49 protein-coding genes (2 of these 49 cut by a window edge) are annotated in these 57,671 nt (G+C 46.2%); 15 read left to right on the plus strand and 34 right to left on the minus strand.

The window, feature by feature from the left end; genetic code table 11:
• A protein-coding gene (locus QNH28_RS28055) for an LTA synthase family protein (RefSeq protein WP_283909408.1) crosses the window boundary here: on the plus strand, positions 1 to 1,058 show its 3' portion. It extends 802 nt beyond the left edge of the window; the window shows 1,058 of its 1,860 coding nt (coding positions 803-1,860); the start codon falls outside the window, past its left edge; the stop codon is at positions 1,056 to 1,058.
• Between the two features lie 86 nt (positions 1,059 to 1,144).
• On the opposite strand, the gene QNH28_RS28060 is transcribed toward QNH28_RS28055, so the two are convergent.
• Positions 1,145 to 1,576, minus strand: a complete 432-nt coding sequence (locus QNH28_RS28060) for a MarR family winged helix-turn-helix transcriptional regulator (protein ID WP_283909409.1) — start codon at positions 1,574 to 1,576, stop codon at positions 1,145 to 1,147.
• 247 nt (positions 1,577 to 1,823) lie between these two features.
• On the opposite strand from QNH28_RS28060, the gene QNH28_RS28065 reads away from it, so the two are divergent.
• The gene (locus tag QNH28_RS28065; protein WP_283909410.1) at positions 1,824 to 3,518 is read left to right on the plus strand and encodes a methyl-accepting chemotaxis protein; all 1,695 of its coding nucleotides are present in this window, start codon (positions 1,824 to 1,826) and stop codon (positions 3,516 to 3,518) included.
• A 98-nt stretch (positions 3,519 to 3,616) separates the two neighbouring features.
• Here QNH28_RS28065 and QNH28_RS28070 read toward each other — a convergent pair whose 3' ends face one another.
• The 4 genes from QNH28_RS28070 to QNH28_RS28085 all read right to left on the minus strand — a co-directional run bounded on the left by QNH28_RS28070 (position 3,617) and on the right by QNH28_RS28085 (position 8,682).
• Positions 3,617 to 5,398, minus strand: coding sequence for a putative bifunctional diguanylate cyclase/phosphodiesterase (locus QNH28_RS28070; protein WP_283909411.1), 1,782 nt, complete (start codon positions 5,396 to 5,398; stop codon positions 3,617 to 3,619).
• A 230-nt stretch (positions 5,399 to 5,628) separates the two neighbouring features.
• Complete coding sequence (locus QNH28_RS28075) at positions 5,629 to 7,287, minus strand: hypothetical protein (RefSeq protein ID WP_283909412.1); 1,659 nt, start codon at positions 7,285 to 7,287, stop codon at positions 5,629 to 5,631.
• The gene (locus tag QNH28_RS28080; RefSeq protein WP_283909413.1) at positions 7,280 to 8,080 is read right to left on the minus strand and encodes an ABC transporter ATP-binding protein; all 801 of its coding nucleotides are present in this window, start codon (positions 8,078 to 8,080) and stop codon (positions 7,280 to 7,282) included. The genes QNH28_RS28075 and QNH28_RS28080 overlap by 8 nt, the downstream gene beginning before the upstream one ends.
• Positions 8,081 to 8,280: 200 nt before the next feature.
• Positions 8,281 to 8,682: a winged helix-turn-helix transcriptional regulator gene (locus tag QNH28_RS28085; RefSeq protein ID WP_283909414.1), complete on the minus strand. Its 402-nt coding sequence runs from the start codon at positions 8,680 to 8,682 to the stop codon at positions 8,281 to 8,283.
• 114 nt (positions 8,683 to 8,796) lie between these two features.
• Between QNH28_RS28085 and QNH28_RS28090 the strand changes: the two genes are divergently transcribed.
• Positions 8,797 to 9,810, plus strand: coding sequence for a zinc-dependent alcohol dehydrogenase family protein (locus tag QNH28_RS28090; protein ID WP_283909415.1), 1,014 nt, complete (start codon positions 8,797 to 8,799; stop codon positions 9,808 to 9,810).
• Between the two features lie 61 nt (positions 9,811 to 9,871).
• Here QNH28_RS28090 and QNH28_RS28095 read toward each other — a convergent pair whose 3' ends face one another.
• Together QNH28_RS28095 and QNH28_RS28100 are read right to left on the minus strand one after the other, a co-directional pair.
• Positions 9,872 to 13,594 (minus strand): S-layer homology domain-containing protein, encoded by a 3,723-nt coding sequence (locus tag QNH28_RS28095; protein WP_283909416.1) that lies wholly within the window; start codon positions 13,592 to 13,594, stop codon positions 9,872 to 9,874.
• 73 nt (positions 13,595 to 13,667) lie between these two features.
• Positions 13,668 to 14,573 (minus strand): hypothetical protein, encoded by a 906-nt coding sequence (locus tag QNH28_RS28100; protein WP_283909417.1) that lies wholly within the window; start codon positions 14,571 to 14,573, stop codon positions 13,668 to 13,670.
• Positions 14,574 to 14,863: 290 nt separating this feature from the next.
• Here QNH28_RS28100 and QNH28_RS28105 point away from each other — a divergent pair, with 290 nt between their 5' ends.
• The gene (locus QNH28_RS28105) at positions 14,864 to 16,222 is read left to right on the plus strand and encodes a dicarboxylate/amino acid:cation symporter (RefSeq protein ID WP_042194660.1); all 1,359 of its coding nucleotides are present in this window, start codon (positions 14,864 to 14,866) and stop codon (positions 16,220 to 16,222) included.
• 90 nt (positions 16,223 to 16,312) lie between these two features.
• Here the strand turns inward: QNH28_RS28105 and QNH28_RS28110 are convergent, their stop codons facing one another.
• From QNH28_RS28110 to QNH28_RS28125, 4 genes are all read right to left on the minus strand, one after another.
• A complete protein-coding gene (locus QNH28_RS28110) occupies positions 16,313 to 17,308 on the minus strand; it encodes a Gfo/Idh/MocA family protein (protein ID WP_283909418.1) in 996 nt (331 codons plus the stop codon).
• A 152-nt stretch (positions 17,309 to 17,460) separates the two neighbouring features.
• A complete protein-coding gene (menA, locus tag QNH28_RS28115) occupies positions 17,461 to 18,414 on the minus strand; it encodes a 1,4-dihydroxy-2-naphthoate polyprenyltransferase (RefSeq protein ID WP_283909419.1) in 954 nt (317 codons plus the stop codon).
• A 38-nt stretch (positions 18,415 to 18,452) separates the two neighbouring features.
• Positions 18,453 to 19,229, minus strand: a complete 777-nt coding sequence (locus QNH28_RS28120; protein WP_283909420.1) for a DUF6081 family protein — start codon at positions 19,227 to 19,229, stop codon at positions 18,453 to 18,455.
• 35 nt (positions 19,230 to 19,264) lie between these two features.
• On the minus strand, positions 19,265 to 20,182 hold the full coding sequence (locus tag QNH28_RS28125) for a prenyltransferase (protein WP_283909421.1): 918 nt from the start codon (positions 20,180 to 20,182) through the stop codon (positions 19,265 to 19,267).
• A gap of 335 nt (positions 20,183 to 20,517) precedes the next feature.
• On the opposite strand from QNH28_RS28125, the gene QNH28_RS28130 reads away from it, so the two are divergent.
• The 4 genes from QNH28_RS28130 (at position 20,518) to QNH28_RS28145 (ending at position 23,875) form a co-directional block, all read left to right on the plus strand.
• Entirely contained in the window at positions 20,518 to 21,141 is a 624-nt protein-coding gene (locus tag QNH28_RS28130; RefSeq protein WP_042192624.1) for an acetate uptake transporter, read from the plus strand.
• A gap of 56 nt (positions 21,142 to 21,197) precedes the next feature.
• Entirely contained in the window at positions 21,198 to 21,515 is a 318-nt protein-coding gene (locus QNH28_RS28135; protein WP_283909422.1) for a hypothetical protein, read from the plus strand.
• 243 nt (positions 21,516 to 21,758) lie between these two features.
• Positions 21,759 to 22,235, plus strand: a complete 477-nt coding sequence (locus QNH28_RS28140; RefSeq protein WP_283909423.1) for a DsrE/DsrF/DrsH-like family protein — start codon at positions 21,759 to 21,761, stop codon at positions 22,233 to 22,235.
• 125 nt (positions 22,236 to 22,360) lie between these two features.
• A complete protein-coding gene (locus QNH28_RS28145) occupies positions 22,361 to 23,875 on the plus strand; it encodes an aminotransferase class V-fold PLP-dependent enzyme (protein ID WP_283909424.1) in 1,515 nt (504 codons plus the stop codon).
• An 8-nt stretch (positions 23,876 to 23,883) separates the two neighbouring features.
• Here the strand turns inward: QNH28_RS28145 and QNH28_RS28150 are convergent, their stop codons facing one another.
• Entirely contained in the window at positions 23,884 to 24,798 is a 915-nt protein-coding gene (locus QNH28_RS28150) for an aldo/keto reductase (RefSeq protein WP_283912283.1), read from the minus strand.
• A gap of 44 nt (positions 24,799 to 24,842) precedes the next feature.
• Positions 24,843 to 25,460: a TVP38/TMEM64 family protein gene (locus QNH28_RS28155; protein WP_283909425.1), complete on the minus strand. Its 618-nt coding sequence runs from the start codon at positions 25,458 to 25,460 to the stop codon at positions 24,843 to 24,845.
• Between the two features lie 182 nt (positions 25,461 to 25,642).
• Between QNH28_RS28155 and QNH28_RS28160 the strand changes: the two genes are divergently transcribed.
• On the plus strand, positions 25,643 to 26,146 hold the full coding sequence (locus QNH28_RS28160; protein ID WP_283909426.1) for a GNAT family N-acetyltransferase: 504 nt from the start codon (positions 25,643 to 25,645) through the stop codon (positions 26,144 to 26,146).
• 333 nt (positions 26,147 to 26,479) lie between these two features.
• Here QNH28_RS28160 and QNH28_RS28165 read toward each other — a convergent pair whose 3' ends face one another.
• From QNH28_RS28165 to QNH28_RS28180, 4 genes are read right to left on the minus strand one after another with little or no spacing between them, the layout of a single operon-like run.
• Entirely contained in the window at positions 26,480 to 26,731 is a 252-nt protein-coding gene (locus QNH28_RS28165; protein ID WP_283909427.1) for a hypothetical protein, read from the minus strand.
• A complete protein-coding gene (gene hydA, locus QNH28_RS28170) occupies positions 26,731 to 28,158 on the minus strand; it encodes a dihydropyrimidinase (protein ID WP_283909428.1) in 1,428 nt (475 codons plus the stop codon). The genes QNH28_RS28165 and hydA overlap by 1 nt, the downstream gene beginning before the upstream one ends.
• A 2-nt stretch (positions 28,159 to 28,160) precedes the next feature.
• Positions 28,161 to 29,450 (minus strand): NAD-dependent dihydropyrimidine dehydrogenase subunit PreA, encoded by a 1,290-nt coding sequence (gene preA, locus QNH28_RS28175; RefSeq protein ID WP_283909429.1) that lies wholly within the window; start codon positions 29,448 to 29,450, stop codon positions 28,161 to 28,163.
• Positions 29,451 to 29,495: 45 nt separating this feature from the next.
• Complete coding sequence (locus tag QNH28_RS28180; RefSeq protein WP_283909430.1) at positions 29,496 to 30,887, minus strand: NAD(P)-dependent oxidoreductase; 1,392 nt, start codon at positions 30,885 to 30,887, stop codon at positions 29,496 to 29,498.
• Positions 30,888 to 31,204: 317 nt separating this feature from the next.
• Between QNH28_RS28180 and QNH28_RS28185 the strand changes: the two genes are divergently transcribed.
• Positions 31,205 to 32,893 (plus strand): PucR family transcriptional regulator, encoded by a 1,689-nt coding sequence (locus tag QNH28_RS28185; protein WP_283909431.1) that lies wholly within the window; start codon positions 31,205 to 31,207, stop codon positions 32,891 to 32,893.
• On the opposite strand, the gene QNH28_RS28190 is transcribed toward QNH28_RS28185, so the two are convergent.
• The 6 genes from QNH28_RS28190 to QNH28_RS28215 all read right to left on the minus strand — a co-directional run bounded on the left by QNH28_RS28190 (position 32,859) and on the right by QNH28_RS28215 (position 39,682).
• The gene (locus QNH28_RS28190) at positions 32,859 to 34,226 is read right to left on the minus strand and encodes an aspartate aminotransferase family protein (protein WP_283909432.1); all 1,368 of its coding nucleotides are present in this window, start codon (positions 34,224 to 34,226) and stop codon (positions 32,859 to 32,861) included. The genes QNH28_RS28185 and QNH28_RS28190 overlap by 35 nt on opposite strands.
• 31 nt (positions 34,227 to 34,257) lie before the next feature.
• Entirely contained in the window at positions 34,258 to 35,721 is a 1,464-nt protein-coding gene (locus QNH28_RS28195; RefSeq protein ID WP_283909433.1) for a CoA-acylating methylmalonate-semialdehyde dehydrogenase, read from the minus strand.
• Between the two features lie 104 nt (positions 35,722 to 35,825).
• Positions 35,826 to 36,926 (minus strand): ABC transporter substrate-binding protein, encoded by a 1,101-nt coding sequence (locus tag QNH28_RS28200; protein ID WP_283909434.1) that lies wholly within the window; start codon positions 36,924 to 36,926, stop codon positions 35,826 to 35,828.
• 244 nt (positions 36,927 to 37,170) lie between these two features.
• Entirely contained in the window at positions 37,171 to 38,085 is a 915-nt protein-coding gene (locus QNH28_RS28205) for an ABC transporter permease (RefSeq protein WP_283909435.1), read from the minus strand.
• Positions 38,085 to 38,897, minus strand: coding sequence for an ABC transporter permease (locus tag QNH28_RS28210; protein ID WP_283909436.1), 813 nt, complete (start codon positions 38,895 to 38,897; stop codon positions 38,085 to 38,087). Before QNH28_RS28210 ends, QNH28_RS28205 begins: the two co-directional genes overlap by 1 nt.
• 2 nt (positions 38,898 to 38,899) lie before the next feature.
• Entirely contained in the window at positions 38,900 to 39,682 is a 783-nt protein-coding gene (locus QNH28_RS28215) for an ABC transporter ATP-binding protein (RefSeq protein WP_283909437.1), read from the minus strand.
• A gap of 281 nt (positions 39,683 to 39,963) precedes the next feature.
• Here QNH28_RS28215 and QNH28_RS28220 point away from each other — a divergent pair, with 281 nt between their 5' ends.
• Together QNH28_RS28220 and QNH28_RS28225 are read left to right on the plus strand one after the other, a co-directional pair.
• A complete protein-coding gene (locus QNH28_RS28220) occupies positions 39,964 to 41,556 on the plus strand; it encodes a histidine kinase N-terminal 7TM domain-containing diguanylate cyclase (RefSeq protein WP_283909438.1) in 1,593 nt (530 codons plus the stop codon).
• A 138-nt stretch (positions 41,557 to 41,694) separates the two neighbouring features.
• Complete coding sequence (locus QNH28_RS28225; RefSeq protein WP_283912284.1) at positions 41,695 to 43,167, plus strand: alpha-amylase; 1,473 nt, start codon at positions 41,695 to 41,697, stop codon at positions 43,165 to 43,167.
• A gap of 581 nt (positions 43,168 to 43,748) precedes the next feature.
• On the opposite strand, the gene mprF is transcribed toward QNH28_RS28225, so the two are convergent.
• The 7 genes from mprF to QNH28_RS28260 all read right to left on the minus strand — a co-directional run bounded on the left by mprF (position 43,749) and on the right by QNH28_RS28260 (position 51,095).
• Complete coding sequence (gene mprF / locus QNH28_RS28230) at positions 43,749 to 46,400, minus strand: bifunctional lysylphosphatidylglycerol flippase/synthetase MprF (protein ID WP_283909439.1); 2,652 nt, start codon at positions 46,398 to 46,400, stop codon at positions 43,749 to 43,751.
• Positions 46,401 to 46,647: 247 nt separating this feature from the next.
• A complete protein-coding gene (locus QNH28_RS28235; RefSeq protein WP_283909440.1) occupies positions 46,648 to 46,998 on the minus strand; it encodes a FlxA-like family protein in 351 nt (116 codons plus the stop codon).
• A 111-nt stretch (positions 46,999 to 47,109) separates the two neighbouring features.
• Positions 47,110 to 48,342: a multidrug effflux MFS transporter gene (locus QNH28_RS28240; protein WP_283909441.1), complete on the minus strand. Its 1,233-nt coding sequence runs from the start codon at positions 48,340 to 48,342 to the stop codon at positions 47,110 to 47,112.
• A 154-nt stretch (positions 48,343 to 48,496) separates the two neighbouring features.
• Complete coding sequence (locus tag QNH28_RS28245; protein ID WP_283909442.1) at positions 48,497 to 49,117, minus strand: alpha/beta hydrolase; 621 nt, start codon at positions 49,115 to 49,117, stop codon at positions 48,497 to 48,499.
• Positions 49,114 to 50,064, minus strand: coding sequence for a ring-cleaving dioxygenase (locus QNH28_RS28250; protein WP_283909443.1), 951 nt, complete (start codon positions 50,062 to 50,064; stop codon positions 49,114 to 49,116). Before QNH28_RS28250 ends, QNH28_RS28245 begins: the two co-directional genes overlap by 4 nt.
• A gap of 17 nt (positions 50,065 to 50,081) precedes the next feature.
• Complete coding sequence (locus QNH28_RS28255) at positions 50,082 to 50,483, minus strand: DoxX family protein (protein WP_076297968.1); 402 nt, start codon at positions 50,481 to 50,483, stop codon at positions 50,082 to 50,084.
• Positions 50,484 to 50,624: 141 nt separating this feature from the next.
• Complete coding sequence (locus QNH28_RS28260) at positions 50,625 to 51,095, minus strand: MarR family winged helix-turn-helix transcriptional regulator (RefSeq protein WP_283909444.1); 471 nt, start codon at positions 51,093 to 51,095, stop codon at positions 50,625 to 50,627.
• Between the two features lie 290 nt (positions 51,096 to 51,385).
• Between QNH28_RS28260 and QNH28_RS28265 the strand changes: the two genes are divergently transcribed.
• The 3 genes from QNH28_RS28265 (at position 51,386) to QNH28_RS28275 (ending at position 54,014) form a co-directional block, all read left to right on the plus strand.
• Positions 51,386 to 52,048, plus strand: a complete 663-nt coding sequence (locus QNH28_RS28265; RefSeq protein ID WP_283909445.1) for a futalosine hydrolase — start codon at positions 51,386 to 51,388, stop codon at positions 52,046 to 52,048.
• Positions 52,048 to 52,899 (plus strand): 1,4-dihydroxy-6-naphtoate synthase, encoded by an 852-nt coding sequence (locus tag QNH28_RS28270; RefSeq protein ID WP_283909446.1) that lies wholly within the window; start codon positions 52,048 to 52,050, stop codon positions 52,897 to 52,899. Before QNH28_RS28265 ends, QNH28_RS28270 begins: the two co-directional genes overlap by 1 nt.
• A 293-nt stretch (positions 52,900 to 53,192) precedes the next feature.
• Positions 53,193 to 54,014, plus strand: a complete 822-nt coding sequence (locus tag QNH28_RS28275) for a class I SAM-dependent methyltransferase (RefSeq protein ID WP_283909447.1) — start codon at positions 53,193 to 53,195, stop codon at positions 54,012 to 54,014.
• A 70-nt stretch (positions 54,015 to 54,084) separates the two neighbouring features.
• On the opposite strand, the gene QNH28_RS28280 is transcribed toward QNH28_RS28275, so the two are convergent.
• The 4 genes from QNH28_RS28280 to QNH28_RS28295 all read right to left on the minus strand — a co-directional run.
• Complete coding sequence (locus QNH28_RS28280; protein WP_283909448.1) at positions 54,085 to 55,065, minus strand: alpha/beta hydrolase; 981 nt, start codon at positions 55,063 to 55,065, stop codon at positions 54,085 to 54,087.
• Between the two features lie 222 nt (positions 55,066 to 55,287).
• Positions 55,288 to 56,655, minus strand: coding sequence for a sensor histidine kinase (locus tag QNH28_RS28285; RefSeq protein WP_283909449.1), 1,368 nt, complete (start codon positions 56,653 to 56,655; stop codon positions 55,288 to 55,290).
• On the minus strand, positions 56,652 to 57,326 hold the full coding sequence (locus QNH28_RS28290; RefSeq protein ID WP_283909450.1) for a response regulator transcription factor: 675 nt from the start codon (positions 57,324 to 57,326) through the stop codon (positions 56,652 to 56,654). Before QNH28_RS28290 ends, QNH28_RS28285 begins: the two co-directional genes overlap by 4 nt.
• A 229-nt stretch (positions 57,327 to 57,555) precedes the next feature.
• Positions 57,556 to 57,671: the final stretch of an ABC transporter substrate-binding protein gene (locus tag QNH28_RS28295; RefSeq protein WP_283909451.1), read on the minus strand. Its footprint extends 958 nt past the window's final position; 116 of the gene's 1,074 nt are visible here — the last part of the coding sequence; its start codon lies off the right edge, out of view; its stop codon occupies positions 57,556 to 57,558.

The following is a 57,671-nucleotide window of genomic DNA, read 5'->3' on the forward strand; positions in this document are numbered from 1 at the left end:
TCATGAAGGATAGTCTCTACTTCCCTAATTTCTATCAAATGGTCGGTCAAGGGAATACGTCGGATGCAGAGTTCGTAGTGAACACTTCAGCCTACATCCCTCCACGCGGTGCGGCAACCATGTCCTATGTGGATAAGGTGCTACCAAGTCTGCCGCGCTTGCTTAAAGACAATGGTTATCAGACCGCAACCTTCCACACGAATGTCGTAGAGTTCTGGAACCGTGGTGAACTATATGAATCACTGGGCTTCGATCATTATTATGATCGCTCATTTTTCGGTGAAGATGATGTTTTCTTCTTCGGCGCTTCTGATGATACGCTCTACAGTAAAACAGCTGATAAGCTAAAAGACATGAGCAAAGAGGGGCAACCTTTCTACGCTCAAATTATTTCGATGTCAGCGCATCACCCATTCACAATCCCTGAGGAAAAATACCGCATGAAGCTGCCAGAGCGTTACGAAGGTACTTTTGTGGGTGATTATATCCGTTCCCAAAACTATGCAGATGATGCCTTCGGACATTTCGTAGAAGAGCTTAAAGCGAATGGCGTATGGGATAACAGCGTGATCATGATTTATGGAGACCATATGGGACTGCCTATTTATTCTCTCGATCATGATGATAAGAAATTAATGACTGAAATTTATGGTCATGAATATACCTATGCGGATATGTTAAACATTCCTCTGCTCATTCATGCAGGAGACAGCACAGCACCACAGACCTTAGAGCAAGTCGGAGGCGAAGTGGATATTATGCCAACTGCTGCTGGTCTTCTTGGAATTTCATTAGAGAATAACCTAGTTTTCGGTCAAGATCTACTCAGTCAGACTTATAACTTACTGCCAGAAAGATATTATTTACCTTCTGGTTCTTTCATTTCCAACTCAGGACTACTTATTCCGGGTAACAGCTTTGAAGATAATACCCAATATCCTATTTATAATGGAAAAGCACCGGCTGCCACTGAGGATGAATACAACCGAGCATTGAGACTTCTACAGCTTTCCCATAGCTACATTACGCAGCTGCCAGACAAACCAATTGAACCTTAGAACTTATCATTATTATATTTCAAAGAAGGCCACCTTCTCTTCAGAGAGGGTGGCCTTCTTTCTGTATCTATGCCAAAGCTAGAAATTTACCGTTCCTGATCCTCGATCATACGGTAGTACTCCGCAAACTTCTGCAGCTCTTCAGGCTTCAGTATAGATAAATGCTCAGCAAGCAGCTGTTTTGAACGGAAATGTCCTTCTTCAAGTGTTTGCTGACCTCGCTCGGTGATGGTCACCACAACCGCTCTCCGATCATTTCCATCCGTCTCACGCTTAATAAAACCCAGCGCTTCCAGACGATCAAGCATCACTGTAATGGCACTGGATTTGACCTCCATAGACTCCGCCAGCTGTACCACCCGCGATTTTTTCTCTTTCGCTACTATATTTAACAGACCCATCTGAGGTACGGTAAGTCCAAGTTCTTTATGCAAAGTCCTTTGAGACATGATCTTACGCTGTACTCTCCACATGGATAATCCAAGACGCTCTATTAACGGATCTAATGGATGCGGCATCTTTGTTTCAACTCCCAATCCGTTTTTAATAACTCAAGCGTACCACTAGAACTGGTTAGGATTCAACGCTTTTGTCTACTAAACATTTCATAATCACGTTTATTTCCATAATTTTTCCACCAATTTACAATATCCGACACAAAAATACTATATTCTATGTAAGGTCCTAAGCTTAACGATACGCTATAATCGTAGCAGTGAGAGCGATTGTCACCGAAAACATAATTTGTCAAGGTTGGTGCAAAGAATGAAATTGGCAACTAAATTAACTTGGATGATGTTCATCGTGTTACTTCTTGTTGGATCATCCATCGGGTTCTTCGGATACCGTACTGCGTACAAGCAAGTAGACGAGGCAGCTGGTATCGAATTGGTAGGATGCGCCAATATTACAACCGGGCTGATTGATCCATCAGACATTACCGCATTAATTGCTGGAGATCAAAGCAAACTGGAGGCTGTCGAGGACCGGATCGGTTGGATTGTGGCACATAAGGCTATTTTTAAAGAGGCGTTCATTTTATCGTTAGATGGAAAGATACTCGCCGCAGATTCAAGCTTCAAAGCAAGAGGTTATAAAGCAGGCGATACTTTTTATTTCTCAGATGAAGAGAAGCACAAGATCACTACATCTAAGCATTCCGCCTACTCCAAGGTTTATACATACGAAGGTACCTCACTCAAGACGGGTTACGGCCCCATCTATCAGGATCATGATCCGTCCAAGCCTATAGTCGCTTTAATGGCCATTAACTTCGATGGCCCATTAATTCAAGAACGGACTCGGGACATTATTGTTCAGCCCTTTATTATCGGGACTTCCATTCTAGTTATTGCTATTGTCGCAGCTTATCTTCTCATCCGCCGAATGGTAAGTCCATTAACGAAGCTGTCCAAAGGCGTAAATCTCGTTGCACAGGGTGATCTTACTCATGATCCTATTTCTTTCAACAGCAAGGATGAGATTGGTACACTAGCTCGAAATTTCAACCACATGACACAGAGCCTACGCCTGCTCATTACCGAGGTCAATGAAACCTCCATGCAGGTGGCATCTTCATCCGAAGAGCTCTCTGCCAGTGCGCAAGAAACTAACCGGGCGGGTGAACACAGTGTCAACGTTACGATTGAGCTTTCCGATGGAGCCAATACTCAGCTACAGAATTTGGAGGGTGGATATAAGTCTGTACAAGACTTGTCACGCTTCATTACAGAGATTGCAGGTAATGCCGATCATGCTATGGATAATGCCGCTAATAATGCTGACAAGGCACGCTCAGGACGAGAAGCCATGGATTCCACTACGAAACAAATGAGCATCGTCAGTGAGAGCATCACTGATCTGGCTGTCATTATTGACACCTTGGGTGGATATTCCAAGGAAATTGAGAATATCGTGGGCACGATTGCGAGCATCGCAGAAGAAACCAATCTACTGTCGCTGAATGCAGCCATTGAAGCCGCTAGAGCCGGAGAAGAGGGAAGAGGATTTGCGGTAGTAGCCCATTCCGTACGTAAGCTTGCCGAACGATCCGCTCACTCTGCTGCTCAAATTGGTCAACTTGTAAGTATCATCGTAAACCAAATGGACCAAGCAGGAGAAACCATGAAACGCTCTACAGAAGAGATGGACCAAGGCCGGGAAATGATCATAACAGCAGGCCAATCTTTCTCCGAGATTGAGACGTCTGTCTCTGGGATGGCTTCACAAAGTCAGCAGATTTCCGGAACAGTCCGTGAGCTAGCGTTAATCTCCGATGGTCTCGTTGCTGCTCTTCAGAATATCGTAGACGTTGCTAATCAAACAGCAAGCGGTGCAGAAACATTATCCGCCTCTTCACAAGAACAGCTTGCAGCCATGGAAGAAGTGGAATCAGCTGCAGGTTTCCTGTCTTCATTAGCGGAGAAACTACAGATTCTTGTTGAACGTTTCAAAGTATAATCCTTCTTATTCATGAAGTTCTTAACCTTAAAAGGGCTAGCGACGAAGCAGAGAAATTCTGCTTGATCGCTAGCCCTTCTTCTATGTATTTATTGAGATCATGACGCTGCCGTATTCGCTATAAACCACTCGCCCAGTTCTTGAACAGGCATCGGCCGACCGTAATAATAACCCTGCATGACTCTACAACCCAGCGATTTCAGCAATTCGATCTGCTCTGGTGTCTCCACGCCTTCCGCCACAACTTCCATATTAAGATGGGTCGCAATCGCAATAATATTGCTGATAATAGCTTTCTTGGAGTGCATTTTGCTGTTCCGAATAAATACTTGGTCAATCTTGAGTGTGTTGACTGGAATCTCATCCAAATTACCAAGGGAAGAGAAACCTGTCCCAAAGTCATCCAGCGATACTCTTACCCCAAGCTTCCGAAGTCTGGACAGCTGCGCAACCGTCTCTATCATGTTATTCATCGCAATGGACTCGGTAATCTCCAGTTCTAGGAAGTGTGGCTCTAGTTCTGAACGTGTGAGAGCTTCCTCTACAACATCGTATAAACTGCCGTCCTCAAACATCCGTGCTGACATATTAATAGAGACTGGGACGTTAGCAATCTCTTCCTTATGCCAGAACCTGTTCTGGCTGCACACATCATGCAGCATCCAATAGGTAATCGGAACAATTAGTCCAGTCTCTTCTGCAATAGGAATGAATTCAGCTGGTGAAATGATCCCATGCTCTGGGTGTCTCCAGCGCAGCAGCGCTTCAAGACCCACCGTAACATTCATGTAAGAATCCCATTTAGGCTGATACACAACCATAAACTCAGAACGAGCCAACGCTTTGCGAAGATCCTTCTCCAGCGACATCCGCCGCAACTGATTGCGATTTACTTCCTGATCGAACACACTGCATTTATTCTTACCTGAATCCTTAGAAGTATAAAGAGCCGTATCCGCAGCCTTCATTAGCGCTGAGCGGTCAGTCCCATGCAAAGGCGTCATACTGATTCCAACGCTTGCAGTAACATATAGCTCATTGCCCTGAATACGATAGAATTTCTTAAGTTCATGCATAATATGCCCTGCCTCTTCCTGCGCAACCTCCAGCGTGCAATCTGGAAGAGCGATCAGAAATTCGTCACCACCTAAACGGAAGATTTTCCCTTTATCTCCTACAGAACGAGTCAGTCTTGCAGCGACCTCCTGCAGTAACATATCTCCTATATCATGTCCAAGCGTATCATTAATCGACTTAAAGCGATCTAGATCCACAAAAAAAACGGCACCGGATTTACTACCGAAAAATTCATCATTAAAATAGCGTTCCAGTCCATGTCGATTCGGCAGCGCTGTTAGTGGATCATGATAAGCCATTCGTTCGAACACATGGCGATCCAGAAATACGGCGCCAGCAGAAACTGTGAGCATGAGTAGCACTCCCAATGAAACTCCCATTAAGAGAACATCATCATTTTCCACAAAATACATAACAGATATTCCGATATAATGCATAGCCAAAAAGCCGCTTCCCAAGAGAATACCACCTACTACTAAATGCCATGTCCTTATCTGAGGAACAGATGTGACCCGGAATGCCAAATAGCAGAATAACACACCGACCAATAGTGATAATATAGCTCTGCCTGGATAATAATTGACCTCTGCCGGAAAGCGACTCGCCATTATCCCAACATAATATATTGCCCAAACACCGCAGCCTAGCACACAAGCCCCCGAGATCAACCACAGTCCTCGGATTTTGCCGGTAGAACGCGAAACCTGCGAGATCAGATTCAGTACGAAATAAGTAGCTGTCGCCGCTAGCGCAAATGATAGTAAAATAACCCAAACATTATAGTGGATGCCCATTTTATCCATTAGTTAACCTCTTCACCGGTTTTGAATCCCGTAATCGCTTCAGCGTATTTCTCAAGTAAAAAATCATTACACGAATATCAGATATGGAAGAGTGCGTAAGATTATAGGTGATCCTCAAAAAAGAAACTTTAGATGTATTCTACTCTGTATTCAGAAGATTGTCTAAGTAAATACTGGAATTTATACCCTTTTTTTATTAGGCGAAAAATGTCCATATTTGACACAATCACTCAGCCTGGAATATTGGAACTATGACCTGTTGGCGATACGTTTTTGGGAAAGGTAATTCGCCATATCCATAGATTCAAAACTACCAGAGTCAACAGGTAGATATAAATTCCACCCGTAAATAAAGTGAAGACATAATGTATACCTGCCATCCCCATCAACAAGAATATCAACCCAAAGGAGTTTGCGGTGTAATCTTTCTGTTTAGCAGCCTCATAACGTTCTGAGAAAGGTAGTACCGGGGGATAAGAACGGAAGCAAATGACCGCATAGATCAGCATTGCGAACAGCACGACTATTAAGTCTGGCACAATCCGCAGCCCAAACAACCAAAGATATACTATTGCCTCTATAGCGAATAAAGGTAATAGCAAGCGAACTATCGCTGCCTTAAGCATTCCACGATAGATGGGTGCGGTGTTCGGCAGAGGAATCAGCTTATAAATCCAAGAACCTTTATAACTCGCAGAGTACCTTAGCATTAGAACAACCGTCTGAAGTAGCGTCGCACCGAAGTAAATCATCAGGAATATGTTTGAATCCTTGATAGACGATGCATTTCCATCCCAAAAGATCCCAAATATAAAAATGAACGGAAAAACAATAGAATAGCCGATTGCAGGATATACCTTTAACTTGAAGTCACGCTCATTCTTCATCATCGACCAGCTAAAACGAAAGAACATTCTCTCTACCGGGTTCTTACATGTTATTTTCGATAACCTGTCCACCAATCGGGCGTTATCTTTGCCAACGTTCCCTTGCTCTGAAAGCTTCTGTAAGCTCTTTTCGAATAGAGGCATCAGCTTAATATAAGCCACAATCAGCATCAGTGGAAATACTAAAGCTAGCACTGAAAGCACCACAAAGTGTGTATCTCTCGCCCCACCAATCAACATCTCAAATGGAGCCGCAAACCAAATCGGAGAAATCAAATACTGCCACCATGCCGGCTTAAAAGAGAGGCTCAGTTCAGCAATATCGAACAGTCTAACAACGAGCTGATACCCTACTGTAATTCCTATAGTCAAAATGATCTGTACATAATTTATAATATCCTTGAGTTTCTCCCCGTCGAAAAACTTCATAATCAATAAATAAAGCAGCGCCGTAATGACGAGGATAAAGCAGTCCATCAGAATGATTTCAACAGCATATAGCAGGAAAAAAGGCACTCCCTGTTTGAACAGGCACAAAATCAGTGAAGGTCCGGTCAATGTGAGCGTCACTGAAAATAAATAAATGAGAATGTGGATGCTCTTCGCCATGTTCAAGGTACGGCGGTTCACTGGCTTTGAAGCCAGTATGTTCTTGTCCCGAAGATCTAGCATCACGGAAGAGAAATCAGAGATCAGCGTGGTTGTAATCATAAACATCACTACACCAAATACAAGGCTCATTTGCAGCATATAGTTCCCCGTTAACATCATCAGAGGAATTAACATGACTCCAAAAAGTAAATAAATCCATTGCACACGTAGCGGCGATCCCTCTTTCTTCTCCTCCTTTTTCTGCATTCCAGCAAGCACTGTCGGTGTTCTTCTTCCGTCCATTGTAAGTTTGACCTGCAGAATACTCCGCATCATGTCATAATCAACTCCGATTCGGCCAAACCCACCTCGCAGCTTATCCAGAAGCTTCAGCACATAGAAATCAGTCATGAGAAGATACCTCTTGCATGACCGCAACAAATTCCCCAGCAATATCACGGTATTTATCAAATCCAGTTAACTGATTAAAAATATCCTCAAGCGACCCTTCACGGCCCCTTTCTTTAAGCTCCGCAAAGCTCCCATCCGCCACGATATCACCACCATCGATCAAAACAATCCGGCTACTGATCTTCTCAACCACATCCATAATGTGTGAAGAGTAGAAAATGGTCTTGCCCCTTGCCGCCAATGATGCAAAAATCTCCTTTACTACCATTACGCTATTAGCATCCAGGCCGCTCAGCGGTTCATCCAGGAATAGAATATCGGGATCATGAAGCATGCTGGAGATCAGCAATACCTTTTGTTTCATCCCTTTGGAAAAGGTTGCGATCCTCGAATCATAGGCTTTCTCAAGACCTAGTAAGGCCATTAATTTTCCAGCTTTGTAGTCCACATCACTACGCTTCATGCCATACAACTCACCTATAAAGGTTAGATACTCTCTAGCGGTGAGGCTATCATATAATTCGGCTACCTCCGGCACATAACCTATTCTTTTCTTGTAAGAAACATCTCCATCAGCAATATCCCTACCGAAAATCTCTACTTTCCCGTTATAACCTTCTACCAGACCGAGCATTATCTTAACGGTTGTACTCTTGCCTGCCCCATTAGGGCCGATATAGCCAATAATTTGTCCTCTGTATACCTTAAGATCAATGCCCCTAAGCACCATTCGGTCCGTATAGTTCATCCATAAACCAGAAATAGCAATGACTGGATCATCAGCAAGGCCCATATCCTAATCCCCTCTCTAGCGACTAATCGACAATGTTAAAAATTACTATTTAATGAAATTACAATTATTGTATCATTCAACTGAATCCAACTCCATAATTTAACTCACTTATCTTATATCTATGAATGCTAATCTCTTCTTCATCACAAAAAGGAGAACCATCGGTTCCCCCTTAGAGTGTAAAGATTATCCCTCGCAAATTAATCCACTTCATCCGCTTGATCCACTTGATCATATGCAGCTCTGGCCTTTTCAACCCATACATAATTTTTACTCGTCCACTGATTTAACGCCCTCATAGGCTCACGTAAAGATACCCCTAGAGGGGTTAGAGAATACTCTACGATGGGTGGAACAGATGGTGTAATCTCACGCTTTACCAACCCATCACGTTCCAGTTGCCGCAAAGTTTGAGTAAGCATTTTTTTAGATATGCCTTCGATTCGTCTTCTGATATCACTGTAACGAATGATTCCATCTTCCATGGCATAGATGACCAAAGCTGTCCATTTATTAGAGATAATATCAAGGACCTTACTGTACCCACAAATCGATAACGAGATATCAGGCTCTACGGCATTCGTCGAAAATGGATGGTTCATATGAAGTCCTCCTATGCACTTTTCGGTTCCCTGGACACTATAAAGTGCCTCCTTACTTAAGTGTAATTAATGAATTATTGTATGTCTATGCAATTCAAAAAGGAGAGATCGCCCATGAAAGTATACGAAATTCAAAGTGAATTTGGCCTCGATCAACTGAAATTAACCGAACGTCCAATTCCTAATCCTGGTTCCGGTGAGGTTCGTATAAAAATGCGGGCAGTTGCCCTTAACGCTAGGGATTTAGGTGTAATTGATGGCTTTTATAACCCGATTTTGAACTCTCCATTAATTCCGGTATCAGACGGTGTTGGTGAAATTGTCGCTTTAGGTGAGCATACGTCCAGATTCAAGATTGGTGACCGGGTAAGTGGCATTTTTACTCAAAGCTGGATCACGGGAGAACCTACACAAGAAAATTGGGTGAGCTCATTGGGAAGTCCGCTTGATGGGCTGCTTGCAGAATATGTTGTGCTTCCCGAGGAGGGATTGGTTCGTGTGCCAGATCTATTAACTGATGAAGAAGCGGCAACACTTCCCTGTGCAGGTGTTACAGCATGGCATGCTATTGTTGAAGAAGGAAAGGTGAAGGCTGGAGAGACTGTAGTAATACAAGGAACTGGTGGAGTTTCTCTATTCGCGCTTCAATTTGCCAAGCTTCACGGCGCACAGGTGATCATCACATCAAGCAGCGATGAGAAGCTTAAGCGGGCCAAAGGATTGGGAGCGGATTTTGGTGTCAATTATTTAAAAACCCCTGAATGGGATAAAGCTGTTCTTGAACTGACGGGGGGACGCGGAGCAGACCATATTGTTGATCTTGGTGGATCATCTACATTGAACAAGTCCATCAGGGCGCTGCGGGTGGGTGGAAGGATCAGTCTAATAGGCGGTCTGTCGGGCTTCCAAGTGGAGGGTTTTGAAATCATCCCTGCCATTCTGAGAAAAGCGCGCCTTCAAGCCATCAACGTCGGAAGCCGTGACATGTTTGAGACGATGAACCATGCGATCGAACAAAATGGGCTTCGCCCGATGGTTGACGCTGTATTTCCATTTGAACATTCTGTTGATGCATTGCAATACTTGGCCAAGGGTTCAACCTTCGGAAAAATTTGCATTAAGTTTTAACATTAGAAACCCCCTGTTTGTTTACAGGGGGTTCTCGACATTATATTCAGCTACTGCTTAATTATTTTGACAGTAGATTATAAATAACTTGTGCCGCTTGCGCTCTTGTAGTGACTTCTTTAGGACTCAGCTTGCTATTCGCTCCGGTCACTATACCTCTTTCCACCAGCGCCTGAAGGGCTTCCTGTGCATAGACAGCAATCTCCCCTGCATCACCAAAATCAGAAAGAGCTACAGCCTTCTTCTCGGATGGCAGTTCACCTAGCGCTACAAGTGAGCGATACAAGAGTGTAAATAGCTCCTGTCTAGTGATCTGAACCTCTGGCTGGAATTGATTATCTCCCGAACCTGTGGCTACCCCAAGGCGCTTAGCAGTCGCGAGATAGTTCGTGTAATACGTATTGCCCGCATCCGCAAAATTATCAGTTGCGGTAGCGTCCGGTGTGATGCCGTAAGCATTCAAGAGCAAGACTATAAATTGGCCTCTAGTTATTGCAGCATTCGGACTGTAATGCTCTGCATCCGTACCGGATGTGATACTGCGTGCCGCAAGATAACCTACTGCACTGCTATACCATGAAGTCTCCGCAACATCCGAAAAGCTCACCTTGTTATATCCAATGATATATTGGGAGAAATGTGTGGTAACAAAATCTACGGTTTTCTTGGCAGCATTATAATTACCACGTACATTCTCCAAGCTTCCAGTGGTATTGATATGGTATACAATAACCGCATCTTTCTGTTCTCCTGTTTGCAGCGTATATGGCACACTGATATGGACACTGCCTCCACCAAAGGTGGAAAGGGTACTCTGGCCTGCTTTTACCGACAAATCATAAACGGGTCTGTCACCGAGAACAGCCTTACCTTCTGCCGTTAATGAAACCTTAGCGATGGTTATGACAATATCCCCTGCATCTGAGGCTGCACTGATACTTGCCAAAGATTTGGCATCGAGTGTAATCGTACCTACATTCTCATAATGAATGGTAATCTCAGCCTTCGTACCAGAGACCAACTCGTTAATTATGCTTCTCGGTAGGGTAAGCTCGGCTGTTTTGGTTTCAGAAGTAGCCGCAACTTTAATTTCCAGTGCGGCTTTCTTCCCATCCGCTTCTGCCTTTTTAGCAAGATTCACAAGCTCGGTAGCAGCTTCTTTCGTGATTGTTGCTGTAGTTACTCCTGTGGTTGTATCCGTCTTGGTTGTTGCTGTTAATGATAGATTCACGGTGTTGCCTGTTGTTGTAGTAACCGTTTGAGGATTTGCTGTTGGCGTTGGTGTAGTCGTGCTCGGCGCAGGATTGCTGCTGCCGCCTGGTCCACTTGTTCCTGGGTCTGAAATAGACACATACGCAGGGACAACAATATTAGTTACTGGACTCGCCTTATACCCCTCTTTCGCTGCGTATCGTACTTGATACGTACCCGGTATTAGGCCTGTAATCTCCTTATCTGGTGCATACACATAATTAGTTACACTGGACAGCTTATATTCTAAGGCTGTCGTGGTGCCCGTAATTTTCCCATCATTGTTCGCTGTAGAGGTAGGTGCTACACCCTGCAACCCGGATGGCGCTGCTTGCTCTGCAGTGAATACTGGAACGATCACTTCTGCTGCTCTACCCGCATTAAACCCCTCTTTGGCTACGTATCTTACCTGATACGTCCCCGGTACCAATCCAACGATCTCTACATCTGTTGCATAAACATAATCAGTAACCGTTGACAGCTTATATTCCAAAGCTTTCGTAGTCCCTGTGATTTTACCATCATTATTGGCTGCAGTAGTCGGCGCTACGCCCACTAGTCCTACAGGAGCTGCTTGCTCACCATAAGCCGGAACTTCAACAGTAGCATCTTTACCTACGCTGTATCCCTCTTTTGCCGCATATCGTACATTATAAAAACCTGGAGTAAGACCTGTAATGGCTACGCCCGTTACAGGCTTATAGTCAGCTTCTCCAACACCCTTATACTCCTGCCCTTCAGCTGAGCCCGTAATTTGCCCATCGTCATTAGCTTCAGAAGTAGGAGCTACGCCTAATAGACCTGTCGGAGCTGCTTGTTGATGGATATAAGCAGGCACCTCCACACTTACGTCTTCGCCAGCATTATAAGAAATGATCGTTGGTCCCACTGCGTTCGTTGGACCTTGATATCCTGATGTAGCCGCATATCTTACCTTATAAATACCAGGCGCAAGCCCTGTAATCGCTGATCCTGATATTGGCGTATATGCCGTATCTCCAGCTAGCTTATATTCCAAGGCAGAACTTGTGCCCAAGATTTGCCCATCCTTACTGTCTGCTGCGGTTGGTGCTACACCCGTAAGTCCAGTCGGCACAGCTTCCAGTTTAGAGAATAGCTTATCCAGAGCTGTTGTAGTGTTAGTGTATCTGGCTCCGACTGGGTAATTCGCCTGCACGTAATCCGGTTGGATGTTCGTCCAGCTGTACATAAGCTCAATATGCCCCAGAATAGGTGCGTTAGAACCACCTGCATCTTTGTTGTCCTTGTTGTACGTGAACAGATACGGAACTTGAAGTCTGTCTCCAATCACGGTGTTTCCAAGCCCATCCACATAACTAATCACAGATGGTTTGGCTGCTGTATTGTTTTCGGTCTTGATATTAGTCAGATTAGTACGAACCAAATCAACATACAAATTCGCATATGGATGATTGGTTGTTCTAATCTGAAGCTCATTATTATTATGCGGATTAGCATTGCCCTTAGTGCCGCTGTTATTGCTCGGTTCAGCAACCGTCACTCCAGAGTCGAGCTTCGTATCGAAAAAGTAGATCTTATCGATATTATGTTTTTTGGCATACTCGTTGATATATTTGATAACCGCTTGCGTGTTAGGGCACCATGATCCGCCTAACAAAATCGCATAGTTACCATCACTCGCCAAAATTTGCTTCAACTGATGGTAGGTCACATGTTCATACACGAGCGTACCGTCCGATTCGTTGAAAATCGTAGGTTTGCCCTCATTTTCGCCCTCGTAGTTCTTGTTAAACGCCGCCTTGATATAAGCAGATTCATCGATCGTGCTATACCCAGAAGCGGCACTAAGTACCTCTCTTACTGATGCTTTATACGCATTAACCTTCGCAGCATCAAGTGTTCCGTTCGTCAGGAACTCATTCCACGAATAGCTCTTATCCAGATAGGATACAACAGGAGCACTATTTCCTTGTGCATCCTTGTGATCCTTGTTGTAGACCAACAGGAATGGAGATTCGATCTTATTAGCAGTTACGATATCCCCGTTTTTATCGGTGTAGCTGACATTGCGTTCTGGAACATCCTTTGAGGATAGATTTAAATTCTTCAAATATTTATTTACTAGATCAACGTATTTGTAAGCAAATTTATTATTGCTGTCTGCAATCTGAAGGGTATCCCCATCCAGCTTAGTATCAAAGTTATAAATCGTAGAGATGCCATATTCCTTGGCTACCTCATTGATAAAGCCGATGTCGGCCTGTGTATTGTCGCTCCAAGCGCCGCCCACCAGGACAGCGTAAGTGCCTTCACTCTCAAAAAGATGAACGATATCCTCATAGGTTGCCGTTTTAAATACATGGTTAGGATCATTCAGACGGTCATATACATGACTGAAATAATCAAAGTGGCTAACGCCGCCTTGGGAAGAGGTTATCGCCTCTGCGTTATCCGGATTAGCATAAGCTCTTCCTGCCTGAGTAGGCAGAATTAGCAGGGAGGCTGCCAGCAGCAGCGTTAGAATTTTTTTGAAGGTTAATGGTCGTATCATTATGTGCACCTCGCCTTAAATAGGTTTATGTGATGGATGGGCTGAAAGGAATCCTGAATGAGCCTGCTGCTCATCAAGGACAAACCTCTTCCTCAGCGGCTGGTGGGGGTGCAGGTGCTTGAGCCGGTTCAGCTGGAGCAGCTGCTGGTGCGTTGACCGTGGATGATGCAGGTGCAGAAGACGATGTCTTCGGTTGGGCAGACTCAACTACCGGAGCTGCTGTCGCTTTAACCACCTCAGTTGTAGAGAAGGTAATGGATTTCGATTTGGAAGGTGCTTCCGTTGCCGTTACAACAGGCGCCGCAGTTGCCTTAGGCTGAGCTGATACGACAGGAGCAGACGCCGGTTGAGCTGCTTTGGCGGTTACGATTGCTTTTGGAGCCGTCGTAGGTGCAGCGGTTGGAGCCGGTGTAGCTGTTTGAGTTTGTGTTTTGACAGTCGCAGCTACTGTGGTTGCAGTTGTTGCTGCTTTAGCGGTATCCGCAGCTGGAGCTGCAGTCGCCTTAGGCTGAGCTTCACCTACTGCTGGAGCGGCTGAGGCAACGGCCTTCGTCGTTGAATCAACTGAGGCATCTGGGGCAGCAGTCGCTTCTGCCGAGACAGTCTCCACTGCTGGAGCCGAAGATTCCGGCTGAACCGTTACTGCAACAGGAGCTGAGGTAGCTTCTGCTTGAACAACGACTGCGGCTGCAGAAGTAGCTACAGGTGCAGCGGCTGCAGAAACGGATACTGCTGTATTACTGCTTGCTTCAATGGATGCTGCCTCTGCTGTCTTTTTATTAGCGGATACTGCGGCATACGTCAGTGCGGAGAAGACGACAGTTGCAGCAACCAAAGATATCGTAAGTTTTTTCATAATTTGTACCATCCTTTTCAAATAAAATAAGACCCAACACGGCACGTTATTACGCACCTGTTGAATCTCTGGCTGTCCAGTAGATCCATGCCACTTCACTACATTTTCATACTTAACCCCCATTACCTCTCCCTTCTCTAAAAATAAAAAAAGAGACTCAACGAGACGCAAAATACGCGTCTTTCGTTGAATCTCCGGCTGTCCAGTCGATTCCAAGTGGCTTGTGATTAAGTTCCATATTATTCATGCTATAGTCCCTTGTCAATCAATTTTTATTTTTCACATGGTTTTTATCGGAATTAATTATTTTTAACATATAATGACATTGACTTTACTATAAATTCTATATAGATTGATTTCATTAGGATTAATCACATTAAAAAACTAGGTTTAAGGGGGTATTAGTAGTGAACATAGATAACAACTTGTTATCCGCCATCGAAACGAACTGGTATGGATTTGTTGCTTCCATATTTGTGTTTGCAATTTTGTTTCTACTAGCACGTAAAAGGATTGGATTTGGTACTCGGGTACTCATCGGACTTGGCATCGGACTTATTGCCGGAATATTCTTTCAATACTTCGATTTAGAGACCAAAGCTATCAGTACATTCGGCAGCATTTATGTCAGCTTGATTCGCATGCTCGTCATTCCTTTAGTATTCATACTCGTATTAAACAGTATTTCTTCATTAACTAACCTGGAGTATCTGCGCAAAATAGGGATCAAAACTTTCGCCTGGTTCCTCGGAACGACGGGTATCGCTTCTATTATTGGCCTATCGGTTGCGCTGCTGTTCAATCCTGGTCAAGGGATACAACAGGACGTACCTGCAGATTTTGCTGCTCGGGAAATTCCGACCTTCTCACAGGTTATTCTGGATCTTGTGCCATCTAACCCTGTGAATGAAGCAGCTACGGGTAAGGTTGTGCCTCTGCTCATTTTCGCTATCTTCCTAGCAGTAGCTATAATCAAGATTGGCTCCAAGAAACCGGAAGCCGTCAAACCTGTACGTGATCTTATTGAATCACTGACACTGATACTGCATCAGGTCGTGAAATTCATTATTCGCCTGACGCCTTATGGTGTCTTTGCACTGATTGCGGGAATTACCGCACGTTATGGCTGGGAAACGTTGCAGGAGCTGGGTAGCGTAATAATTACCTCATATGTCGCTATGATTATTCATTTTGTTCTTATCTTTGGTGGATTGGTTCTATTAGTAGCGAAGGTCAATCCAATTCGTTTCTTCCGCAAAATCTATCCAACCATTACCGTAGCCTTCACGACTAGAAGCAGCTACGCAACGCTTCCTGTCAATCTTGAAGTCATTACGAAGCGCCTTCATGTCTCCCCGCGGATCGCAAGCTTTATTGCGCCTTTAGGAGCATCGGTCAACTTTAATGCGTGCGGTGGCATTTGGCCGGCGATTGTGGCTGTGTTTACCGCCCAAGTATTCGGCATTGATCTGAACTGGACCGACTACATCACTCTGGTATTAGTAAGTATTATCTCTTCCATTGGCGTAGCCGGCGTACCTGGACCTGCCGTAATCTCCACCACGGTAGTCTTAACCGCTCTTGGCCTGCCGCTTGAAGGAATCGCTATCGTTGCGGGTGTAGAAGCGCTCATCGATATGGGTCGTACCGCTGTAAATGCTACTGGAACAGCCGTAACTGCGCTGTTGGTGGCGAATTCCGAAGGTGAATTTGACCGCGAAGCCTTTAATAGCAATGATGACGAAGATGATATTCTCTTGAGCACAGTTTAAAAAACGAACATGCAAGCAAAAAAACCTCCGGCAGCTGCTTATAGCAGCAAGCCGGAGGTTTTTTAACGTAGATCCATATTAGATTCGCTGTTACAGCATGCTAATTCTTTGCCGCTGTTTAGCCGAAGCAAGGCAGGTTTCGATCAGCCGCATACTCAGCACCGGATCTTCAGGTGCAATGAGTCTCTTACCTGTGAACACAGCGGCTGCAAAGTCATCCACCTGCTGAATGTACGGATTAGCCCCTGTGGCATCGACCCGTCTCATCTCATCGCCAGTGTACACAAAGAATTCCGCATCCTCGTCTCTAGCGTTGAAAGGCATAGGCACCTCAATGCGTCCCTCAGTCCCAAGAATCTCCAAGAGCTGGCGGTTATATGCCCACATTCCGCAATCAAAGATCAAGCTTAACCCATTTGGAAACTCTACCAGCCCTGAAGCCATCATATCTACATGATCATGTTCAGGGGAGAACATCGCATGCACGGTCACAGCTTCCGGCTCCGCCCCAAACAACAGTCGAGCCGCGCTTAACGGATAACAGCCAACATCATAAAGCGAGCCGCCACCCCAAGCCGATTTAAAACGAATATTTGAAGTGTCCGTAGCATCATTGTAAGTAAACGTGCCTCGAATCGAGCGTAATTCTCCGATTTCGCCGCTAGCGATAATGTCCTGAAGCTCAGCAATCCGCGGATGATGCCGATACATATACGCTTCTGCTAAGTGTACGCCTGCATCGTTGCACGCTTTCACCATCTCTGCAGCCTCTCCACTGTTCAGTGCGATCGGTTTCTCACATAACACATGCTTACCTGCTTCTGCCGCTCGGATCACCCATTCACGATGGAGATGATTAGGTAGCGGAACATACACCGCATCAATTTCATTATCTGCAAGTAACTCTTCATAACTGCCATACGCTTTCTCTATTCCGAACTCTGCGGCTACAGCACTGCTTTTTTCCAAGCCACGACTCGCTACCGCTGCAATCACTCCCGAATCTGAATTCATGATAGCTGGCATCACTGAGCCTGTCGCAATCTGCGCACAGCCTATGATTCCCCAGCGAAGTTTTTGTACCATAATGGCTACACCTCTTCCCTTGGATTAGTTACTATACTTTAAGACACCTTACCATAGAATGAAACTCATCACTAATAGAAAAGAACACTCACAACGCAAAAAGCAGTACCCAAAGGAGCTTTGACTCCGATAGATACTACTTTTTAATTCAATTACATTACCATATTTAACAGCACAGCTGCACCAAGCACAACAATACGCGCCGCGTTCATCAACACGAAATTTTTGACGGCAAGAATAAAGGTACTCGCCTTCTCTTGCCTCTGTGTGAACAAATCGATATTTCGGTGCAGCGGGATCAGTGTAAGAAGAATCGCCAAGACAAGAATAGGGTTAATCCCCAAAATCAACAGCACTACAAGATCCAGATAAGAGACATAGTAGAGATATTTAAATAGCAAGAGCGCATTGCGGCGACCAATATAGACCGGAAGCGTATACCTGCGGTTCTCCACATCTTCATCAATATCACAGATATTATTAGCGAGCATAATCCCTGCGATCCCCAGAATAGCGGGAACAGAGAACCAGAACAGGTACAACACTTCCACAATGTTGATATTCAGGCTGACCCAGCCGTTCTGGAGCAGCAGCGACACTATATGCTCATCCGTATGAATATAGGCAGAGATAAAAATAATGACAAAGCCCATAAACAAACCTGAGAACAGCTCACCTAACGGCATCCGTGAGATCGGAATCGGCCCGAATGAATAAAGGATACCTATTAAGAAAGATAGCCCACCCAGCAAAAAGACCAGCAAACCCGTCTGCGTAACAAGTGCAATCCCGCCCCCTGCAGCCAGAGCCAGCAAAATAACAATCGTCGCCACGACGGTGCTCTCTTTTAGCTTAAAATGTACAATCGCATTATGCGTCTCATAGCCATAGCCGTGGGTTTTGGAAGCTTTTTTAAAATCGTAATAGTTGTTAATCGCCGTCGTTGCCATATCAAAACTAAGCAGGGAAACGAACATCAAGCCAAAACGCAACACATAAAAATCCTCAAACCGATATAGGGCATACAGCGTTCCCATCAGAAAGGGGATCATACTAGCTACTTTTGTCGGCAGCTCCACAAATCTTAGAAAGCTTTTAATATTCACACCATACACCCTTATTTATCAATTGAGCCTGCATTGTATTACTGTTCAGTCGTTGTAATCTTCACTGGGGACCATTCTGCAATAACCGTTTGTCCATGCACAGACACGCTGCCTTCAGGACTCAGATCCTTCTCTGTCATAATTCCGAGCGCTACTGTAAAGTTGTTGAATTTGATCGGAATATTTTTCTCCCGGCGTACTTCTTTACCATTCAAATAAAATATAGCCTCATCGTTGCCACGGTGGTACGTAATGCGGTAGGTATTAAATTCACGTGGTTTGAAATCCGTATCTTCTTTAAAGATGCAAAAATATTTCGTTCCTTTGCTCTCCGGTACTTGTACCCCTGGGAACGGCAAAATACCATACACGCTAGCATATTTATCATTTCCCGCAAAAAAGTCTAGCGCCGCACCTGTCGTAAAATCAAGCAAGTTCAGCGATACATAACCATCGTACAAATCTCCAGGTGCTGTTCCTTGTGTACGGCTACGAATTTGCAGCTCAAAGCTAATCTCTCCGGCCTCAGGAATTACCACTGGCTCCGCGGAGTAATACATATGCTTAGCATTGTCTAGAATTTGTACTTGATGGTTCTCACGAGATAATTTCGCGCGCACATACAAGGTATCATTACGAACGATAACTACCGCTTCCGGTTCACGATAAGCCCAGAAGGATCCATCAGGCAATGTAAATCCACCTGTCTTCCAAACCTTTCCTTCTTCTAAAATAGAGTGGAAATCTCCGAGCACCATTTGGTTGCCTTTAACGTTTTGTTCTTCCTTCATCAATTCCTTGTCCTTCTTTTCCATGAAAGCTCACTCCTTCTGTATGTTAAATATTAGTATCAGAATAATCCTTGAATTAGTAATGCTGCAGCCATCACTACTCCGCAACGAACGGAGGCTTTTTGTGAAGCACCCATGAGCGGGATATAAGCTGGCGAAGCATTATGCGGCTTCAGTCCACGATAAATACGAATCGGCCAGAAGGCTGTAACTAGCGCCAACAGTGCATAAACTGGAAGCACACCCATCAGCACACAGATCACCACAGATGCATAACCGGTGAAGAGGAGCACACGCGAGAATACAAGTGCTTTTTGCTCACCCCACACTACAACAAGTGTAAGTTTTCCAGCCTGCTCATCCGCTTTCCAATGTAGGAAATGATGATTAAACAACAGTAATGTAGTCAGGAATCCAACCGGCAACGAAAGAATGACAGGCTTCATGCTAAAATGACCCGTTTGTACGAAAAAGGAGCCTAACACAGGCATAATCCCAAAAGCTATAAAGATAGCCATCTCACTGTATCCCTTGCCGCGATATCCATAACGCAGTGGTGGGGCTACATAGAAATAAGCGATTAAAGCACCGACAAGTACAAACCAGAGGATATTCCAACCGCTATATATACTTAGAATTCCACCGCAGATGAGGGCAATCGCCAACATACTCCAGGTCATCTTTGCATAAAAAGACTCCGAGAGAATCCCACCTGTAAGTAGCCCGGAGTTTGTGCTGATTTCACCAGCGGAATTTTTCGCCTCTGTATCTGTTCCGTTACGAAAATCCCAAAGATCATTCACCATATTGGAGAATAGATGCGCGGAAATCGCCCCTATTAAGGTTAGAATAAATAAGACCGGATGGAATGACCTTTCCCATACATATGCCCCAACTGTACCTAAAACAATCGGGATGAGCATAACAGAAAAACTCCAAAACCGGGTCGCCTTCGTAAATAATGTCCATTTGTTCACTTAAAGCTTACCGCCTTTTCTTTATGACTTGATAATAATTATCACTGACTATTATACATCAATTTTCAACAGATTGTGAAGATTATCACTGCATATAATGTCTAATCTTGACATAATACCTCGGTTTGTTTGGCTAAAAGGTTTGTTCATTGAAGACAAAAACATCAATAACCTCTTATTGGACACAGGACCATCAATTCACGACAAAAAATGAGTGCTGTTTTATAGGCAAGCCCATACCGATATGATATGATAGGCAAGCCTATGAGCAGCGCTCCTTGAGTGCTGTTTTTAAGAGCGTAAAACTATATATAATAATGGAGGCTTTTACTGTCATGTCAGCGCAATCCCCTAACACCCAATCTGTTAAAATCGTCACCGCAGACCCTAGCGCCATCGGGCTATTCGGACTGGCGATTGTCACATTGGTTGCTTCTTCACAGAAGCTTGAGTTTACAACAGGACTTAGCTACGTCATTCCTTGGGCTATCTTCCTGGGAGCATTCGCTCAACTATTCGCCGCAATTCAAGATGCTAAGCACAACAACACTTTTGGTATGACCGCTTTTGGCGCCTACGCTTTCTTTTGGTTCGGCATGGCTAGCAGCTGGCTGATCAAGCTCGGCGTATTCGGCCCAACGCTCGCAGAGGCTGTAGATCCTAAGCAGCTCGGATTTGTATTTCTGGGTTACTTGATCTTTACAATCTTTATGACCATTGGCGCGGTTGAGGCTAATAGAGTTTTGCTTATCATTTTTGTATTGATAGATTTCCTCTTTATTGGACTAACCTTCGATTCCTTTGGTATCGCTCCAGAATTCTTCCATAAGCTTGCTGCTTGTGCCGAACTTGGAATTGGTATCGTGTCCTTATACGGATGTGGCGCTTCTGTGCTAAATGCTCATTTCGGACGCACTTTCTTACCGATTGGTGCTCCGCTAGGTATCTTCAAGAAATAGTAATTCACCTTTTTTGAATCACCTAACTTTTGCAAGCCGAAAGGATGCCTGAGACCATGCATGTCCTATCCTCTTCTGAATTAGCCGTAACCGCTATTTTTGCGCTTATTCTCGCAGTTATTGCCTATTGGATCATTCGGAATATCCCAAAGATGACTGGAGATATTGCGGCTTTTCGCAAAAGAACACTGGTCTGGACCCAGGTTTCGCTTGTACTAACGGTACTTCAGCTGAACTTTAAAGCAGGCGACTGGCGATTTTCTATCGTTCTTGGACTCATCGTATTATTTACCGGAAGCATTTGGCTTTCCGCCCGTTACCATGATATCCGCAGCACTTTAGATCCGGAATCTAAAGATTCTGGAGTACATTAGTAGAAGCTAAGGCAACAGAATAAAGGTGATGAAGCTCCCGTAAGGGGGCTTTTTTTTATAAATTTAGAAGCTCCTTTCGCATACTTCTCCCCTCCATAACCATACTAAGGACATTCCAAGCTAACACGCCTTCGGCGTCCTCTTAAGGACCGTAAGCGTTTATGCAAGAATTATAAGGATAACGTATATCGTGAAACTTATACTTTCTTATCATTCAAAACAAGTAACAGGAGGACTATGCAGGTGAGTAAAAAAATAAATCTTCTGATGTTCAGCGGAGAATACGACAAAGCCATGGCTGGACTGATCCTAGCGAATGCCGCGAGAGATATTGATGTAGAGGTTACGATGTTTTTCTCTTTCTGGGGTTTGTTTCTGGTGCGTGATCCGGAGAAAATGACACTTGAGGATAAGAGTATTTATGAGAAGCTGATGGATGTCATTACGCCAAAGGGCCCTGGGCAACTGCCACTCTCCCATTTGAATTTCAACGGGCTGGGCCGGATGATGCTAGAGGAGATGATGGAGGAGCAAGGCGCGCCGAAGCTGATTCATTTTCTAAAAGGGGCTCGTAAAAAAAATATCAAGTTCTATGCCTGCAAGCTCTCTGTCGAGATCATGGGCTTTAAAACAGAGGAGCTGCTGCCAGAGGTTGAGATTATCGATGCTGCGGCATATTTAAAAGATGCACTAGAAAGCGATGTTCAATTATTTATTTAAATGATTCCACTAGGCTTTAACCCAATTCTCCAAGCAAGCATATACTGGTGCCATAGAAACTACTGGTACGCCGAAAACACACTTATAACCTTAGAATAAACGGTGTACGGGCTGGAGGGAAATCCGTGCTAAACATCATCCACGCCTCTTCTGCAGAGACGCCCGCTTCACTACAAAACCATTTTGAGACTTTTCGTGAGCACACCATTGGAATTCGGCATCAGATTACCACGCCCTATGGTAGACAGCCACTGCTGTATGCCGATTGGACCGCAAGCGGACGCTTATATGAACCGATTGAGCGGAAGCTGCAGGAAGCCTTCGGTCCATATGTTAGCAATCCGCATACAGACTCCAACACGACCGGATTAACTATGACACTGGCTTATCATGAAGCACGGCAAATCATCAAAAAGCATGTAAATGCTGGCCCTAAGGACGTCCTGCTCTTCTGTGGAAATGGAACAACGGGAGCCGTAAACAAGCTACAGCGCATTATGGGTTTAAGGCTCCCCGAATGGCTTCAGGAATATAACACCCATTCGATGGAAGAGCGTCCTGTGATCTTCACCAGCCATATGGAGCATCATTCCAATATCCTTCCCTGGCAGGAGGGGATTGGTGACGTTGTGACTGTTCCTCCCGGAGAGGACGGGAATATAGATCTCCAGCAGCTTGAAGCCCAGTTGAAATTGTATCAGCATCGCCGCTGGAAAATCGGTTCATTCACAGCTTGCTCCAATGTGACCGGAATTCAGACCCCCTACCAAAAGCTTGCCGCGATTATGCACCGTCACGGAGGCCTGTGTTTTGTAGATTTTGCCGCCAGTGCTCCCTATGAGCCTATCAATATGCATCCTGTCTCGCCGCTGGAGAAGCTGGATGCAATCTTTTTTTCTCCGCATAAATTTCTTGGTGGACCGGGCACGAACGGAGTTCTAATCTTTGACGAAGGACTAAGTAATGGGCGTATTCCTGACGAACCAGGTGGGGGTACAGTGGCTTGGGTCAATCCTTGGGGAGGACGCCGTTACACCAATGAAATAGAGATGCGGGAAGACGGGGGAACACCAGGGTTTCTGCAAGCTTTTCGGACGGCATTATGTGTGAAATTGAAGGACCAAATGAATGGAAGCGGTCATTATATGGTGATTAGAGAGCACGAGCTGTGCCAGCAATTAATGAACGGGCTCCGCCGCATACCCGAATGTTCGCTGCTAGCTGGACATCATACAGAACGCCATGGCATTGTCTCTTTTACACTGCGTGATATTCATTATAACCTAGCAGTCCAGCTACTGAATGATCGCTTCGGTATACAAGCCCGGGGTGGATGCTCTTGTGCAGGTCCATATGGGCATTACCTGCTTGAATTAGGATGGACGCAATCTGCTCAGATCGCTGAGGCTATTACTGTAGGAGACCAGTCGCTTAGACCGGGTTGGATCCGCATCTCTCTACACCCCATTATGACGAATCAGGAAGTAGAGAGAATTGTATCCGCCGTACGGAGTATTGTGAACCATATCCAGCAATGGAAACAGGACTATTTTTATGATTCCTCGACAAACAGTTGGACTCATATCTACAATGAGGATCATCCTGCTGAGGCGAAGGTCAAAGAGCTTTTTTCAGTGTAGTTTCCAGCTTATTGCGCAGTATCCTTCACCATATCCAGATCAGCAGCGCTGGCGTTAGAGATAACTTGTTCTACATTTTTACAACCTGGAATTACACTGGTTACTGCGGAATGCTGAAGACACCACGCCAAAGCCCACTGCGCCATATCGAGACCAGAAGGCACTTCGTTGGCAGCAATTTCAGCTACAGCGCGCAGCTGTTTTTGCCTTACATCCTCATTATGGTTAGCACGGACATCACCCTGTCCAAAAACCGCATCCGGCTTATATTTACCGCTCAAATAACCACTTGCCAACGGAACGCGAGCCAACACACCTAATTGATTCTCAATGCATAGCGGAAGAATCTCTTCCTCAGGTTGACGATCCAGCCGATTATATACTACTTGTATGGCCTCTGCCTGCACATCCGCTGCCGCAGAGGTCTGATGTACACCCGAGCCCGATGCACTTATAGAAACGCCTAAATGACGGATTTTCCCTGCCTGCTTCTGTCTGTCGAGCATACTCCACAGCTTATCATTATCAAATTGCTCATCGGTTCCAGAATGGAATTGATAGAGGTCGATGTATTCGGTCTGAAGCGCTCGCAGGGAATCATCCAGCTGCTTCAGTACATCCTCTGCACGCCATAGCTGTTCCCGCTGCAAATGCCCCTGAAAATGATGACCGAATTTCGTAGCTACAATCCAGTCCTCGCGTTTCCGGCGGGCCAGATAACCCCCGATGAACTTCTCCGACAAGTGATCCCCGTAACATTCTGCCGTATCAATCAGGTTAATACCCAGCTCTCCAGCCTTATCCAGCATGGCATCAACTTCTGCTTGAGTGAAATCCTTGCCCCACTCTCCACCGAACTGCCAAGTACCCAAGCCAATCACCGATACATTCATCCCTGTACTGCCAAGCTTGCGATATTTCATCATCATTTCCTCCTTTGTTCTATCAAAATAGTCCTTACACAGCGCTAAGCAATCTCTTTCCCTTCCTGTGCTGTTCTAGCGAACCGCGCCTCGATGGCTTTGACTCCCCATAACGACAGTCCAATAAACAAAACAACATAGATAATCTCCCACGGTTGGCGAATGAAGCGTTCCAAATCGTTGCCAATGTATGAAACTGCGAATACCATGATTGCTTTGCCCACAGTGAGCGCAAGGAGATATGAACGAAACCTCATGCCAGCAAGACCAGCAGCCATATTAATTACAACGAAGGGGCCCACCGGAAATATACTAAGCAGAAATACATAACTGAACCCGCTTTGCCGTACCCATGTCATGCTTTTCGCTACCTTTGGCCGCTCTGCCCATTTGCGCAGATATCGATGGGAGGCTACTTTGCGAATAATCCAAAATGTTGTCACACAGCCCGCAACAAGGCCAATCCAAGAATACAAAAAACCTAACCATAAACCATATACAGCCCCGTTTAATCCGACGATCGCAATAGTTGGTAGTGGTGGTATAAATGATTTCATAAACGTTAATGCGATGCCCGGAAAGGGCCCAAACGAACGATATTGTTCAAGCAGATGCCGCAGATTATCCTCTGTCAGCCAAGACATAATATCAAGAAAGTACATAACCAGCTGATCTCCTCATCCGATTGGAATTCTTAACACCTGGTCTCAATTATACACGAAGTTGCGAGCATTCCTACAGCTGTTCCAATATAAAGAAAACAAGCTAGAACTACATGAATGACAGCGGGTAAACACTCAGTTACTATAGATAGAAAATACATATGAGATAGGGGCGCATGGTTATGATCATTCATTCAGCAGCCTTGAATCTAAAACGTACTACAGAGCAGGATTTAGCATTCGTATTAGCGACAGAACAAAACGAAGGAAACCGTGCCTATATCGGACAATGGAGCAAAGAGGAGCACACTACAGCCATCCATGATTCAGATATTCTGCACCTTACAATTAGGGATCGCTCTGGAAAAAGAGTCGGTTATATCATCGTAACAGGACTTCAGGACACCCATCTTTCCGTCTGCATTAAAAGATTCGTCATCCATTCCAAGGAGCTTGGATATGGCAAACTGTCGCTTCGGCTCGTGAGCGACTGGATCTTCCAACACACCAAGACGCATCGGCTATGGTTGGATGTTAGAGATCACAACCATCGAGCTCGACATGTCTATGAAAGCTGTGGCTTTACACTGGAAGGCACTCTTCGTGATTGTATAAAAGTAGGGGAACAATTTGAATCTCTGCATGTCATGTCCATATTGCGGCATGAGTATATGGAGCGTGAGTAGCAGCAGAAATAGATTAGGGAAATCCTCCCTGATTTTTGGTATTTTAGTTGCTTAAAACTGATAATTAGGGAAAACTTCCCTAATATTTAGCGGATTTGCGTAAAATCGGCCCTATTCCAGTGATTTTTAGGGAGGTTTTCCCTAAAACATCTAGTTTGGGGCCGTAATCGGCTATTTTTGGGGAGGATTTCCCTAAAAAGTATATTTCGATACGATAATCGGCTACTTTCAAGGAGGTTATCTTCACACATCTCTCATGGGCACAACAAAAAAGCCGAGCACCGAGCACCCAATCCTACAGGAGCTCATTACTCAGCTTCAAATCCCCTCACTTCAAACCTCTCCACTGTAACAACTGGATTGCTCGCCTGCCACCCTCAGCTCCGCAACCACAAGGGTCGTCACGTACTTACGGGCATCCGCTGTCAGTAATAGTAGTTCTATTGAGCTCTTGGCCGGTTCCCCTCTAACAAACTTTATCCGAGCGCCGTCCAAATCCTCTTGAATATTGGCAATTGTATATCCTTTAAAGAGCAGCCCGTCGATCTCTTGCTGTTCTTTGGCATATTCCGCAAAAGCAGACATCAGACTACACCTCCGCTAATTTCCGCCTTGGAAGGAAGAGGAGCCTCCGCTGCAAAACGTTTGCGTTTTAAATATTTTCCCGAGCCAGCTTTGCCGACAAATTGCTTATCTCGGATCACAAACTCGCCTCGACTGAGGACGAAAACAGGCTCTCCCTTTACTTCAAAGCCCTCAAACGCATTATAATCGACGTTCATATGGTGCGTTTCTGCGGAGAGTGTTCTTTCTACAGCTGGATCAAAAATAACCAGGTCAGCGTCGCTACCTACCGCTACTGTGCCTTTTTGCGGGTACAATCCAAACAGCTTGGCACTGGAGGTCGAAATAATATCCACGAATTTATTCAGCGAGATCCGGCCTTTCTGCACACCTTCCGAATATAGAATCGTAAACCGATCCTCGATGGTCGGCCCACCGTTCGGGATTTTGGAGAAATCGCCAAGTCCCAGATCCTTTTGCCCTTTGAAATCAAAGGAACACTGATCCGAACCAATCGTCTGCAAGCTGCCGCTCCATAGCGCATCCCACAATACATCCTGATTCCACTGCTCACGCAGTGGCGGAGACCACACGTATTTGGCGCCTTCGAAATTAGGCTTTTCCAGCGCCGTCTGATCCAGCACTAAATACTGCGGGCAAGTCTCGCCGTAGACGCGCAGTCCCTTTTTACGCGCTTCAGCAATCTTCCAAGCAGCTTCTGCACAGGTCACGTGTACAACGTACAGCTGAGAATCTGTCAGTTCGGTTAGATAAGCTGCACGTCCCGTGGCTTCACCCTCCAGCTCCGGCGGGCGGGTCAGCGCATGAAAGATCGGGTCAGTGTTGCCTGCGGCCAAGGCCTGCTCAACAAGATATTCAATGACATCTCCATTCTCTGCATGCACCATTACGAGCGCACCTTCTTTTTTCGCGGCTTGGAGGGTCTTAAAAAGTGTGCCGTCATCCGCCTGAAAAGTATTCTTATAAGCCATAAATACTTTGAGCGAGGTAATGCCTTCATTCTCTATAATCTCCGGAAGCTCGCCCAGTACTTTATCGTTTAATTCTGAGACCATAAGGTGGAAGCTGTAATCAATCACCGCTTTATGCTGCGACTTATGATGCCATGTATCTACAGCCTGCTGCAGCGGTTGTCCTTTGGTCGTTAAACAAAAATCAATCACTGTAGTGGTTCCGCCATATGCAGCCGCAATGGTTCCCGTCTCGAAATCATCCGCTGTAACTGTGCCGCCAAAAGGCATATCCAGATGCGTATGAGGATCAATGCCTCCAGGGAACACATAACACCCAGAGGCATCTATAACCTCCGCACCCGGGGCCTCCAAATGAAGACCGATCTCCGTAATCACCCCATTTTCAATAGCGACATCACCCGTATAAGTATCTGCTGCGGTAACGATGATGCCATTTTTAATAAGCTTCTTCATCCTCATACCACCTCCACTTCTGAATAAGTACCATTCAAGCTGCCAATCACCTTCTGACGCTCATTCCAGGTCAGAGGGGCTGCCCCAGTGTCCACCGGTACCATCTCGATCGCGCCGTCTGCTGGACAGACAATAGAACAGAGATTACAGCCTACACAATCTTCCTCGCGGACCTGTAGAATAGCTTTCCCATCTGCATTAGTTAACATATCAATACATTGATGTGAAGCATCTTCGCAGGCAATATGGCATTTATTACAGTTGATACAGTTCTCCTCATTAATGCGGGCAACAACCTTATAGTTGAGATCGAGATCCCCCCAGTTGGAGTATCTAGATACCGATTTGCCGATTAGCTCTGTTACGGAAGCCAACCCTTTATCATCCAAATAGTTGTTCAGCCCATCGATCATTTCCTCCAAAATCCGGAAGCCATGATGCATGACCGCTGTACACACCTGAATGCCCGTTGCACCCATCAGCATGAACTCCACAACATCCTGCCAGGTCGAAATCCCCCCAATACCAGAGATAGGAATACCCACACCTCGATCACGAGCACATTCCGCTACCATGCTAAGCGCAATAGGCTTTACAGCCGGACCACAGTATCCGCCATGTGCGCCCTGCCCCCCAACGTTCGGAATGGTGTTCCAGCTATGAATATCTACACCAGCAAGACTGTTGATGGTGTTGATCATACTAATCGCATCCGCCCCACCCTTAACCGCATGACGGGCAACGACGGTGATATCCGTAATGTTGGGCGTCAGCTTCACTATCACCGGAGTAGTCGCTACTTCTTTTACCCAGGTGGTTTGCGCCTGCACCAGATCTGGTTGCTGCCCCGAGGCAGCGCCCATCCCGCGCTCAGCCATTCCATGTGGACAGCCAAAGTTAAGCTCCAGACCATCTACACCAACGTCCTCTACCCGCTTAACGATCTCATGCCATTTATGCTGCGTTGGTTCTACCATCAGGGAGGCTATAATCGCATGATTCGGGAATCTTTTCTTCGTTTCATAGATTTCCTTTAGGTTGACCTCAAGCGGACGGTCGGTGATCAGCTCGATATTGTTAAAGCCCGCAACCCGCTGACCATTGAAGTTCACAGCCGCAAAACGCGATGAGGTATTAATGATCGGATCACCAAGCGTCTTCCACACCGCTCCGCCCCAGCCCGCTTCAAAGGCCCGCTGCACTTGATAGCCTGTATTCGTAGGCGGCGCGGAGGCCAGCCAGAACGGATTGGGTGATTTGATTCCTGCGAGATTAATGCTTAAATCTGCCATTGATGTTCCCTCCCTGTCATGTAAAATCCAATTTGATTGCTACGCTCAACCCGCAGATCTAACAACGACCTCCTGCTGGCCTGAGAACTGTTTTACAATTGCATAGGCTGCGTCTTTCCCCTGCTGGGCTGCTGATACTACCATGGCCTCACCTTTGCCTGAACCAAATATGATATCGCCAGCGGCATAAATTTGCGGATCGGAGGTTTGACAGGTGGCTTCATCCACCTTTACAACCCCACGGTCATGCACAAGGCCTAAGGAATCTATTAGATCTAGGCGACGCTTTTGACCTATAGCTATTACAACTGCGTCTACAGGAATCAAGAACTCCGAACCCTCTGTCGGCATAGGCACTGGACGTCCATCCTTGCCCAGCTCCTCTGTCAGCTTCATCTGCACACATTCCAGTGCGGTTACATTTCCAAGCTCATCCCCCACGATACGTTTCGGTAAGGTAAGCCAACTGAACTCCACACCTTCCTGCTTCGCAAATTCATATTCAAAGTCGTAAGCCGTCATCTCTTCACGCGTCCGGCGATAGATCATTTTTACATTAGCGGCCCCTAGCCGCACCGAGCATGTAGCTGCATCAATAGCCGTATTGCCCGCACCTATGACAGCGACCCGCTGGCCCATCAGCTCTAGCAGAGGATTGCCAGTCTTAGTGGATTCTACGAGTGCAATGGCATCATATACGCCAGCCAATTTTTCACCTTCAATCCCTATCGAAGGCACATAACCCATACCCGCTGCCAAAACGATGGCATCATAGTCGGACTTCAACTCGTCTACAGAGACATTTACTCCGACTTTTACACCTGTACGTATTTCCACACCCAGCTTTTCTACCTGCTCTACTTCCCAAAGAGATATAGACTGCGGAAGCCGAAACGACACAATCCCATGCGTATCTAGTCCACCAGCCAATTCCTTCGCCTCATAGATCACAACAGCAAAACCTTCACGGGCGAGCTCCCTAGCCGCCGACAAGCCCGCAGGACCACCGCCGATTACGGCTACCTTTTTCCCATTAGGAATGCCAGCCTTAAATAATTGAACTCCGCTGTTCATCGCCCAATCTGTCGCATAACGCTGCAGTAGTCCGATTTGGATCGGCGCCGAAGCATCATTTAACACACAAGCTCCTTCGCACAGTTCATCTGTAGGACACACGCGAGCACAGCTGGCACCCACAGGATTGGAATCCATAATCGTCTGTGCCGAACCTTTCAAATTGTCAGTAGCGATCCGTTTGATAAAGGAGGGGATATTAATGCTGGTCGGACAAGCTTTTATGCAAGGGGCATCGTAGCAATATAGACAGCGGTTAGCCTCATCCATGGCACCCTTATGAGTCAGAGGCGGCTCAGCCTCGGCAAAGTTACGCATGAACATATCTGGTGTAAATGCTGTTAACGGAGAAGAATGCTCCATCACTAGTCCCTCCTTATGGGTACTTTCTCAATTTTATGTTATATAATATAACATTAATTCATTTTTTTCTGAATCTTTTGCTTACATCTTTGAATTATTGTAGTAATATAAGCATTAATAGAAATTATCTCTCAACGCTCTTCCTAATCAAGTTATATATACTGACATTCGTTAATCAAACTATAGTCATTTCGAATTTTCGTTGCATTAGACACTTTGTCTAATTTCGAAACCGTATTTTTTACGTGTGAGAATAGGCTGAGAATAACAGGACGTTAAACAGTGGGCATAGCACAGAAAAGCGAGGGGGAATAACTATGGATTGGGAGCTTGTGTTAACCATTCGTGACGCTTTAAAAAGACCACTATTCGCAAAAGCAGAGGTCATCGGTGGCAAAAGTGGCTTAAGCCGTGCCATTCGTTGGGTGCATGTGCTGGAAAGTGCCAACTTTGATACTCTAATTCATGGGGAAGAAATGATTCTGACTACGGGGATTGGCGCAAGTGTCGATCTGCCTTCCTCCTTGGAATTCATGCAGAACCTAATCGATAAAAATGCAGCCTGTTTATGTATTGAGTTAGGCACATATTTCAGCACTATCCCACAAGAGATGATCGACTTAGCTAACGCAAATGATTTCCCGCTGATCATCTTCACCCGCACGGTTCGCTTCGTTGATATCACCCTAGACCTCCATTCCATCATCATCAATCGGCATCACCGGATGCTGCAAGAGCTCGAAAGCATCTCGCGCGAATTTCACCGCCTGACGTTAACCTCACAAGGAACAGTGAAGGTGCTGCAATTATTATGTAAAAGCACTCGCACACAAATTATCTATATGCAATTGCAAGGCAAGCCCTTGTTCTTCCCAGCACTCTCGCCTGAAGAGCAAGCGCCTCTACTGAATTTCTTCACCGTCTTCGGTGACGAGATGGAAGGTATTCAACCAGACACCGCTCCTTACACCCGAGAATACGGACAAAAGACGATTGCTATTAAGCCTGTGGGCGCGCTGGATCAGACCTGGGCTTATATCCTGATGGTCTGCAATCACAAGCCACAAGAATTTGATTGCCTGTTGCTAGATTCCGCCTCTCTGTCCATTGCTCAAGAGCTACTGCGTACCCGGTATATGGAGGAGCGTAAGCTTTTTTCAGAAAATCTATGGGTCGATGAGCTGATCAATGGTCGTATAGAGGATGACAATCGTTTAAAAGGCTTGATCGGTTCCAATTTCAACATGGTCAACGAACTCCCTTACCGTGTATGCCTTATTGAAATCAAGAACCCTAGAGACGTAAAATGGAACAGCTCAGAGAACGAATGGGAATCAATCACCTTCCACCTTTCGCTCATCCTGCGTTCCATTTTCGAAAAATATTCCCTACGTCCGCTGATCACACTCAAGAACAATCGCCTCACCGTCATCGCACTCGACATTCAATCGAAAATGCCTGGAAAAATGCGGCTGCAGCAAGCACTTGAGTCCCTTCAGCATATCCGCTCCGATGAGAAGCTCAAAGATTTGCAGCTGGTCATCGGAGTCAGCAAATCGCATAAGCGTCTAAAACAAGCCTATTCCGGTTATCAAGAAGCCCTGCAAGCTTTATCGTTATACTCTTGTTATCAGAAGTCACCGCTCTTTTACGATGAGCTTGGCGTATTCCAGTTGCTACTTAGTCTAAATGACGGAAAAACGTTGCAGAACTTCATTCGCAGCTATCTCGGCCCACTGATCGATCACGATCAAACTAAAGGCAGCGAGCTCCTTCTCACGCTCCGTGTCTACCTTGATCATGATGGTTCCAAACAAATTGCCGCACGGAATTTATTCATCGTCAGACAGTCACTTTATTACCGTCTGGACAAAATAACAGAGCTGCTAGGCGAAGACTTCATGCAGCCAGAGAACCGGATCTCCATTCAGGTCGCCCTGCGCGCCTACCAATTTCTATATCCGGACAAAATCACTTTGCCCAGCCCCCGCTCAGTACAGATTTGAAGGTATCTATAATAAACTCTATATCTTCATCTGTGGAGGATAACGGCGGGGCGAAGGTAAGCACATTGTTGAACCCAGCTACCGTATCACCATTCTTGCCGATAATAAGTCCTTTGGATTTACATTCAGCAATAATGCCTTTCACAATACTCAGATCAACTGGCTTTTTGCTAACCTTATCTTCAACTAGCTCGATGCCTGTCACTAAACCAAAGCTGCGGACATCCCCTACAAGCTTGTGATCAAGCAGCTCGGTGAATTCCGTATTTAGCCTTTCGCCTAAAAGATCCGCACGTTCCACCAGTTTCTCCTGCTCGATAATTTCCAGATTACGCAGCGCCAGCGCACATGAGGCAGGATTGCCACCAAAGGTATTCACATGGCGAAAATGGCCATAGTCATCGCTATTGTCCTTAAACGCCTCATAGATATCCTTACGAACAGCGGTGGCGGACAAGGGAAGATAAGCACTAGTCAGCCCCTTAGCCATCGTCACGATGTCAGGCTTCACATTATAGTTGTGATGTCCAAACTTACGTCCAGAGCGCCCAAATCCACAAATCACTTCATCCATAATAAGCAGCACGCCGTGTGTGCGGCAGATTTCCTGCACCCGATCCAAATAAACCTGATGAGGTACAATGACGCCACCGCCCGTAATTACAGGCTCCATGATCACCGCAGCTATCGTCTCCACGCCTTCCCAGATGATCGTATCCTCAATGGACTGGGCACACTGGAGGTTAAATTCTTCTACAGACATCCCTGCCGGGCGGCGATAGCTGTCCGGGGGAGCTACATGCAGAAACCCACCTGTCAGCGGTTCATATTTATATTTGCGTTGTGCCTGACCTGTTGCGGATAACGCACCCAGCGAGCTGCCGTGATATCCACGATAACGGGCAATGAATTTATGGCGATAATGCTGGCCAATTTGCTGCTGGTACTGGCGGGCCATTTTGAAGGCAGCCTCATTGGCTTCTGACCCACTATTGGAAAAGAAGATAACATACTCGTCTCCAAGCCACTCATTCAGCTTCTCTGCCAGCGCTATCGCCGGGAGATGACTTTGAGTCAGTGGAAAATAAGGCAGGGTCAGCAATTGATTATAGGCTGCTTCTGCCAGCTCCTTGCGGCCGTATCCCACATTTACACACCATAACCCAGACATTCCATCCAAAAAGCGGTTGCCCTGTATATCCGTAATCCACGACCCACTTGCCGAAGCGGCAATCATAGGTGGGTTCTTTTCACTATAAGGCGTGATATTGTGCCATAAATATTTCTGATCCTTGTTTACCGCAAGCTCACTATCATTCCCCAGACTCTGCATAACATTTTCTCCTCTCAGTAGCTCATTTTCTCTAATAACGGGCAGTGATCATCTTTTTACGGGTATAGAATTCCACCCCATCACGCCCATTGGCATGCAGATCTCCATAGAACGATTTCTTATAACCCGAGAAAGGGAAAAAGGCCATTGGCGCAGGCACGCCTAGATTCACACCCAGCATCCCTGCATCAATCTCTTCCCGGAACTCGCGGATCGCTTTAGCACTATCTGTGTAAATGCACGCCCCATTCGCGAATGGAGACTGATTCGTCACCGCAATAGCTTCACTCAAATTCTTCACACGAATCACAGACAATACCGGCGCAAAAATCTCATCCTCCCAGAGGGTCATTCCCGGCTGCACATGATCAAATATCGTCGGCCCGATAAAATAACCCACACCGCCCGCAGCCGCATCTTTCCGCCCATCTCTCACTAGCTTGGCTTGTTCAGCTTCTCCAATCTCAATGTAATCGAGCGTACGATCCTTATTCGACTGACGGATTACCGGTCCCAGAAACACCCCATCATCGGCACCATTACCCATCTTAAGCTCATTCGCAGCCGCTACCAGGCGACTGACTAGCTCGTCAGCGATAGCCTCATGGACTACCACAACCGAGCAAGCCATACACCGCTCACCCGCAGAGCCAAACGCAGCGGCAATTATATTTTTCACCGCATTATCCAGTTCTGCGTCAGGCAGCACAATCGAATGGTTTTTAGCTCCTGCTAACGCCTGCACTCGTTTCCCCTGCGCCGTCCCTGTCTTGTATACATATTCCGCTACCGGCTGAGAACCCACGAACGAAATCGCCTTCACTTCCTCATGCTCCAACAGCCCGTTTACCACCTCATGCGCTCCATGAACAACATTCAGCACACCGGGCGGAAAGCCCGCTTCAGCAAATAGTTCAGTTAACCGATTAACCAGCAGCGGCGTACGCTCCGAAGGCTTCAGCACAAAGGTATTCCCGCAAGCAATGGCGAGTGGAAACATCCAGCAAGGGACCATCATCGGAAAATTGAACGGAGCAATCCCACCAATAACTCCTAGCGGATAGCGGTACATCCCGGATTCAATTCCAGTAGCAATATCCGGAAGCTGGCTGCCCATCATCAATGTGGGGATGCCTGCGGCAAATTCAACACACTCAATGCCGCGCTGCACCTCACCCTGCGCCTCTTCCAGATTCTTACCGTTCTCCAGCGTAATCAGCTCACCCAGCTCATGCCAATGCTCTACCAGTAGCTGTTGATATTGAAAAAAATAGCGTGCGCGACGCGGTACAGCGACTTTTTTCCAAGATTGAAATGCCGTAGCCGCAGCCTCGACCGCCATTCCCAACTCTTCTTTATTTGATATAGGTACATAAGCAATCACTTCGCCGGTCGCCGGATTGTATACCTCTTCTTCCTGTCCGGATAACGACTCTACCCAAGCTCCATTCACATAATTCTTAACCTTCTCGACTTGTTTCACTAGGAGAGACATAACTCGCACCTCTTTCTCTATTTCAGATGCACAGATGGACTGCTGATTACAATAGATGACCGCCAGAACGGGCGGCCATCTATTATAACTATAAGTTCGGCTTGTTATTTTGCTGCCATTTCTACGATTTCGTTCGTGTAAGCCTCATCCACCTTAGCTGGCTCTTTAATAACACCGAACTTTTGCGAAATATCAGCCGTTTGTTGAAAGGCCGCTGCATCGGTATATCCCATTTTCGCACTGTCAAAGCCTTCTGGCAGAATCAGCTTGGCAACCTCGGTCATCATCGTCAATTGATGCTCCTTAGTAGTACTGCCGTCTTCCGCTTGCTTCATTACACTGTCCACCGCAGCTGCAGGATCGGTAATGGCGTCTTTCCAGCCTTTCAATGAGGCGCGAACAAACTTCGCCGCAGTCTCCTTGTTCTCCGCAAGCCATTCTTTATTGGCGAATAAGTTATCCTCAAGCATCGCTACGCCTTCTGTATTCATATCAATGACATTCAGATCCTCTGCTTTAATGCCCGACTCAAGCACAACCTGATATTCGTTATAAGTCATCGCCGAAGCCGCATCAATCTGATCACCCAAGAACTGATCCATCGTAAAACCTTGCTTCGTAAAGCTTAAATCCTTATTCGGATCGAATTTATATTTATCGAATAGGGCTAATAACTCAAATTCATTGCCACCCATCCAGTTTCCAACTTTTTTACCTTTTAGATCGGCTGCGGAGTTGATGCCCGCCGATTTTTTGGAGACCAGGACCAGTCCGCTCTTTTGATAGATTTGCGCGATCTGCACCAGAGGCATTCCCTCTTCAAGACTTGGAAGCAAACTTGCTACCCAGCCAACACCGATATCCGCAGAGCCCCCTGCCACTTGCTGTTCTGGAACAATATCCGGACCTCCCGGCAAAATCTCTACATTCAGTCCTTCTTCCTTGTAATAACCTTTATCCTGCGCCACAAAATACCCAGCGAATTGTGCCTGTGGCACCCATTTCAACTGCAGCTTCACTGTAACTGGATCAGCCGCAGGTTCAGTCGTAGCACTTGCCTCAGGAGCTACTGAAGCTTCAGGGGCAGTCGTGGCTTCAGCAGCCGAATTATTATTGTTGCCCCCGCAACCCGCCATTAAAGAAACTACCAGCATCATCACTACCACCAACAACCCACCACGAAATTTGCGTTTTTTCCCGTTCATCAATCGAACTCCCCCTACCGTAATTTAGGTTTGTAACAAGCAAAACGCCTTCGGCGTCCTTATAAGGACGATAAGCGTTTAAGCGAGAAATATAAGGATGATGTATAGTGTGAAACTTATAAATCCTTATATTTTAAGACAGCACAGTATGGACAATCATCGTGATGCGTTTTATGCACACAGCTGCGGGCGGTTTCTCTATTCCATTCCCACATAGCTGGATGTAGTGATGCTAAGGCTAATGCTATCGTTGCGAAGGGTGCCACTTAATGAACACTTTCTCAAGCCGCTCAACCACCAGGTAGAAGAGTACCCCTGCAATTGCAGCCAGGACAATACAGGACCAGCCAAGCGGCATTTTGGCGACCTTTATGGAATTGGAGAGCAAATACCCAAGCCCTTTGGAGGAGAAAAAGAATTCCCCGACAATAGCCCCGATCATGCTGGCAGTGGCATTAATTTTCAGCGCCGTAAATACATAGGGAAGACTGTTTCGAATCCGCAAATAACGGAACACTGCAGGTTTACCCGCCGCATAAGAGTGCATCAGATCCAGCGCCAGCGGATCAATCGCTGCCATGCCTTTATAGGCGTTGATTGCCATCGCAGCCATCGTAGTTGCAGTTACTATGGCAATTCGCGAGCCAATCCCATCCCCGAACCATAGATTCATAATGGGCGCGAGGGCGACGATGGGTACAGCATTTAGAGCAGCAACCAAAGTTAGACTTCCACTTCCCCAACGCGGCCACGCTGTAGCAGCTAGAGCAATCAGAAATCCGATCGCAGAACCAACCAACATTCCCAGCACAGCCTCAGTAAGGGTGTATCCGGTATAGGACAACAACATGCTGAAATTATCCCTCATGGTCGTGGCAATTGCTGTAGGAAGCGGCAGCTGATATTTTTTCAGATCAAAGATCTTATGAAAAATTTGAAATTCCCATAGTGCAAGGAATAGTACACCAGCTAATACAGGCAACATCACCCCTGCACTAAACATTCTCTTCAGCATTCGCGAACTGCCCCAACGTGTAGCCTCTTCCATAGGCTTTGGAATTGCCACAGCATTCTTCTGTGCAGCCGTTAGTGCTGGCTGAGCCATCTCTTTACTTGTTGGGCCAATAAACTTGGTCTCCCGAACGGAGTTGGTTTCCATTAGCAGCTACCTCCCTTCGGTCGAAATTCAGGCTGCCACGGTGCCACTAGACGTTCTATTAGACTGATCAACCAATAACTTGCAATCCCCAACAAAGCACCCACAATCACCGTAGACCAGAACATATAGGTATGAGAGCTGCCATAGTAGAGATTGCGCAGCATGATTACACCAACCCCGTGCTGCGCACCCATAAGTTCTACGAGAATAGCGCCAGTTACAGCAAGCGGAGCAGCAATCTTAAGTCCTCCGAACAGTCCTGGCAGAGCCGCTGGAAATCTGAGCTTCCAATAGACTGCCCATGGTTTTGCTGCGTAAGAATGCATTAATTCGAGCGCTGAAGGATCTACACTTCGCAAGCCGCGCAGCATGTTCAGTGCCACCGGGAAAAAGGTGATATATCCCGAAATAATAATCCGCGAGGTCTGCTCATCACGCACAATCCCATAAATAATCGGCGCCAGCCCCAGAATCGGAATCATCTGGGAGGCGATAGCGTAAGGAAATGTTAACTGCTCTATCGTCTTCGATAAGCTCATCAGTACTGCCAGCGAGGCACCAGCCACCGCGCCAATCAGAAAGCCAACACCAGCATTGCCAAAGGTCGCAGCCCCCTCCTTCAGAAGTGTGCCACTATACTTCCACAGCGTGGATAGCACCTCATGAACATAAGGCAATTTGGACTGAGCTAGCGGTGTCTCCACCACATGGAGCAACATCCATGAGGTCCCTTCCCAGACCAGCAGCAAACCAAATATCCAGACAAACAACGGCAGCAGGCGCCCCCGTGCAAAGATAGTGCCCCCTTTCATCCCTACACCCCTTCGAAGCTGTCGCGAATACTCGCGATCAGCTCGAAAAACTCTGGGCTGTTTCTCATTTCCGCGGTGCGTGGACGTGACAGAGGAATTTCAACCACAGCGGACAAGCGACCTGGATGTGGGGACAGAACAAACACCCGGTCAGAGAGGAATATAGATTCAGGAATACTATGAGTTACAAAAACAATTGTGTTCTGCACCTTGCTCCAGACGGACAACAGCTCTTCATTCAGACGCTCACGTGTAAACTCATCCAGCGCAGAGAACGGTTCATCCATCAGCAAAATTTCCGGCTCCATCGACAACGCTCTGGCAATTGCTACACGTTGCTGCATCCCCCCACTAAGCTGCCAAGGATATTTATCTGCGAAGCTCTGCAGGCCCACTAAATCAAGAAGCTCCAACGCCTTCTCCTCACGGATCGACTTCTTCACTCCCATCAATTCCAGTGGCAATGTAATGTTATGTTTTACCTTGCGCCAGTCATACAGCACAGGACTTTGAAAAACAATGCCATATTTCTGCGCTAGCCTTGCTTCTCTAGCGCTTTTTCCAGCCACTACAATGTTCCCACCTGTTGGCACGATGAGATCGGCCATCAGTCTCAAAAGTGTTGTTTTTCCACATCCGGAAGGTCCGAGCAGTGAGACGAACTCCCCCTTGGCAATATCAAGACTCACCTGATGCAGCGCAAGCACATCGGCAGCTTCTGTCTGATAGCGCATTTCAACATTTTCCAGCTGAATTTCAGGAATATTTGTCGTGAGTAATGACATTCTCAGCCCCCCTTATCAAAATAAGCTGTGCAATTAATGTTAATTAATCTGACTCATCAGAGAGTGTTCCGAGTTAAAATCTTCTGTTGTGTAGTATTAACTAACATGTTACACGCTGCTCACTGGACTCTCATTAGACAATTAGTAAAATAGCTCCCGCTAAATCACGTCATTTTGTCTAAGGGACATTTATTCGAGTTTAAAATGAAGTGATTTTTAAATATTTGTAGATATGTGGTAATATTTATCCATATCTTTCCTTGGTAGGTGACAATAGACCCATGGGATCTATAATCTCGAATTATATTGTAATTGTTGCTATATCAGGTGTGCTGAGCGTGTTACTAGCCCTTTTCGCCTATTATAAAAAAACTGATTTCTTAGGAATTAGAGCCTTTGTTATAAGCTCTTGCACTTCCGCGATTTATACCTTCGGCTTCGCACTAGAGCTGTCGGGAAAAACACTGGAGGAAATGAGTTTTTGGATTAAAGTAGAGTATCTGGGGATGCCTTTTATAGCGCCGGCGAGCCTTATCATGGTGATGCATTTCGTGGGGCTGGAGAGTCTACTTAAAAAGGGCATGCGAACGGCACTGTACATAATACCGTTTATTACAACGCTGATGGTATGGACCAATGATTACCACCATCTCTTCTATAAATCCATTTACTTGCGGGACAATACTCCCTCCCCACTTGTTGATGTAATAATGGGACCTTGGTATATCATTCACGGCAGCTTTACCTTTGGCTGTCTACTGGCAGCTATCTGCCTCATGTTGTGGCAGTGGAATCGGATGAAACGGGTATACCGCAGACAAATCGTAACCATTCTAATTGGACTAAGCCTCCCAACTTTAGGCTCTTTTTTATATTTGATGGGCCTGACTCCCTACGGTATGGATCCCGTTCCAATCATTATGAGTATCACTTCCACCCTATATATCTGGGCCATCCTATCAAGAGGCATGTTAACAGCTGCGCCTATCGCTCGTGAGAATTTATTTGAAAGCATGAGAGATGGGGTGCTTGTTACCGATCTCTCGGACATGCTCGTTGATTACAATAGCGCAGCCGCGGATATGATAGAAGGACTTAATTCCTCGGCGATTGGCAAACCGCTGGCGCAACTGTTTCTTAGTGCAGGCAAAGATGCCTTGTCCTATGTTATGGATGCACAGCCGCTACTGCGCGAAGAACGGGAAGTTGCTTGGAACAAAGCAGACGAGACTTGTTACTATCAAATTCGATCCTCTCCCGTACAGAAACAAGGGGGGGACATAGCAGGACAAATGATCATGCTGATTGACGTAACTGACCGAGTCCTACTTCAAGACAAGCTACGTCAATTGGCTACTACAGACAGTCTGACGGGGATTTATAACCGTACCTACTTTTTGGAACTGAGCCGAGAGCTTCTTGTTCAGGCCGCGAGCAGTCGGAGTTCATTAGCGATTATTTTGATGGATGTGGACTTCTTCAAGAGCATTAATGACCGCTATGGACATCTATATGGAGATCAAGCTCTCCAGCATATTGTTCAGGTCTGCAGCAGGCATCTGCGGGAGGGAGATCTCTTTGGCCGTTATGGTGGCGAGGAGTTTGTGATCTGTCTGCCAGATACGTCGCTCAAGCAAGCCGCACAGCTTTGTGAAACCATCCGCGCTGATATTGAACAAAGTGTCTTGTATACCCTCATCGGGCCTATTAACGTGACCGCCAGCTTCGGAGTTGTGGAAGCCCTAAGTCCTGAAGCCACTCTAGAAGAGCTGCTGTCAGAGGCTGACCATGCCCTGTACAGTTCCAAACGAAACGGACGCAACGCTGTCCACCTCTCCCAGAGGTCAGAAATTACACTTTTCAAGCCTATATAAATAGCATCCTTGTCCCTCCCAGCGCATTCATCAGCCGGCCATATTTTTCATAGTCTGTTTTTAAGTTTAATAAGAGTTATCTGAAAATCTAATCAGAGTGTAGAAAAAATTCGCTTTATGGATATGGAGGCGCAAGAAATAATGAGGAACCATACAATGATGCAGTTTTTTGAATGGCATGTTGCTGCGGACGGCAAACACTGGGATCGCCTAAAAGAAACAGCTCCCGCACTAAAAGCCGTAGGCATTGATTCTGTTTGGGTACCTCCTGTGACAAAGGCTGTCTCCGCCGACGATACAGGCTATGGCGTGTATGATCTATACGATCTGGGCGAATATGACCAAAAAGGTACGGTACGCACCAAATATGGCACCAAACAAGCACTGATTGACGCAATTTCGGAATGTCAAAAAAACGGCATCGCCGTGTACGTTGATTTGGTCATGAATCATAAGGCAGGTGCGGATGAAAAGGAAGTCTTCCAGGTTATCGAAGTCGATCCTAATGACCGGATGAAAGAGATCTCGAAGCCTTTCGAGATTGAGGGCTGGACGAAATTCACCTTCCCCGGCCGTGGGGATAAACACTCTTCTTTTAAGTGGAATCACAATCATTTTAACGGCACTGACTTTGACGCCAAATCGGGGCGAACAGGTGTATTCCGTATCGTAGGAGAGAATAAAACCTGGAACCAGAATGTCGACGACGAGTTCGGTAACTACGATTACCTAATGTTCGCAAATATCGATTACAGCCATCCAGAAGTCAAAAAAGAAATGATTCAATGGGGAAAATGGCTGGTGGACACACTCCACTGCAGCGGCTTTCGCTTGGACGCCATCAAGCATATCAACCATGAGTTTGTGAAAGAATTCGCGGTAGAGTTGTTCAATAAATGTGAGAAGGATTTCTATATCGTGGGTGAGTTCTGGAATTCGGATTTAGAATCCTGTCGACAATTTCTAAATACCGTCGATTATAAAATCGACCTCTTCGACGTATCCCTTCACTACAAGCTGCATTCGGCTTCTTTGGGGGGCAGAAACTATGATTTAACCAAAATTCTTGACGACACACTGGTGCAGACTCATCCTACCAATGCTGTAACGTTCGTGGACAATCATGATTCTCAGCCCCATGAAGCTCTGGAATCGTGGGTGGATGATTGGTTTAAGCAAAGTGCCTACGCGCTTATCCTGCTGCGACGCGATGGATATCCTGTGGTCTTTTATGGCGATTATTATGGAATCGAGGGTCCTACACCCGTAGCAGGTAAAAAAGAGGCGATTGACCCGCTACTATACACCCGCTATCACAAGGCCTATGGTGAACAGAAGGATTATTTCGATCATCCCAATACGATTGGTTGGACACGACTCGGCGTGAAAGACATCGAACGCTCCGGCTGCGCAGTAGTGATCAGTAACGGTGAGAACGGTCAGAAAAGAATGTTCGTAGGGGAACAACGCGCTGGTGAAGCATGGGTAGATTTCACTCATAATCACAAGGCGACTATAACGATTGAAAAAGATGGCTGGGCGACCTTCCCCGTCAACGGTGGAAGCGTATCTGTCTGGGCCCTACCTGATGCAGAAGTCGACAAAAAATAAGGCTGTGCTATTTAAAATAGATGAGGCTGTCCTGCAAAGTAGTGAATGCTGCTTACGGGGCAGCTTCATCTATTTTATGGAATAGTCCAAGTAAAGATCTCACTTAACTATTAAACCTTTTCAGATTGGGTGATGATGGCAGACGATGATGAGGATATAGAGCGGGAATGTGGAGCGGGGACGTAGGATGTCCGCGGGGATGTTAGGTGGGCTTTTTTTGCGGTGGGCGGAGTAGGTATAACACTAATTAGGGAAAAGCTCCCTGAAAATATTCGATATTCGCTTATAATCAACGAAATTAGGGAATTCCTCCCTAAAAATTAGGGTAATGACTTGAATTTCTACCAAATCAGATGAATTTAAGGGATATTTTCCCTAATTATAAATCTAATGACCAGTAATCTTAGAATTTCAGGGAGAAATTCCCTAATTGTTGTATTGGTGTTTCACTCAATCCATCATTTCAAACTTCAATTAACCCTCAACGAAAAAAAAGGGGCGTACCCAAGTAGCTAAAACTACTTTGAGACGGTCCCCTTTTCTTTAGCTCCAATGTACGCAGACTTCGCGTTCATCTCCCTCTATTCCTCCGCCTTAGGATGGCGGGATACTAACCTCACCAGATCCAGCGTCAAGATCGGCAACGCTATGGAAGCCGGATAAGCCAAGTAACGCGGTTCCCACTCCGGACTGAACTTTTCTTTATACCGGCGCAATCCGACAAAGCCGTACCAATGCCCCCCTCTTTTAAATACGAGATGAGCCAGCTTCTCCTCTTTCAAGGCACCCACATTCTCACCTACACTGGACAGCGGAGCATTACCTAGATTAAATCGATGATATCCCTTAGATTTCGCCCATTCTAGCAAACGGACAAATAAATAATCCATCGTTCCGTTCGGTACATTCTTTCGATGTCGCATTAAATCAATCGATAGGGTCATGCCCTGATCATACCCGTATGCAATAGATGCAAATGCCAGGATCGTCCCTTTGGCATTCCGAAGCAGCACGATCGGAGCCAGTTGCAGATAGGCTTCATTAAACCAACCCAACGAATACCCTTTTTCGGTACGTCCGTTCAACCATTCGTCTGAAACAGATCGCAGCTCCCTTAGCAAATCTTCAGCGTGCGGCGTCTCTACAACTTCGAACGCATATCCTTCCCGCTCAAATCGGTTGCATACGCTTCGCAGATCACTGTTCTTCTTGCCACTGAGCGTAAAGGTATCAAGCGTTACCAACGCCTCTTCCCCCAGCTTGAAAAAGTGATATCCCTGCTCATGATAGATCGATAAGAAATCAGGTGTGGCCTGATAAAAAACTACTACCAAACCGAACTTATCCGCAGCTTGCCTAAATTCACTGATCGCCTCATTCATGAGACTTCTATTTCCCAATGGATCACCAAGGACTACAAGCTTATCTCTAACCCTAGCGAAAGCGAGCAGCACCTTGCCGTCTTGCGCCCAGAAGAAGCTTTTGTCACCCAAAAACAACATATGCGTTAAGGCATTACCTTGAGCTTCGCCTAGAAAACGTTCCAGCCTTGCCATATCAAAATTCCCGAATAACTCCTCAGGTTTACGATGGGGTCTAAGGGTTATCAGCAAAGTAAGAATGATCCAAGAGAAAGCCAGCCCCCCCACGGCTGTAAAAGCAACATGACTATGCCGCTGTAGCCACTCTGGCTCTACACCGGGTGGGAGATGCTTCAGAAACCCACGATGAACATGGCTTCCCAATAGATAGTAGCTTAAGGCAATTACTGAAGTAAGCGCAAGCCACCAGATCGTATTCTGTCTGCTGACAGGAGCACTAATCCTGTAGAACCGGGATCTGGAGATCCACAGAATGAGTGCAACGAGGAGCAGAAACAGTGCCTCTTCATAATCAAAGCCTTTTGCCACCGCAAACACGGACCCAGAAAATAACAGAATACTGGTCCAAATATACGCGCTACGGACCCGTAATGTAATGCCTCGCGACAACAATATGAGCATAAAACCAATAAGCACAGATAAATGATGTGAGAGCTGCATGATCGAGAATGACAATATTTCCTCTGTAATCTTCAGCCGGTACAACAATCCAGGCGTAGCAGTTGATAGTAATAGTATAAGCCCACTAGCTAATACAAGCTTGCCTAGAGCCCACACACCAAGATCGCTCAGAAAGGTATACTGACCCGGCCATCCCCAGATCTTCTGCCATATGTTAAGAGAGGGTTCGAACCCTGGAGCTGAACGATCTTGACCCTTTTTTCCCTGCAGACCAAACTCCAGAGCAGCCAGCACCAGACCGATCAACCATGGAATGAGATAATAGAACAATCTAAAAATTACAAGCACCGCCATGGCCTGATCACTTTTGAATCCAAGCTGCGTGAGACCCAGCAATGCGATAAGATCAAAAGCACCGATACCACCAGGTGCCATACTCAAGATGCCCGCGATCGCAGCAATCGTAAAAATACCGAATATGACTGGAAAATGAACCTCGTGCAAGAGATGGCTACTGATTGTCCAAAACGTTACGCCAGCAAAACTCCATTCCAGAAAGGAGGCACCCACAGAAGCAACTACTGTAAGCCAGGGTGTTCTACCTTGTCCCCGATTAATCCACTTTGCATAAAGAGCAGAGCGCTGTACAAACACAAAAAACGGTAAATAAAGCGCCATCCCCCATACCGCAAATACTAACCAATGATGCTCTTCCAGCAATGCCGTTGCCGGGAGTAAACCAAAAATATTTGCCCAAGAAAGTAAAGATAACCCGGTAATCATGAGTGGTGATAGAAATACGATTGCCGGTGTTAGGACGGAAGTTGGCACTCCGCTTTTTTTGTACATCAACGTTCTTAAACCTACTCCAGCCAGACCTGCAAAACCAATTAAATTATTAAACGTATTAGCAATCCAGGCATAGCGGAAGGTGTCCCACAGCCCTACTTTTAAACGAAAATGTGCCCGAATCAAATAATCGTAGGCACTCATTACAGCTACTGCAAGAAGCGCAAATCCAATCATTTGCAAAACGGCAGACGTAGGCACTCTTCTTAACTCGCGCATAATAAGTCCTAAATGAACCTGCTTTAGCTCATGCTGCCCCTCCCAATACACCAGCGCTATGATAGCCACTGGAAAGAGAGCTCTCACCGCTCGGATCCGGTAAATGGATAAGAACAGCCTTACAATTTTGAATCTCTCTAATGTCTGTTGTTTTGAATGCATGAGGCCACCTACCTTTACCGCCGACACACGTTGTGCTAGACAATTTTTACAACCATTTCATTATAACAATTATTGGAATAAAAAACCCATGATAATCAACACCTACTACATTAGACTGCCAACACAGCCCTAATCCCTGCAATAGAACACCGAAACTGTAGTTTACACGTAAAAATGCACAACAAAAAGGACATCCCTCACGGCAAAGGATGCCCTCCCTGTTATGTAGCACGGATCTAACTAGCGTTTATACTCGAATATCAAATCTACCTTTGCTATCCGTTGTTGCGGTAGCGATCTCTTGCGGACTTGCTGCAGCAAGCGCATTGTTCGCAGGTTTAGCAGGCGCCTCTACACCACTGCCTGCGGTGGAAGTACTGCTCTGAGTCTTCTGCGAGATTTGTGCCTCGATGGTCTTAATCTGTTGCTCAATTTGCTTCGTTTTCGTTTCCTTGGTCTTGTCATCGTCTGAGCTGGCATTAATCTTGTCTAGTTCAGCTTCCAGCTTCGCTTTTTGTTTCTCAAGCGTACTGGTATCTGTAGCGCTAGATGTCGAGGTAGTATACGATGTGGAACCTGAGACTGCGGATATACTCATGGTCATCCCTCCCTTCCTTACCTCCAATATAATCCTTTTGCAAGTAAGGAACGTTAAGACCCGCTGAAAGTTTGCTGAAAGTACTCCATGCTAGGTTACAACGAGAGACTGCTAGGAGCTTGCTTTTCCTCGTCTAACAAGCAGCAGATAAGATAGAATCGAGAGAATTCCTGTACATGCCATCACAATCGCCATCGGAAGTGCGGATTCAACTCCCCCAAGACCCACAAGTGGCGCTACACAGCTACCTAGCAACAGGGGTATTAATCCGATTAACGCCGAGGCACTGCCTGCAGTTTCGCCTTGATCTTGCATCGCCAGTGAGAAGCTGGTCGCTCCGACAATCCCTACACTGGAGACAACCGCAAATAGACAGATCAGAATAGGGATCAGTCCTCCTCCTACTAGAACCGTTAGCAGTAGCAAGATGCCCCCCATCGTACAGAGCAATAGTCCACTAAGTAGCAGCTTAGTCTCACTTACCTTTCCAGCAAGTCTGCCGGCTATTTGGCCAGTAATAATAATCCCGATCCCATTCACTGCAAAGATCAGACTATATACTTGCGGGGTAACCGCAAAAATATTTTGCAATACAAAAGAAGAACCTGAGATATACGCGAACATAGATGCCGTAACGAAACCTTGAGACAAGGCATAACCCATAAACTTACGGTTGCCCAGCAATACCCGGAAGGTAAGCAATGTACCCTTCAGTCCACTCTTAGAGCGTCGCTCCTTCGGCAGCGTCTCCGGCAAGCGCAATAAAATAGTTAAACAAAAAATAATTCCGGCAGCAAATAATACGAGGAATATCCCTTTCCATGTAGTCACTCTTAACAGCTGGCCCCCAATAACTGGTGCTAATATCGGTCCGAGACCATTCACAATCATCAATAGTGAGAAGAACTTCGTGAGTTCAGAGCCACTATATAAATCACGAACAGCCGCTCTAGAGACAACCACCCCCACTGAGCCAGCAAGGCCTTGAATAAACCGCAAAACGATCAGCAGTCCAATCGAAGGACTAAAGGCACATAGCACTGAGGAAACGGCGTAGATGAACATACCTATAAGCAGCGGACGACGGCGACCATATACATCACTCAGCGGTCCAGCGACCAACTGACCTGAAGCAAGCCCCAGCAAAAAGAAGGTCAGACTAAGCTGCACTAAAGCAGCGGTCGTACCGAAATCCGAGACAAGCGTAGGCAGTGCCGGCAAATACATATCAATCGACAACGGGCCGATCGTTGTAATGGAGCCGAGAATCACAGCCAACTGTAATCTCTGCTTCCGTGAGGGTCCATCTGCGGCAAGCTTATTACCATTTTGAATTCCAATCATGATCCTTACTTCAACCTTTCTAAAGCAACCCTTGGGCCTTTTTTTGTATTCTTCATACTAACGTAAAGGAAGTAAATTGATCAATCCTTTTATGAAGGGCTACGAGCGCTTGTGTAACAAAAATAACCGCCATTCGGCGGTTATTCTGATTGTTTTATGCATTTGTAGATGTGCTGCACATTTGCAACCAATCTCTAGCGGCTTCAGCCTCAGCAACACTCAGGCGATGACCTTGGTTGCCCCAGTGTGTTGTAACCTCTGCGCCTGCCTTCTGAAAAATAATCTCCAAATCCTCAGTCTCCGAAGAAGCGATAAGCGGATCATTTGTGCCTGCTCCGATGAAGATAGATACTCCTTCCAGTGAAGGAAGCGTAATATTCCGAAGCGGTACCATCGGATGCAGTAGAATTGCAGCGCGGAAAACATCCTTATAATGGAACAGCAGGCTACCTGCAATGTTCGCACCGTTAGAGTAACCCACGGCAACCAGATTGTTGGCATTGAAACCATATTGCGCTGCGGCTTCATCCAGAAACTGCTTGATCTCGTGAGTACGGAAGATTAGATCTGCTTCATCGAATACCCCTTCGGCTAACCGTCGGAAGAACCGCGGCATACCATTCTCCAGCACATTCCCTCTGATGCCTAGCACCGATGAATCAGGAGATAACAACCCGGCAAGCGGCAGCAAGTCCTGCTCATTGCCTCCAGTCCCGTGAAATAATACAAGCGTGGGTTTCGTTACATCTTTACCTTTATGGAATACATGAATCATCCCTGCTTCACCTCAATTTCTCTTATTTGAAAAGGACTTAAATTTTCTTCGATAGCCGCACGATGCGGTTCATACCAAGATGGCAGCATCAGCTTCTCACCCATGGCATCCACTGCTTCATCACGGGCAAAGCCCGGAGGATCCGTAGCAATCTCGAAGAGGATTCCACCTCTTTCGCGGAAATAGATCGCATTAAAGTATTGGCGGTCTTGAACCGGTGTTGGATGATGTCCATGACTCTGTATATGACGCCCCCATTCCAGCTGCTCAGCGTCGTCTTGTGCACGCCATGCGATATGGTGAACGGTGCCTGTACCTCCTGCTCCTTGCGGAACCGGTGTTGTCTTCAGATCAATAATATTACCCAAATCGCCAGTAGTTCTATAACGACTATATCCGTCTCCATCAGCGATATGCTTCATTCCCATCGTATGGACAAGCGTTTCTGCAGTTTGCAGCGGATTGTTGCTGTAGAGCACAGCACCACCGAACCCTTTGATAGCATGCTCGGTTGGAACCCCACCGAAAGACCATTTACTAAGCGGTCCTTCCTCACGTTCCACCAGTTCAATGCGCAATCCGTCATAATCAGCAAAGGATAGATAAGATTCCGAGATTCTATTCTTAAGAGTAACCGGAATTTGATATGAAGCAAGACGCTGTTCCCAGAATGACAGAGAGCCCACTGGTACTGCGTAAGTCGTTACGCCAACTTGCCCACTGCCGATTCTGCCTTTACGACCAATAGGTGAAGGGAAAAAGGTAATAATCGTTCCCGGAGCACCTACTTCATTCCCAAAATATAAATGATAAACTTCCGGAGCGTCAAAATTAATCGTCTTCTTCACAAGCCGTAGTCCTAGAATACCGGCGTAGAAGTCAACGTTGCGCTGAGCATCTCCAACAAAAGCGGTAATATGATGAATTCCTGCAGTTTGAAGTGTCATAATAATAAACCTCCTTCTTAATTAAAAATCAATGCATCCAGAGAAATCGAACCCGGTCCCGTAAGTGCTATACCTGCCGCAACCACCAATACCGTAAGCGGAAACTCGATACCGTTCGAAGTAGACCAGAAGCCATTCGGCGCATGCACCTTAACGATAGCCCCCAACATTGTGGCTACAATCAACACCGCTGCAACAGGCGTCAGCAGTCCTGCCGCGAACATGAATCCACCTATCAGCTCCAATAGTCCTGCCAATACCGCCATCGTAACGCCCGGTTTAATACCGATGGACTCCATCCAGCCACCAGTGCCCTTCGGGCCATACCCACCAAACCATCCAAATAGCTTTTGTGCACCATGTCCTATGAACGCAATCCCGATCACTAATCTCATCAATAATATTCCTAGACTTATCATTTCTAACCCACTCCAATTTCCTTTGATTTAATTATCTTAACATTAAGATATATGATAAAAATTTTTATCTTCCAGAGGCAAGAAGCAGCGAACTGCTTCCCACCTTATAGAAGCGCCCTTCATAACGATGTTTCAGCGCTCCTATACACCTTTGCCTAGCTTCTTCAGTAATTCAATCGCCTGACCCTTCTCATCCTGATCCAGTCCACGCATCAAATCATGAATCGAATCCACATGACGCGGGAAAATCTTATCGAACAGCTCACGTCCTGCATCCGTAATCTCCGCATAGGTCACGCGTCTGTCCTCGCTACACGGCACACGTTTCAGCAGACCTTTCTTCTCCAGCTTATCGATATTATAGGTGATGCTTCCACTCGTAACGAGAATCTTCTCTCCGATCTGTTGTAGTGGAATACGGGTCCGGTGATACAGCACCTCAAGTACCATGAACTCGGCAGATGCCAGCCCATAACTCTTCATATCCTTCACAGCTTGATCCATCAAGCTTCTGTAGGCCTTAGATAATACAACAAATAACTTTAAAGAAGACGCTTGATCCATCTCCGTAGTATTCTCTGCATGACGTACGTTCTCTTCGGTATTACTCATTATTTCCACCTCTACTTTGACAGCGATGTTGTTCAATATAAAGTAAATGTCTTTACATTAAATATCTTTAAGTTAAGATAACTATACTTCCTCACACTACCTTTGTCAACCTCGCCACTCCAAAAAGATAACATAAGGTGCTTAACGAGCTGTTAATGTTCTTTCTACGACTTTTTAGGAGCGTGATGAAAATCACTCTAAGTTTGACCTGACCCTTAAAACGGCGTATTCTTGTCTTTACGAATGACTATTTAGTAAGCGATTTCACTTCTCTCAAAGGAGGCAACCTGATGGTGGAGGAACAAGCTGGTGCGCGGCGCGTGCTGATCGTAACAGCCGTAGCCGCAGAGCGGGACGCGGTCCTGCGCGGCCTACAAGGCAGCGACAGGTTCCATGTGATTGCTGCCGGCGCAGGTACGGCAGCAGCGGCGGCGGGAACCGCCGCGGCACTCGCAGCCGGATCTTACGGCTGCGTAATCAGCGCCGGGATCGGCGGCGGGTTCCCGGGGGTGGCACCTTTAGGCTCGCTGGTCGTTGCCAGCGAGATGATAGCCGCCGACCTCGGGGCCGAGACGCCGGAGGGCTTTCGCAGCGCTGCCGAGCTAGGCTTCGGCAGCGTGTCCGTGCCGGCTGACCGCGGCACGGTACAGGCGGTTTCGGCCGCGCTGGCAGCGGCCGGACTGACCGTAAGCACGGGGACCGTGCTTACGGTCTCGACGGCGACCGGCACCGCGGAGACGGCCGCCGCCCTCATCGCGCGGCATCCTACTGCCGTCGCGGAGGCAATGGAAGGCCACGGAGTTGCCGTGGCCGCTGAGGCGCTGGGGCTCCCGGTACTGGAGCTCCGCGCCATTTCGAACCCGGTCGGTCCCCGCGACCGGGCCGCCTGGAAGATCGGCGATGCAATGGAAGCATTAACGGCGGCAGCCGCTATACTATTGGAGGTGCTGTAATGACAACTGAGCTTAATATCGCTTTTTCCCCTTGCCCTAACGATACCTTTGTATTCCATGCCTGGGCACACGGGCTTGTCCCGAATGCACCACAACTTAATGTAACCTATGCCGACATTGATATTACCAACACACTCGCTGCTAATGGAGAGGGACCTGAAGTCCTTAAAATCTCCTATGCCGCTCTACCTTGGGTTCTTGAGCGCTACAAATTGCTGCCATGCGGCGGCGCACTGGGTCGTGGCTGCGGGCCGTTGCTTCTTACAGCAAGTGGCCCAACCGCGATTAAACGTCCCGAGAAGCTAGCTGGACGCCGAATTGCCGTACCTAGCGAACGTTCTACCGCTTATCTGCTCTTCAGATTATGGGCAGCACAGCATATAACGGGAGGGATTGGCGAAATCGTCGTCATGCCTTTCGATGAGATCATGCCTGCCGTACGCGATGGACATATCGACGCTGGACTGGTAATTCACGAAGCCCGTTTTACTTACGCATCTTACGGTCTTAATATGCTGACTGACCTGGGCAGCTGGTGGGAAAGCGATACCGGACTGCCGATTCCACTCGGCGCGATCATTGCTCGCCGCGATCTGGATGCCGATGCCATCACTGGCTGGATTCGCAGCTCTCTACAATATGCGTGGGATCATCCTACCGATTCTAGAGACTATGTGCTTAGCCACGCTCAAGAGCTGGCTCCAGAAGTGGCTAAATCACACATTGATCTCTATGTGAACGACTTCTCGATGAATCTAGGCGATGACGGCTACGCTGCGATCACCTCCTTACTAAATCGTGCTGCAGCAGAAGGACTTGTACCTGCCATCGAGCCTGCATTACTTCGGTAGCATTGGCTAAACGTTCTTAGCGCACTTTAAAACTAGACATAACCCACAATCCCCGATTACACCATAAGGTGTCCTCCGGGGATTTTTGTTTAAAATATAAGAAAGTATAAGTTTCACACCATACTTTATGTCTTATATTTCTCGCTTATACGCTTGCCGTCCTTAAGGATGCCGAAGGCATTTATGCTTGTTCTGAGTAACATTCCCCGCGATTACCTGTAATCCATTATTTGGCATAGCGAAGCGATGGCTATACAATAGACCTATAAATAGGTTCCATGAAGGAGGATCACATGATACCTGAAAACAATAGCAAGCAAAACATCGATCGATTTCTCGGCTTTCAAGAGGACTATGACCGCTATCGTCCTGAAGCTCCTGCCATGATCATCAAGCTGCTGACCGATTACTTGGGCAGCACACCTTCTGTCGTCGCAGATATAGGCTGTGGTACGGGCTTGTCTACTTTTCTGTGGAAGGATGTCGCGGACAACGTAATTGGCATTGAACCGAATCCAGATATGCTGGGAAAAGCAATCGATAAATTAAGCCGGATAGAAGATCCCCAATCCATCACTTTTGTACAAGGCTATTCTAACCAGCTTCCACTTGCAGCAGACAGCGTGGACATTGTGACCTGCTCGCAGTCATTCCACTGGATGGATCCTGAAAGTACACTTCGAGAGGTCTCTCGGGTCTTAAGAACAGGTGGCGTCTTCGCTGCCTACGATTGCGACTGGCCTCTCCCCCTTCAACAGAAGGTAGAAGAACGTTACACCCAACTGATCTCCAAATCAGAGGAACTGCTCGCTTCGCTCTTACCTGATGCTGAGAGAGCACATAAATGGGACAAAGAGGGGCATTTGTCACGGATTCAGGCTAGTGGAGCGTTCTCTTTTGCTAGAGAGATCGTACTTCATAATCTTGAGTCCTGCGATGCGCAGCGCTATGTCGGACTCGCTCTAAGTCAAGGCGGAGTAAGAACCGTGCTGAAGCAGGACGCTACCTTACTCGATCAGGACATTGCAGACTTCACAGCTGCGGTTGAACAACATTTTCAAGGACGCACCCTAGAGGTTCTGGTCAGCTATCGGATGAGAATCGGCATCAAATAATCTCAGTCCTTAAGCGCAAAGAAACGCCCCGATTTTCCTCATACGAGGAACTCGGAGCGTTTTCTTATTTTTATTTAATTTCTCCCATGAATATCCTTAGGTTCTCAGCGATTTCCTTGGATCTGGAATGGTGTAAATAATGTCCACCCTCGAATGTCATTACTTTTCCATGTACAGAGTCTTTAACTTGTTCTTCATGCAGAGGAATCCAATCCTTCACGCCTGTATTATTCGCTTGTATAAAGAATATAATGGGAAGATTCTTGTCGAATTTTAATCCTCTAGCTGCGACAAAGTTAGGATATATATGTTCCATTTCATTTAAGGTGGTGGAATTATTCATATTTTTGAGCGATATCAATTTCATTTGTTTTTTGGTCTCATCATCAAATGGCAGTCCATCATAAGGGTCACCACTTAATTGCAGTCCCAATCTAAGGAGACCTGAATCTTTGAGCAGCTTTAATTTTTTTATTGGAAATTTAACATCCATACCGCCTTGCTCCGGAACACTACTATCAATCCCCACAAATGCACTCACTTCGTTCGGATATTTCTTCGCATATTCTAGTCCGTAAATACCTGCAATTGAGTGACCCATTAGAATGTATTGGTCAATGTTAAGATTCTGTACGGCTTCATGAACTTCACTTACGATATTCTCTGTGGTTCGTTCTTTTTTAGTTTCATCGCTGAGTCCATACCCAAACGGTTCAACCGCCACTACTTTGTAATAGGGTGATAATTCATCGATCAACGGTTTAAAATCAAGCGCTGGTGCACCTGTTCCAAAGCCCGGTAAAAGCACGATCGTCTGTTCACCTTCTCCTTGGATCAAAACATTCATACTTTTTCCGTCAACAGGAACTAACTGACCATATTGATGTATCTTTTTCTGATCTGATTTGCTACTAATCACATTAACTGTATAAACAACGGCTAGAAAAAGCACGATCAAAATCACTATTGCTCCTACTATTTTCAGCAACAGGTTACGTACTTTATGTTTTTTCTTTTCATTCCCCGTTTTTATTACCTCTGTTTGTGTCACCCTCATCTGCTCCTGTCCTAATCTATTTATTAAGTCGCCTTAACGTTTCGCTAATGAGATCTTAACCAACGATGATGTACTCCTCATGACGACAATATGAACTAAATATGAATAGGCAAAAAAATACTACGGCAGCGCAAGCAAGAAATCTTACCTGTACTACCGTAGTATGAACAATGAGGCGCGCGTTCAACCCCTCGCAAGAATACCCTTGAACACTAATTACGCTGTGGACGCTATAATTGGCAAGGTAATGATGATAGTCGTTCCTTGGCCGGGTTCGCTTTCCACTCGGATATCCCCTTTATGAAGCGATACGATCTGTTTAACAATAGCTAGTCCCATACCGCTACCGCCATACTTGCGACTGTGGGAACGATCAGCCTTAAAGAAGCGTTCAAATATACGCTCTTGGTCCTCGGGAGAAATACCAATGCCATTGTCGGATATTCTGACGGTTACATTGTTCAAATCTTGTTTGATGCTGATGTTAATCACACTGTCATCCTTGGAGAATTTGATACTATTTCCAAGGAGATTCGTCCACACCTGACTTAACAAATCATGGTCAGCCCATACGATTACTGGTTTCAAATCAAGCTCAAAACTGATGTTGCGTGCCGACCATTGAGGCTGTATCGCCACGATTACTCGTCTGATCTGCTCATCCAAACTGAACGTGATAAGTCGCAGTTGTTGGGCTTGCGATTCAAGCACACTCAGCTTTAACAGACTATCGCTCATCTTGGACATCCGCTCCGCTTCAGCAATAATAATATCAAGATAACGATTCCGTTCATCCTCTGTGAGGGCAACTTTCTTGAGCGCAATAGCATAACCAGATATGGAGGTGAGCGGAGACTGAACCTCATGCGATACATTCGTTACGAACTCCCTGCGCATTTGCTCTAGCTGCTGCAGATCGTGCATCATTTCCTCGAAGCTATTAGCCAAGGTACCTAGCTCACCCGTCTGCTTAATATTCAATTCGACGTTGAAGTCCCCAGTTGCTATTCGCCTAGTTGCCTTTGTCAGCCTTTTGATCGGTCTCACTAGAAACATGGAAGCGACTAGTATCAACACGCTTCCCGTTATTAACGAATACGCCAAAAAAGTAAATAGCAAATTCCTCGTAGAAGACATAGTAGGAGGCACAAGCGGCTCCACAAACATCGCCTTCGTTCCCATATCCGTTTTCAAAGGCAGCCCTAAGAGGTTGGAAGAAGCCATATTCGGTTTAACTTGAACAGCTTGCCCTTCCAATACTTTCTTTAATTGCTCCTTAGTCACGGTAACAGGGCTCTCTCCATTAAGCACTCCGTAAGAGTGGTACTGGCCGTTCTCATCGTAAATTCGAATATGATAGGAATCAAGCTGCTTCATTCCACTTACGAGTGCATCCGCCTCACGTAACGGTAAGGCTTCGTATATGCGGGCAATGTCCTGACCAAAGCGAAGTAAGGGAATACGCAGGTTTTCGTTTAATTTATCTTGAAATACCCAGGTCGTTACAAATAAAGCAATCAATGTGCCTCCGATCACGGAGATCAGAAAGGTCAGAACAACACGCGTGTACAAGGATTTGATCATTCGTAAACCTCAAGCCGATAGCCAAGCCCCCGCACCGTCTCGATTCGAAAATCAGGTGTAGTCGCAAACCGTTCGCGTAGACGTTTAATATGTACGTCTATCGTTCGATCATCTCCGGCGTAATCAATCCCCCAAATCTGATCGATTAGCTGCTCGCGCGTATAGACTTGTCCGGGTGTTCCAGCGAGCTTATATAGCAATTCGAACTCCTTGAGTGGCAACGTGAATGACTCCGTCCCTCTCGTCACCTTATAAGTCTGCCGATCAAGGATGACGTTGCCGAACTGGATCGTCTGCGTGGAACCAATCTTGTATCGCTTCAATAAGGACCTAACACGAACCGTCAACTCCAGCGGATCAAATGGCTTCGTCAAATAATCATCTGTCCCCAGTTCGAAGCCCTTTACCTTCTCCCAGGTTTCACCTCTCGCAGTTAGCATAAGCAAGGGAAGATCGGGATTGGCTTTTCGGAGCTCCTTGCATAATGTCCAACCATCCATAATCGGCATCATGATATCGAGTACAACAAGATCAACCTGCTTTGAGGCGTAAACGGCTAACGCTTCTTTGCCGTCTGCAGCTTCGGCTGTGTCAAATCCATCGTTACGTAGAAATAAACAGACGAGTTCGCGAATGTTCGCATCGTCGTCAGCAACTAGTATAGTAGGCATTCGTACCCTCTTTTCCTGTTATCCATCCTAGCCATTATACTACAATATACTTTCAGCCAAGAAGGAACGCCTTCGGCAAATTCTCAAGGACGATGATCGTTTCTGAGAACAATAGAAGGAGCATGTATAGCGTCAAACTTATACTTCCTTATATTTCAAAAAAGAGCGTCTAACACGGTAATCCGCATGTAGACGCTCTTGAAGTCGTTTGACGTTGCCTCCAAACGACTTACTTCTTATTCATCTTAAACTTCAGGAAGAGCTCATTGTAATGAGCAAGCATCCGTTTGCCAAGATTATCATACACCTCAAGCCGATCCGTAATCTCAGCAGGCGGGTAGAACC

The organism is Paenibacillus sp. G2S3, from assembly GCF_030123105.1.
In the GTDB taxonomy this organism is placed as follows: Bacteria; Bacillota; Bacilli; order Paenibacillales; family Paenibacillaceae; genus Paenibacillus_AQ.

Bases quoted from the DNA above. Each gene is read 5' to 3' on its own strand.
- QNH28_RS28195 (WP_283909433.1), bottom strand. From the start codon at position 35,721: ATGTCTCTCCTAGTGAAACAAGTCGAGAAGGTTAAGAATTATGTGAAT.
- QNH28_RS28275 (WP_283909447.1), top strand. From the start codon at position 53,193: ATGATACCTGAAAACAATAGCAAGCAAAACATCGATCGATTTCTCGGC.
- QNH28_RS28075 (WP_283909412.1), bottom strand. From the start codon at position 7,287: ATGACTGATTTCTATGTGCTGAAGCTTCTGGATAAGCTGCGAGGTGGG.
- QNH28_RS28205 (WP_283909435.1), bottom strand. From the start codon at position 38,085: ATGGAAACCAACTCCGTTCGGGAGACCAAGTTTATTGGCCCAACAAGT.
- QNH28_RS28080 (WP_283909413.1), bottom strand. From the start codon at position 8,080: ATGGGCCTTGCTGATGATCCAGTCATTGCTATTTCTGGTTTATGGATG.
- QNH28_RS28265 (WP_283909445.1), top strand. From the start codon at position 51,386: ATGGTGGAGGAACAAGCTGGTGCGCGGCGCGTGCTGATCGTAACAGCC.
- mprF (WP_283909439.1), bottom strand. From the start codon at position 46,400: ATGCATTCAAAACAACAGACATTAGAGAGATTCAAAATTGTAAGGCTG.
- QNH28_RS28130 (WP_042192624.1), top strand. From the start codon at position 20,518: ATGTCAGCGCAATCCCCTAACACCCAATCTGTTAAAATCGTCACCGCA.
- QNH28_RS28165 (WP_283909427.1), bottom strand. From the start codon at position 26,731: ATGTCTGCTTTTGCGGAATATGCCAAAGAACAGCAAGAGATCGACGGG.
- QNH28_RS28285 (WP_283909449.1), bottom strand. From the start codon at position 56,655: ATGATCAAATCCTTGTACACGCGTGTTGTTCTGACCTTTCTGATCTCC.
- QNH28_RS28270 (WP_283909446.1), top strand. From the start codon at position 52,048: ATGACAACTGAGCTTAATATCGCTTTTTCCCCTTGCCCTAACGATACC.
- QNH28_RS28160 (WP_283909426.1), top strand. From the start codon at position 25,643: ATGATCATTCATTCAGCAGCCTTGAATCTAAAACGTACTACAGAGCAG.
- QNH28_RS28060 (WP_283909409.1), bottom strand. From the start codon at position 1,576: ATGCCGCATCCATTAGATCCGTTAATAGAGCGTCTTGGATTATCCATG.
- QNH28_RS28185 (WP_283909431.1), top strand. From the start codon at position 31,205: ATGGATTGGGAGCTTGTGTTAACCATTCGTGACGCTTTAAAAAGACCA.
- QNH28_RS28150 (WP_283912283.1), bottom strand. From the start codon at position 24,798: ATGAAATATCGCAAGCTTGGCAGTACAGGGATGAATGTATCGGTGATT.
- QNH28_RS28120 (WP_283909420.1), bottom strand. From the start codon at position 19,229: ATGGAAAAGAAGGACAAGGAATTGATGAAGGAAGAACAAAACGTTAAA.
- QNH28_RS28250 (WP_283909443.1), bottom strand. From the start codon at position 50,064: ATGACACTTCAAACTGCAGGAATTCATCATATTACCGCTTTTGTTGGA.
- QNH28_RS28090 (WP_283909415.1), top strand. From the start codon at position 8,797: ATGAAAGTATACGAAATTCAAAGTGAATTTGGCCTCGATCAACTGAAA.
- QNH28_RS28085 (WP_283909414.1), bottom strand. From the start codon at position 8,682: ATGAACCATCCATTTTCGACGAATGCCGTAGAGCCTGATATCTCGTTA.
- QNH28_RS28155 (WP_283909425.1), bottom strand. From the start codon at position 25,460: ATGTACTTTCTTGATATTATGTCTTGGCTGACAGAGGATAATCTGCGG.
- QNH28_RS28255 (WP_076297968.1), bottom strand. From the start codon at position 50,483: ATGATAAGTCTAGGAATATTATTGATGAGATTAGTGATCGGGATTGCG.
- QNH28_RS28200 (WP_283909434.1), bottom strand. From the start codon at position 36,926: ATGAACGGGAAAAAACGCAAATTTCGTGGTGGGTTGTTGGTGGTAGTG.
- QNH28_RS28290 (WP_283909450.1), bottom strand. From the start codon at position 57,326: ATGCCTACTATACTAGTTGCTGACGACGATGCGAACATTCGCGAACTC.
- QNH28_RS28260 (WP_283909444.1), bottom strand. From the start codon at position 51,095: ATGAGTAATACCGAAGAGAACGTACGTCATGCAGAGAATACTACGGAG.
- hydA (WP_283909428.1), bottom strand. From the start codon at position 28,158: ATGAAGAAGCTTATTAAAAATGGCATCATCGTTACCGCAGCAGATACT.
- QNH28_RS28135 (WP_283909422.1), top strand. From the start codon at position 21,198: ATGCATGTCCTATCCTCTTCTGAATTAGCCGTAACCGCTATTTTTGCG.
- QNH28_RS28240 (WP_283909441.1), bottom strand. From the start codon at position 48,342: ATGATTGGAATTCAAAATGGTAATAAGCTTGCCGCAGATGGACCCTCA.
- QNH28_RS28210 (WP_283909436.1), bottom strand. From the start codon at position 38,897: ATGAAAGGGGGCACTATCTTTGCACGGGGGCGCCTGCTGCCGTTGTTT.
- QNH28_RS28065 (WP_283909410.1), top strand. From the start codon at position 1,824: ATGAAATTGGCAACTAAATTAACTTGGATGATGTTCATCGTGTTACTT.
- QNH28_RS28220 (WP_283909438.1), top strand. From the start codon at position 39,964: ATGGGATCTATAATCTCGAATTATATTGTAATTGTTGCTATATCAGGT.
- QNH28_RS28070 (WP_283909411.1), bottom strand. From the start codon at position 5,398: ATGGATAAAATGGGCATCCACTATAATGTTTGGGTTATTTTACTATCA.
- QNH28_RS28100 (WP_283909417.1), bottom strand. From the start codon at position 14,573: ATGGGGGTTAAGTATGAAAATGTAGTGAAGTGGCATGGATCTACTGGA.
- QNH28_RS28110 (WP_283909418.1), bottom strand. From the start codon at position 17,308: ATGGTACAAAAACTTCGCTGGGGAATCATAGGCTGTGCGCAGATTGCG.
- QNH28_RS28095 (WP_283909416.1), bottom strand. From the start codon at position 13,594: ATGATACGACCATTAACCTTCAAAAAAATTCTAACGCTGCTGCTGGCA.
- QNH28_RS28190 (WP_283909432.1), bottom strand. From the start codon at position 34,226: ATGCAGAGTCTGGGGAATGATAGTGAGCTTGCGGTAAACAAGGATCAG.
- QNH28_RS28245 (WP_283909442.1), bottom strand. From the start codon at position 49,117: ATGATTCATGTATTCCATAAAGGTAAAGATGTAACGAAACCCACGCTT.
- QNH28_RS28215 (WP_283909437.1), bottom strand. From the start codon at position 39,682: ATGTCATTACTCACGACAAATATTCCTGAAATTCAGCTGGAAAATGTT.
- QNH28_RS28180 (WP_283909430.1), bottom strand. From the start codon at position 30,887: ATGGAGCATTCTTCTCCGTTAACAGCATTTACACCAGATATGTTCATG.
- QNH28_RS28235 (WP_283909440.1), bottom strand. From the start codon at position 46,998: ATGAGTATATCCGCAGTCTCAGGTTCCACATCGTATACTACCTCGACA.
- preA (WP_283909429.1), bottom strand. From the start codon at position 29,450: ATGGCAGATTTAAGCATTAATCTCGCAGGAATCAAATCACCCAATCCG.